Source organism: Helicobacter anseris (genome assembly GCF_003364335.1).
Lineage (GTDB): Bacteria > Campylobacterota > Campylobacteria > Campylobacterales > Helicobacteraceae > Helicobacter_H > Helicobacter_H anseris.
This window is the reverse complement of sequence record NZ_NXLX01000002.1, coordinates 1-57,671: the sequence shown is the minus strand read 5'-3', so window position 1 is coordinate 57,671 and position 57,671 is coordinate 1. Positions and strand designations below refer to the sequence as shown.

General features: G+C 31.3%; 59 protein-coding genes and 1 pseudogene (1 of these 60 running past the window's edge). 25 read left to right on the top strand and 35 right to left on the bottom strand.

The features are described 5' to 3' along the window. Positions 1–27, top strand: partial view of a hypothetical protein gene (locus CQA57_RS01440; RefSeq protein WP_115578457.1) — the 3' end only. It extends 6,498 nt beyond the left edge of the window; 27 of the gene's 6,525 nt are visible here — the last part of the coding sequence; the start codon falls outside the window, past its left edge; it ends in the stop codon at positions 25–27. On the opposite strand, the gene CQA57_RS01435 is transcribed toward CQA57_RS01440, so the two are convergent. After that, positions 24–959 carry a D-2-hydroxyacid dehydrogenase gene (locus CQA57_RS01435; protein ID WP_115578456.1) on the bottom strand — a complete coding sequence of 312 codons (936 nt, stop codon included), beginning with the start codon at positions 957–959 and terminating at the stop codon, positions 24–26. The genes CQA57_RS01440 and CQA57_RS01435 overlap by 4 nt on opposite strands. Before the next feature lie 67 nt (positions 960–1,026). Here CQA57_RS01435 and argB point away from each other — a divergent pair, with 67 nt between their 5' ends. Next, on the top strand, positions 1,027–1,857 hold the full coding sequence (argB, locus tag CQA57_RS01430) for an acetylglutamate kinase (protein ID WP_115578455.1): 831 nt from the start codon (positions 1,027–1,029) through the stop codon (positions 1,855–1,857). Here the strand turns inward: argB and CQA57_RS01425 are convergent. Next, on the bottom strand, positions 1,854–3,206 hold the full coding sequence (locus CQA57_RS01425; RefSeq protein ID WP_115578454.1) for a class II 3-deoxy-7-phosphoheptulonate synthase: 1,353 nt from the start codon (positions 3,204–3,206) through the stop codon (positions 1,854–1,856). The genes argB and CQA57_RS01425 overlap by 4 nt on opposite strands. A 126-nt stretch (positions 3,207–3,332) precedes the next feature. Between CQA57_RS01425 and gatC the strand changes: the two genes are divergently transcribed. After that, a complete protein-coding gene (gatC, locus tag CQA57_RS01420) occupies positions 3,333–3,608 on the top strand; it encodes an Asp-tRNA(Asn)/Glu-tRNA(Gln) amidotransferase subunit GatC (RefSeq protein WP_115578453.1) in 276 nt (91 codons plus the stop codon). 7 nt (positions 3,609–3,615) lie between these two features. Here gatC and tsaD read toward each other — a convergent pair whose 3' ends face one another. Beyond that, on the bottom strand, positions 3,616–4,614 hold the full coding sequence (tsaD, locus tag CQA57_RS01415) for a tRNA (adenosine(37)-N6)-threonylcarbamoyltransferase complex transferase subunit TsaD (protein WP_115578452.1): 999 nt from the start codon (positions 4,612–4,614) through the stop codon (positions 3,616–3,618). 56 nt (positions 4,615–4,670) lie between these two features. Here tsaD and CQA57_RS01410 point away from each other — a divergent pair, with 56 nt between their 5' ends. From CQA57_RS01410 to CQA57_RS01385, 6 genes are all read left to right on the top strand, one after another. Then, the gene (locus tag CQA57_RS01410; protein WP_115578451.1) at positions 4,671–5,672 is read left to right on the top strand and encodes an agmatine deiminase family protein; all 1,002 of its coding nucleotides are present in this window, start codon (positions 4,671–4,673) and stop codon (positions 5,670–5,672) included. Then, positions 5,659–7,917: a carbamoyltransferase HypF gene (gene hypF, locus CQA57_RS01405; protein WP_115578450.1), complete on the top strand. Its 2,259-nt coding sequence runs from the start codon at positions 5,659–5,661 to the stop codon at positions 7,915–7,917. The genes CQA57_RS01410 and hypF overlap by 14 nt, the downstream gene beginning before the upstream one ends. A gap of 104 nt (positions 7,918–8,021) precedes the next feature. Then, positions 8,022–8,612: a phosphoribosylglycinamide formyltransferase gene (gene purN / locus CQA57_RS01400; RefSeq protein WP_115578449.1), complete on the top strand. Its 591-nt coding sequence runs from the start codon at positions 8,022–8,024 to the stop codon at positions 8,610–8,612. 11 nt (positions 8,613–8,623) lie between these two features. Then, positions 8,624–9,799 carry a cation:proton antiporter gene (locus CQA57_RS01395; RefSeq protein WP_115578448.1) on the top strand — a complete coding sequence of 392 codons (1,176 nt, stop codon included), beginning with the start codon at positions 8,624–8,626 and terminating at the stop codon, positions 9,797–9,799. 39 nt (positions 9,800–9,838) lie between these two features. Then, positions 9,839–11,017 (top strand): 2,3,4,5-tetrahydropyridine-2,6-carboxylate N-succinyltransferase, encoded by a 1,179-nt coding sequence (locus tag CQA57_RS01390; protein WP_170126798.1) that lies wholly within the window; start codon positions 9,839–9,841, stop codon positions 11,015–11,017. A gap of 63 nt (positions 11,018–11,080) precedes the next feature. Next, positions 11,081–12,178 carry a tetratricopeptide repeat protein gene (locus CQA57_RS01385; RefSeq protein WP_115578446.1) on the top strand — a complete coding sequence of 366 codons (1,098 nt, stop codon included), beginning with the start codon at positions 11,081–11,083 and terminating at the stop codon, positions 12,176–12,178. On the opposite strand, the gene CQA57_RS01380 is transcribed toward CQA57_RS01385, so the two are convergent. Further along, on the bottom strand, positions 12,165–12,737 hold the full coding sequence (locus CQA57_RS01380; protein WP_170126797.1) for a M48 family metallopeptidase: 573 nt from the start codon (positions 12,735–12,737) through the stop codon (positions 12,165–12,167). The two genes, CQA57_RS01385 and CQA57_RS01380, sit on opposite strands and share 14 nt — an antisense overlap. Before the next feature lie 112 nt (positions 12,738–12,849). Between CQA57_RS01380 and rplI the strand changes: the two genes are divergently transcribed. The 7 genes from rplI (at position 12,850) to CQA57_RS01345 (ending at position 18,871) form a co-directional block, all read left to right on the top strand. Then, on the top strand, positions 12,850–13,299 hold the full coding sequence (gene rplI, locus CQA57_RS01375; protein ID WP_115578444.1) for a 50S ribosomal protein L9: 450 nt from the start codon (positions 12,850–12,852) through the stop codon (positions 13,297–13,299). Between the two features lie 8 nt (positions 13,300–13,307). Further along, positions 13,308–13,853, top strand: a complete 546-nt coding sequence (gene hslV / locus CQA57_RS01370) for an ATP-dependent protease subunit HslV (protein WP_115578443.1) — start codon at positions 13,308–13,310, stop codon at positions 13,851–13,853. Beyond that, a complete protein-coding gene (gene hslU, locus CQA57_RS01365; protein WP_115578442.1) occupies positions 13,850–15,181 on the top strand; it encodes an HslU--HslV peptidase ATPase subunit in 1,332 nt (443 codons plus the stop codon). Before hslV ends, hslU begins: the two co-directional genes overlap by 4 nt. Positions 15,182–15,186: 5 nt before the next feature. Then, positions 15,187–16,083, top strand: coding sequence for a GTPase Era (gene era, locus CQA57_RS01360; protein WP_115578524.1), 897 nt, complete (start codon positions 15,187–15,189; stop codon positions 16,081–16,083). Positions 16,084–16,092: 9 nt separating this feature from the next. Beyond that, positions 16,093–17,088 carry a L,D-transpeptidase family protein gene (locus CQA57_RS01355; protein WP_115578441.1) on the top strand — a complete coding sequence of 332 codons (996 nt, stop codon included), beginning with the start codon at positions 16,093–16,095 and terminating at the stop codon, positions 17,086–17,088. Next, positions 17,089–17,970, top strand: coding sequence for a helix-turn-helix domain-containing protein (locus CQA57_RS01350; RefSeq protein WP_115578440.1), 882 nt, complete (start codon positions 17,089–17,091; stop codon positions 17,968–17,970). A 61-nt stretch (positions 17,971–18,031) separates the two neighbouring features. Then, positions 18,032–18,871, top strand: a complete 840-nt coding sequence (locus CQA57_RS01345; protein WP_115578439.1) for an NHL repeat-containing protein — start codon at positions 18,032–18,034, stop codon at positions 18,869–18,871. Between the two features lie 15 nt (positions 18,872–18,886). Here the strand turns inward: CQA57_RS01345 and CQA57_RS01340 are convergent, their stop codons facing one another. The 4 genes from CQA57_RS01340 to purL form a co-directional block, all read right to left on the bottom strand. Beyond that, on the bottom strand, positions 18,887–19,696 hold the full coding sequence (locus CQA57_RS01340; protein ID WP_147288335.1) for a hypothetical protein: 810 nt from the start codon (positions 19,694–19,696) through the stop codon (positions 18,887–18,889). Between the two features lie 107 nt (positions 19,697–19,803). Further along, a complete protein-coding gene (locus CQA57_RS01335) occupies positions 19,804–20,259 on the bottom strand; it encodes a hypothetical protein (RefSeq protein WP_115578437.1) in 456 nt (151 codons plus the stop codon). Beyond that, on the bottom strand, positions 20,260–21,237 hold the full coding sequence (locus tag CQA57_RS01330; RefSeq protein WP_115578436.1) for a lipid A deacylase LpxR family protein: 978 nt from the start codon (positions 21,235–21,237) through the stop codon (positions 20,260–20,262). Further along, a complete protein-coding gene (gene purL, locus CQA57_RS01325; RefSeq protein ID WP_170126796.1) occupies positions 21,225–23,414 on the bottom strand; it encodes a phosphoribosylformylglycinamidine synthase subunit PurL in 2,190 nt (729 codons plus the stop codon). Before purL ends, CQA57_RS01330 begins: the two co-directional genes overlap by 13 nt. 166 nt (positions 23,415–23,580) lie before the next feature. On the opposite strand from purL, the gene ppsA reads away from it, so the two are divergent. Next, positions 23,581–26,001 (top strand): pyruvate, water dikinase, encoded by a 2,421-nt coding sequence (gene ppsA / locus CQA57_RS01320; protein ID WP_115578435.1) that lies wholly within the window; start codon positions 23,581–23,583, stop codon positions 25,999–26,001. Positions 26,002–26,514: 513 nt separating this feature from the next. Continuing rightward, positions 26,515–28,089 (top strand): relaxase/mobilization nuclease domain-containing protein, encoded by a 1,575-nt coding sequence (locus CQA57_RS01315; RefSeq protein ID WP_115578434.1) that lies wholly within the window; start codon positions 26,515–26,517, stop codon positions 28,087–28,089. Here the strand turns inward: CQA57_RS01315 and CQA57_RS01310 are convergent. The 20 genes and pseudogenes from CQA57_RS01310 to CQA57_RS01225 all read right to left on the bottom strand — a co-directional run bounded on the left by CQA57_RS01310 (position 28,069) and on the right by CQA57_RS01225 (position 41,069). After that, positions 28,069–28,599 (bottom strand): P-loop NTPase family protein, encoded by a 531-nt coding sequence (locus tag CQA57_RS01310; protein WP_170126795.1) that lies wholly within the window; start codon positions 28,597–28,599, stop codon positions 28,069–28,071. The two genes, CQA57_RS01315 and CQA57_RS01310, sit on opposite strands and share 21 nt — an antisense overlap. Beyond that, on the bottom strand, positions 28,596–28,790 hold the full coding sequence (locus CQA57_RS01305) for a ribbon-helix-helix protein, CopG family (protein WP_115578432.1): 195 nt from the start codon (positions 28,788–28,790) through the stop codon (positions 28,596–28,598). Before CQA57_RS01305 ends, CQA57_RS01310 begins: the two co-directional genes overlap by 4 nt. 3 nt (positions 28,791–28,793) lie before the next feature. Beyond that, entirely contained in the window at positions 28,794–29,000 is a 207-nt protein-coding gene (locus tag CQA57_RS01300) for a hypothetical protein (RefSeq protein WP_115578431.1), read from the bottom strand. Positions 29,001–29,003: 3 nt separating this feature from the next. After that, the gene (locus CQA57_RS01295; RefSeq protein WP_115578430.1) at positions 29,004–29,231 is read right to left on the bottom strand and encodes a hypothetical protein; all 228 of its coding nucleotides are present in this window, start codon (positions 29,229–29,231) and stop codon (positions 29,004–29,006) included. Continuing rightward, positions 29,228–29,443 carry a hypothetical protein gene (locus CQA57_RS01290; RefSeq protein ID WP_115578429.1) on the bottom strand — a complete coding sequence of 72 codons (216 nt, stop codon included), beginning with the start codon at positions 29,441–29,443 and terminating at the stop codon, positions 29,228–29,230. The genes CQA57_RS01295 and CQA57_RS01290 overlap by 4 nt, the downstream gene beginning before the upstream one ends. 247 nt (positions 29,444–29,690) lie before the next feature. Next, positions 29,691–30,485, bottom strand: coding sequence for a Fic family protein (locus CQA57_RS01285; protein WP_115578428.1), 795 nt, complete (start codon positions 30,483–30,485; stop codon positions 29,691–29,693). Between the two features lie 60 nt (positions 30,486–30,545). Continuing rightward, entirely contained in the window at positions 30,546–30,752 is a 207-nt protein-coding gene (locus CQA57_RS01280) for a hypothetical protein (protein ID WP_115578427.1), read from the bottom strand. Positions 30,753–30,952: 200 nt separating this feature from the next. Beyond that, positions 30,953–31,159, bottom strand: coding sequence for a hypothetical protein (locus CQA57_RS01275; protein ID WP_115578426.1), 207 nt, complete (start codon positions 31,157–31,159; stop codon positions 30,953–30,955). Between the two features lie 130 nt (positions 31,160–31,289). After that, positions 31,290–31,391, bottom strand: coding sequence for a hypothetical protein (locus CQA57_RS08340; RefSeq protein WP_407918727.1), 102 nt, complete (start codon positions 31,389–31,391; stop codon positions 31,290–31,292). Further along, positions 31,381–31,521: a hypothetical protein gene (locus CQA57_RS08135; RefSeq protein ID WP_170126794.1), complete on the bottom strand. Its 141-nt coding sequence runs from the start codon at positions 31,519–31,521 to the stop codon at positions 31,381–31,383. Before CQA57_RS08135 ends, CQA57_RS08340 begins: the two co-directional genes overlap by 11 nt. 11 nt (positions 31,522–31,532) lie before the next feature. Then, positions 31,533–32,744 carry a toprim domain-containing protein gene (locus CQA57_RS01265; protein WP_115578425.1) on the bottom strand — a complete coding sequence of 404 codons (1,212 nt, stop codon included), beginning with the start codon at positions 32,742–32,744 and terminating at the stop codon, positions 31,533–31,535. Beyond that, positions 32,744–34,126, bottom strand: coding sequence for a hypothetical protein (locus CQA57_RS01260; protein ID WP_115578424.1), 1,383 nt, complete (start codon positions 34,124–34,126; stop codon positions 32,744–32,746). Before CQA57_RS01260 ends, CQA57_RS01265 begins: the two co-directional genes overlap by 1 nt. 52 nt (positions 34,127–34,178) lie before the next feature. Further along, positions 34,179–35,072: an ArdC-like ssDNA-binding domain-containing protein gene (locus CQA57_RS01255; protein WP_115578423.1), complete on the bottom strand. Its 894-nt coding sequence runs from the start codon at positions 35,070–35,072 to the stop codon at positions 34,179–34,181. Positions 35,073–35,074: 2 nt separating this feature from the next. Next, positions 35,075–35,200, bottom strand: a complete 126-nt coding sequence (locus tag CQA57_RS08295; protein WP_281270373.1) for a hypothetical protein — start codon at positions 35,198–35,200, stop codon at positions 35,075–35,077. Between the two features lie 586 nt (positions 35,201–35,786). Next, positions 35,787–36,554 (bottom strand): Fic family protein, encoded by a 768-nt coding sequence (locus CQA57_RS01250; RefSeq protein WP_245941826.1) that lies wholly within the window; start codon positions 36,552–36,554, stop codon positions 35,787–35,789. Between the two features lie 268 nt (positions 36,555–36,822). Then, positions 36,823–37,032, bottom strand: a complete 210-nt coding sequence (gene cas2 / locus CQA57_RS01245) for a CRISPR-associated endonuclease Cas2 (RefSeq protein WP_245941825.1) — start codon at positions 37,030–37,032, stop codon at positions 36,823–36,825. A 370-nt stretch (positions 37,033–37,402) separates the two neighbouring features. Further along, a pseudogene (locus tag CQA57_RS08255) lies at positions 37,403–37,459 on the bottom strand (hypothetical protein); the annotation flags it as partial. A gap of 41 nt (positions 37,460–37,500) precedes the next feature. After that, positions 37,501–38,037 (bottom strand): type II CRISPR-associated endonuclease Cas1, encoded by a 537-nt coding sequence (gene cas1 / locus CQA57_RS01235; protein WP_115578422.1) that lies wholly within the window; start codon positions 38,035–38,037, stop codon positions 37,501–37,503. 4 nt (positions 38,038–38,041) lie between these two features. Continuing rightward, positions 38,042–40,729 carry a type II CRISPR RNA-guided endonuclease Cas9 gene (cas9, locus tag CQA57_RS01230; protein WP_115578421.1) on the bottom strand — a complete coding sequence of 896 codons (2,688 nt, stop codon included), beginning with the start codon at positions 40,727–40,729 and terminating at the stop codon, positions 38,042–38,044. A gap of 4 nt (positions 40,730–40,733) precedes the next feature. Further along, positions 40,734–41,069 carry a hypothetical protein gene (locus CQA57_RS01225; protein ID WP_115578420.1) on the bottom strand — a complete coding sequence of 112 codons (336 nt, stop codon included), beginning with the start codon at positions 41,067–41,069 and terminating at the stop codon, positions 40,734–40,736. Positions 41,070–41,189: 120 nt separating this feature from the next. Here CQA57_RS01225 and bioD point away from each other — a divergent pair, with 120 nt between their 5' ends. Continuing rightward, positions 41,190–41,786: a dethiobiotin synthase gene (bioD, locus tag CQA57_RS01220; protein ID WP_115578419.1), complete on the top strand. Its 597-nt coding sequence runs from the start codon at positions 41,190–41,192 to the stop codon at positions 41,784–41,786. Here bioD and CQA57_RS01215 read toward each other — a convergent pair. Then, positions 41,783–43,774 (bottom strand): methyl-accepting chemotaxis protein, encoded by a 1,992-nt coding sequence (locus CQA57_RS01215; RefSeq protein WP_115578418.1) that lies wholly within the window; start codon positions 43,772–43,774, stop codon positions 41,783–41,785. The two genes, bioD and CQA57_RS01215, sit on opposite strands and share 4 nt — an antisense overlap. Before the next feature lie 52 nt (positions 43,775–43,826). Beyond that, on the bottom strand, positions 43,827–45,110 hold the full coding sequence (locus CQA57_RS01210) for an adenosylmethionine--8-amino-7-oxononanoate transaminase (RefSeq protein WP_115578417.1): 1,284 nt from the start codon (positions 45,108–45,110) through the stop codon (positions 43,827–43,829). Positions 45,111–45,204: 94 nt separating this feature from the next. Between CQA57_RS01210 and CQA57_RS01205 the strand changes: the two genes are divergently transcribed. Genes CQA57_RS01205 through CQA57_RS01180 form a run of 6 tightly spaced genes read left to right on the top strand, consistent with a single transcriptional unit; the run spans position 45,205 to position 50,522 of the window. Further along, entirely contained in the window at positions 45,205–46,359 is a 1,155-nt protein-coding gene (locus tag CQA57_RS01205; protein ID WP_115578416.1) for an aminotransferase class I/II-fold pyridoxal phosphate-dependent enzyme, read from the top strand. Beyond that, a complete protein-coding gene (locus tag CQA57_RS01200; RefSeq protein WP_115578415.1) occupies positions 46,350–46,979 on the top strand; it encodes a pimeloyl-ACP methyl esterase BioG family protein in 630 nt (209 codons plus the stop codon). The genes CQA57_RS01205 and CQA57_RS01200 overlap by 10 nt, the downstream gene beginning before the upstream one ends. Then, complete coding sequence (locus CQA57_RS01195) at positions 46,967–47,665, top strand: methyltransferase (protein ID WP_115578414.1); 699 nt, start codon at positions 46,967–46,969, stop codon at positions 47,663–47,665. Before CQA57_RS01200 ends, CQA57_RS01195 begins: the two co-directional genes overlap by 13 nt. Before the next feature lie 36 nt (positions 47,666–47,701). Further along, positions 47,702–48,742 carry an N-acetylneuraminate synthase family protein gene (locus CQA57_RS01190; RefSeq protein ID WP_115578413.1) on the top strand — a complete coding sequence of 347 codons (1,041 nt, stop codon included), beginning with the start codon at positions 47,702–47,704 and terminating at the stop codon, positions 48,740–48,742. After that, positions 48,739–49,872 (top strand): UDP-N-acetylglucosamine 2-epimerase, encoded by a 1,134-nt coding sequence (gene neuC / locus CQA57_RS01185; protein ID WP_115578412.1) that lies wholly within the window; start codon positions 48,739–48,741, stop codon positions 49,870–49,872. Before CQA57_RS01190 ends, neuC begins: the two co-directional genes overlap by 4 nt. Next, positions 49,869–50,522, top strand: a complete 654-nt coding sequence (locus CQA57_RS01180) for an acylneuraminate cytidylyltransferase family protein (RefSeq protein ID WP_115578411.1) — start codon at positions 49,869–49,871, stop codon at positions 50,520–50,522. Before neuC ends, CQA57_RS01180 begins: the two co-directional genes overlap by 4 nt. On the opposite strand, the gene CQA57_RS01175 is transcribed toward CQA57_RS01180, so the two are convergent. From CQA57_RS01175 to CQA57_RS01155, 5 genes are all read right to left on the bottom strand, one after another. Next, positions 50,512–51,474 (bottom strand): alpha-2,3-sialyltransferase, encoded by a 963-nt coding sequence (locus CQA57_RS01175; protein ID WP_115578410.1) that lies wholly within the window; start codon positions 51,472–51,474, stop codon positions 50,512–50,514. The two genes, CQA57_RS01180 and CQA57_RS01175, sit on opposite strands and share 11 nt — an antisense overlap. Positions 51,475–51,481: 7 nt before the next feature. Further along, complete coding sequence (locus CQA57_RS01170; protein WP_115578409.1) at positions 51,482–53,113, bottom strand: hydrogenase small subunit; 1,632 nt, start codon at positions 53,111–53,113, stop codon at positions 51,482–51,484. Between the two features lie 68 nt (positions 53,114–53,181). Further along, on the bottom strand, positions 53,182–55,599 hold the full coding sequence (locus CQA57_RS01165; protein ID WP_115578408.1) for an autotransporter outer membrane beta-barrel domain-containing protein: 2,418 nt from the start codon (positions 55,597–55,599) through the stop codon (positions 53,182–53,184). Positions 55,600–55,654: 55 nt separating this feature from the next. After that, entirely contained in the window at positions 55,655–56,041 is a 387-nt protein-coding gene (locus CQA57_RS01160; protein WP_115578407.1) for a group III truncated hemoglobin, read from the bottom strand. Between the two features lie 66 nt (positions 56,042–56,107). Next, on the bottom strand, positions 56,108–57,382 hold the full coding sequence (locus CQA57_RS01155) for an MFS transporter (RefSeq protein WP_245941824.1): 1,275 nt from the start codon (positions 57,380–57,382) through the stop codon (positions 56,108–56,110). Positions 57,383–57,671 lie beyond the last annotated feature (289 nt).

The following is a 57,671-nucleotide window of genomic DNA, read 5'->3' as shown; positions in this document are numbered from 1 at the left end:
AAAATCAACAATAAGGCAAAAAACTAAGATTTTAAAAAGTCTTTAATATTTTCTATAACTTTTTGAATTAGCGCTTTTTTTGAGTTTTCATAAGCCCAAGCTATATGTGGAGTTATTAAGATTCTATCTGAAGTGCTTAATTCTAAAAATGGATGTCCTGCTTGCATTGGTTCATTTTCCAAAACATCTGTTCCAAAATAGATTTTTTTATTTTTTAAATATTCTGCCACATCATTTTCATTTACAATGCCACCTCTGCCTACATTGATTAAAATGCAATCTTGCTTTAATAAAGCTAGGGTATCTTTATTAAGAAGATTTTTTGTTTTTGGTGTAAGGGGAGAATGGATTGAGATAATATCAGAATCTTGAAGCAATTTTTCTAAACTCTGATATGAATATTCAACTTCTTGAGGCTGATTGCTGATAGAAGTATAGGCAACTTTAGCGCCAAAACATGTGGCTAGTTTTGCAACTTCTCTTCCAATTTCCCCAAGTCCTATAATCCCCCATTGTTTTCCATCAATTTGTCCTAATCCTTGAGATAAATGGGTAAAAATTTCACTTTTAACCCATGCTCCACTTTTACAATAATTATCATAATAAGATATTTGAGACAAAAGATTTAAAACTAAAGTAAGTGTATGTTGAGCTACACTTTTTGTAGAATACCCCGCGACATTTTTTACTTCAATTCCGAGTTTTTTTGCGCATTCCATATCAATAATATTTGTTCCAGTAGCAGTAACTGCAATTAGCTCTAAATTGGGCAATTTCTCTAGTATTTCTTGTGAAAAAACTACCTTATTTGTCAATACGATTTGTGCATCTTTTACCCTTTCATAAAGCAGGGTTTCAGGAGTAGTGTCATAAGATATAAATTCTCCTAATGTTTTTAAAACTTCTAATTCAGAAATATTTCCTAGGGTTTTTGCATCAAGCAAAACAATCTTTTTCATAAAGCACCTCATTTTTTGGTTTGGATTGTATAATAACACAAAATTTATGCAATAAGGAAAAGTCTTGATGCCAACAAATACAACAGATATTTTGCTAGATTCCCTACCTTTTATTCAACATTTTAGAAATAAGATAATGGTGATTAAATACGGAGGTGCTGCACAAATCAATCCTGATTTGAAAGAAAGTTTTGCAAAAGATGTATCCTTATTGCACCTTTTGGGAATTAAAATTATAATTGTGCATGGTGGGGGAAAGGATATCAATCTCATGCTAGAAAAACTCCAAATTACAAGTGAGTTTGTAAATGGTGTAAGAATTACAAGCAAAGAAGCAATGCCTGTTGTTGAAATGGTATTGAGTGGTAAAATCAATAAAGAATTAAGCAATTTTTTAAATACGCATGGCAGCAAAGCAGTTGGTATCAATGGCAAAGATGGTAAAATTTTTAAGGCCATCAGTCAAGATGGAAGCTTTACGGGCAATATTACAGAAGTGCATCCTCAATTGCTAGATTTACTTTTGCAAGGTGGTTTCATTCCTGTTGTTGCGCCTATTGCTTATGGAGATAATAATCCTTTGGGCTATAATATTAATGCTGATTATGTTGCCTGTGAAATTGCAAAAGCAGTTAATGCCTCTAAAGTAATATTTCTCACAGATACTAAGGGTGTATTAGATGATCAAGGAAATCTTATTACTTCGATTAATCAAACCAAATTTACTGAGCTTAAAGAAAAAAATATTATCACAGGCGGGATGATACCCAAACTACAATCTTGCTTAGATTGCACAAAACACGGAGTAGAAAAAGCTCATATTATAGATGGAAGAATCAAGCATTCTATTTTATTAGAGCTTTTTACAAGCGGCGGGATTGGTACTGAGATTTGTTAATCTATTTTTCTATCTTTTAATAAATCTGCAATTAAAAAAGCAAGTTCTATAGATTGCACTGCATTTAATCTTGGATCACATTGTGTATTATAGTTGCAAGCAAGCCTAGATTCTGTAATTTCTTGAGAACCCCCGATACATTCTGTTACATTGTCTCCAGTCATTTCAAGATGTACCCCTCCTGCATAGCTACCATAACTTTTATGTATTGCAAAAAAACTTCTTACTTCAGATAGAATGCTTTGAAAATCTCGTGTTTTATAACCATTGTTAGCTTTAATGGTATTTCCATGCATTGGATCACAACTCCATACAATTTCCCTACCTTCTTTAAGCAAAGATTCTAAAAGCTTTGGAAATATTTTTTCAATATTTTTCGCACCCATTCTTACGATAAAACTCAATCTACCTGCCTCATTATTTGGATTTAAAATATCACAAATTTTTAAAATCTCATCTTTTGTAATATTTGCTCCTATCTTAACCCCAACAGGATTTTTAATCCCTCTTAAAAACTCTATATGTGCTTCATTTATAGCTCTTGTTCTTTCTCCAACCCAAAGCATATGTGCTGAGCAATCATAATACCCGCCACTTAAACTATCTTTACGCACCATAGATTCTTCATAGTGCAATAATAAAGCCTCATGACTAGTATAGAAATCTACTTCTTTTAATAGTGGAGTGTTTTGTGGATTGATACCACAAGCTTCCATAAATCCAAGAGTTTGCGTAATTTTATCTGCAAGTTTTTCATATTGCTTGCCAAAATCATTGTTTTTTACAAAGTCTAAATTCCATTGATGTACTTCTTTTAGATCTGCCAAACCCCCTTTAGCAAAAGCTCTAAGGAGGTTTAATGTAGAAGCACTTTGATGATATGCACTTAACATTCTTTTAGCATCAGGTTTTCTTTTTTCTAAATCCAGTTCCATATCATTGATAATATCCCCTCTATAACTTGGAAAATCTATTCCATTGTATGTTTCAATTTCACTTGTTCTTGGTTTGGCAAATTGTCCTGCAATTCTGCCTACTTTTATCACAGGGCAACTCCCTGCAAAGGTCAAGATTGCGCTCATTTGTATGATAACTTTAAAAAAATCCCTTATTCTTACTGCATTAAAATGCAAAAAAGATTCTGCACAATCGCCACCTTGCAATAAAAAAGCCTTTCCTTTACTAGCTAGTGCTAATAGGTCTTGCAAGCTTCTTGATTCTTTAGCAAATACAAGAGGAGGTAATTCTCTTAATTGCTGTTCTACTAAAAGCAATTCTTCTTGATTTTCATAAACTGGATGTTGTTGAATAGGAAAATCCCTCCAAGTTTTACAATTCCATATTTTCATTAAATTTTATTATCCTTAAAAGTTAAAAAAAGATTCTATCACAAAAAACCATTCTCATTTTATCGATACCAAATAAGACTTAAATTAAGATATAATTTTGAAAAATTAAACCTAGGAAATGGAACAATGATTGATGAAAAACTTTTAAGTAAGCTTGAGAGATTAGCAATGATTGAAGTTGAAGATGGCAAAAAAGAAGAGGTTAAGCATCAATTAAGTGATATTCTTAATTTTATAGAAAAAATTCAAAAAGTTAATACAGATGATATTTCTTTGCAAAATCATCAAAAAACCCCATTGCGATTAGATGTGGTATCTGATGCAAATATTTCTAGTGATGTATTAAAAAATGCTCCTAGTGCTCAGGATAACTTTTTTATTGTTCCAAAAATTATTGAATAAGAAATTTTTATAAAAACTCTCCGTCTCCACTTTTTGGACTACATTGAAGTTTTGTGATTTCATCAAAACTTCCTTGTAAAAATTTTTCCCTAGCATATCGCCCAATCATTGCTGCATTATCAGAACAGAATTCTAGAGGGGTTAGCAAAAGAGTTTTGTTATATTTTTTACAAAGTTTATCAAGCTCTTCTCTTAAAAAAATATTAGCACTTGCTCCACCGACTATAGAAAAATATTTTGGTGTCGTAAATCTTTTAAAATAGCGTTCTGTTTGTTGCAAAAGATGTTTGCAAGCAGTTGTTTGAAAACTTTTTGCCACTTTTGCATGATCTGCACCTTTATCAATTATTAGGCGCACTGCATTTTTTAATCCAGAGAAACTAAAGGCTATATCTTTGTAATTTTTAAGAGGAATAGGGAAATCATACAAATCATTATTTTGATATTTATGTGATAATTGTTCGATGATGGGGCCACCAGGATAGGGCAATCCTAGCATTTTTGCTACTTTATCAAAACTCTCGCCAAAACTATCATCTAAGGTATTAGCAATAATTCTCATATTTTTAGAATCTTTTGCTTCAATAATTTGCGTATGTCCTCCAGAAACAAGTAAAACACCCAATGGAAAAGTAGTAGTGTCTTTATTGATAAATAAAGAAAAAATATGACCTTTTAAATGATTGATACCTATTAGAGGGATTTGTAATTCAAGGCTTAGTGCTTTTGCCATCACAAGACCTTCAATTAAAGTTACGCTTAATCCGGGCTGCGTTGTAACTGCTATGGCCTTTAAATCTTTAAAATCAAAAACTTTTTTTGCTTTTTCTAGTAATTGAGGTAAGTCTTGTGCATGCATTCTTGAAGCAATTTCTGGCACTATGCCACCATAACTGCTATGTTCTTTTTCTTGAGAAATTTTGCAATGCCACAATAGTCTTGCATCTTGAATTTGTGTAATAGCAATTGAGCTATCATCACAACTGCTTTCAATGCTTAAAATCATATCCAACCTTCAAAAGTTTTGTTAGAATTATAACCCAAAAATAACATGAGGTGCTTATGAGACGCTTAAAGGCAGAGTGGGAAAAACAAGAAGCAATTCTTATGGCATTTCCACATCAAAATACAGATTGGAAAGATTATTTACCCGAAGCTAGAGAAAATTTTTTAAAAATTATTCAAGCAATTTTAAGAGAGCAAAAAGTGATTCTTTGCTTAGATCCAAGAGATGACGAAGGAAAGGCATTTATTGCAACACATTTAAAACATAAGAATCTTGTAACTATTTCTTGTTTGACTAATGATACTTGGGCTAGAGACTTTGGTCCTATAAGTATTGAAGAAGCAGGTCAAATACAATTATTGGATTTTGGTTTTAATGGTTGGGGGCTAAAATTTGCAAGCAATTTTGATAATCAAATTTCCACCCACCTTTATAAAGAAAATATTTTTTCAAATCTTGTGACAAAAGATTTGATTTTAGAGGGGGGTAGTATTGATACAGATGGAAATGGCACCCTTTTAACCAATACTCAATGTTTGCTTGAAAAAAATAGAAATCCTGCTTTTACGCAAACGCAAATAGAAGAAAAACTAAAAGAATATCTTGGGGTGCATAGGATATTGTGGTTGCATCATGGATATCTTGCAGGTGATGATACAGATAGCCATATTGACACTCTTGCAAGATTCTTAAATCCCCATACAATTGCTTATATTCAATGCAATGATTCCTCTGATGAGCATTATGAAGAATTGCAAAAAATGCAAGAAGAGTTAAAAAATCTAAGAACAGAGGATAATAAGCCTTATGATCTTATCCCCCTCCCTCTACCTAATATTTCCTATCAAGGTGAGAGATTGCCTGCAAGTTATGCAAACTTTTTAATCCTTAATAATAAGATACTACTCTTACCAATCTACAATGTCCCAGATCTTGATTCTGTGGCTATTTCCTCTTTAAGTGCTTATTACAAAGTCATTCCTATTGATTGCTCTACGCTTATTAAACAACATGGTAGTCTGCATTGTGTAACAATGCAAATTTATGCTTTATCATAAAATCATTGTCAAAGGATTGGTGCAAGGGGTTGGTTTTAGGCCCCATGTTTATCGGATTGCAAAAAAATTAAATCTGTTTGGATATGTAAAAAATAAAGGCAATTTTGTAGAAATTTTGATAAATAAAAAATGTCAGGGTTTTTTAACGCAACTCAAGAAAAATCTCCCACAACAAGCTATTATTACAACAATACAGACAACAACAATAGAATTTAAAAAATCTTATGAAGATTTTTATATTTTAAAATCTACAAAAACAAATAATCTCTTTGATGGTATTTTGCCCCAAGATCTAAAAATCTGCAAGGAATGTATAGAAGATATTAAAATGCATTCAAGATTTAAACACTATGCCTTTACAACTTGCACAAATTGCGGACCAAGATACAGCATTCTAAAAGCACTGCCTTATGATAGAGAGAATACCACAATGGCAAATTTTAATCTTTGTTCTGCGTGTAAGAGAGATTTTTTAAATCCAAAAAATCGCAGATTTCACGCCCAGCCACTCTCTTGTAAGGATTGTCATATTCCCTTGACTTTTTTTTCTAAAAATCAAATTTTTAGTAATGAGGATGCAATTACACAGTGTGCTTTGCTTATACAACAAGGTGGAATAGTTGCAATAAAAGGCACAGGTGGTTTTGCATTAGCTTGTTCTATAAAACATCAAAAAAGCATTCAAAAAATAAGAGATTTTAAACAAAGACCCTTTAAACCTTTTGCTATTATGGTAAAAGATATTGCTATGGCTAGGCAATATGCCTTTGTCTCAAAACAAGAAGAAAAAGTGCTTTTAAGCAAAGAATCTCCTATTGTTTTGCTAAAGAAACGCAAAAAGATGCAAGATATTGCACCAAATCTCAATAAAATAGGCATTATTTTGCCTTATAGTGGACTACATTTTTTACTTTTTGAATACCTAGATACACCTATAATTTTTACAAGCGCAAATCAAAGTTCAGAGCCAATCATTACCACGCGTCTACGAATTGAAGAAGATCTTTATCCTCTTTGTGATGGCATTTTAGATTATGATAGAGAAATTGCTAATCCTATTGATGATTCTTTGGTTCAGGTTACAAACTCTCAGGTTCAAATCTTACGAATTGCTCGTGGATATGCACCATTGCATCTAAAAATTCCTCATTTAAAGAAAAATAATAAAACGCAAGTTGGCTTAGGTGCTGAACAAAAAATCACTCTAGCTTATAGAAAAAATCAAAATATTATCCTATCTCCTTATATAGGGGATTTAAGTCATCCAAATACACTTGTTTTTTATGAAAAAACTTATCAGCTTTTTAATATGCTTTATGCCATTCATCCTGATGTTCTTATAAGTGATAAACATAAAAATTATCACTCTTATGATATAGGTGCTAAAAAAAGTAAAGAATATACTATGATTTGGGAAAAGAAGCAACATCATTATGCGCATTTTTGTGCAATTTTTGCAGATGCAATGCTTCAAGATTCTACACTAATGCCAAAAGAAAAGGTTCTTGGAATTTTATGGGATGGGACAGGAATGGGAGATGATGATAAAATCTGGGGAGGAGAATTTTTTATTGGAAATCTGAAATCTTACAGAAGAGTAGGGCATTTTGAGGAAATGGGCATTTATGGAGGAGAAAAGAGCATAAAAGAGATCTATAAAATTGCCTATTGTCTTGCAAAGCAATTTTGTAAAAAAACTACTTTTGCAAAATTGCAAAAACAATATCACAAAAGCTACCCCTCTATTTTTCCTCTCTTTGATACAATGATTGAAAAAAAAATACAAAGTTTTACTTGTACTTCTGTTGGAAGAATATTTGATGCAGTGGCTGCACTCATTGGAGTTTGCAATAAAAATACCTATGATTCTCAAGCACCGATGCTTTTAGAAGCGCTTTATCAAAAAAATGTGCATTATGGCATCTATCCTTTTAAAATTCAAAAAAAAATTATAAAAATACATCCACTTATAGAGGCTATTGTGCAAGATATGTTTAATCAGATTCCAAAAAAAGTTATTGCGACAAAATTCATTCACACGCTCGCTTATATAGCACTTGAATTTAGTAAAAAAACAAAAGCAAAAAAAGTTTTGTTTTCTGGAGGGGTTTTTATGAATCAAGCACTATGTGAAAAAATTCAGGAACTCTTTCAAAAAGAAAAAGATATTAAATTTTACTTTCATGTTTTTTTACCTAGCAATGATTCTGCTATTGCACTTGGTCAAGTTGTCAATCTTAGCTAGTATTTTGTTTTATTAAAATGTCGCCTAGTTTTTATAATAAGGGCAATACTTTTAGATTTTTCAGTAAAATATTTAATATTTTTTGTTTTTAAAAAAGGTTAAAAATGGCGACAACCAATAAGCGTTTAGTTATTTTATTTAGTGGTAATGGTGGCAATATGGAAAATATTATTCACAAACTCCACCATAAGGAGTTTGTTGTTAATGGTAATACTATGAAAATTGATATTGTTGCGTGTGTGTCAAATAATAAAGAGGCTTTTGGTATTCAAAGAGCAAAAAACCTTAATATCGATTGTTTGATTGTTCCTCATAAGGATTTTGCTACTAGAGAAGATTTTGAAACTACACTTATAGAAAAAATCACTCCATTAAAACCAGATTTGATTGTTTTGGCTGGTTTTATGAGAATCTTAAGTCCTCTTTTTGTTTCTGTATTTAAAAGTATCAATATCCATCCTTCGCTTCTTCCTAAATTTAAAGGTGCTAATGCTATACAAGAAAGTTTTGATTCTTCTGATAGGGAAGTAGGGGTAAGTGTGCATTGGGTTAATGAAGAATTAGATTCTGGAGCTATGATTATGCAGGCAAAAAGAATACGAGATATGGATGAAGATTTTGAATATTTCTCTTCAAAAATCCATGAGCTTGAATATGAGCTCTACCCACAAGCTATCTTAAAAGCTCTTAATTAAGGCTAGTATTTATGGAAGAAGCAATATTTCACAATTTTATTTCTTTTGGGATTGTTTCATTGTTAATTGTAATTGCTCCATTTTTTAGCAAAATCACCAAAGTACCCATAGTAGTAATAGAAATGATTCTTGGAGCTCTTGGAACTTACTTTGGTTTCTTCCATGCTTCAGAAGTTATACACATTTTTGCAAAAATTGGTTTTTTATTTCTTATGTTTTTGTGTGGTATGGAAGTTGATTTAAGGGGTTTTAAAAAATTAGGTAAAAAATTTCTAAAACAAGCTATTTTGTATTTTATTGTGCTTTATACTGGTGCTAGTGCTATTGTGGTATTTTTTGATTTACCAAAGATCTTTATTGCAGCGCTTCCTGTAATGAGTCTTGGAATGATTATGGCTCTTATTCGTGATTATGGTAAGGATGAGCCTTGGTTAAACTTAGCACTAAAAATAGGGATTGTTGGAGAATTATTGAGTATTGGGGCTCTTGTTTTTATCAATGGTATTTATTCTTATGGACTTACTTTTGAGCTTTATAAAACCTTATTTGTTTTAATTATTTTTGTTCTTGCAATTATTGGTGTTTTTACACTTGTTAAAATACTTTTTTGGTGGTTTCCTCATTTTAAGATATTTATCATGCCATATGATGATACTCAAAATCAAGATATAAGATTTTCCATGATGCTATTTTTCGGTCTTATTGTTATTGCGATGTCGCTAGAATTGGAAAATGTGCTCGGTGCCTTTTTGGCTGGAATGATTATAGCAACCTTCTTTTCATATAAACATGAACTTATTCACAAGCTTAATGATATTGGTTTTGGCTTTTTTGTTCCCTTGTTTTTTATCAATGTTGGAACGACACTAAAAATTGATATTATTTTTCAAAATCCAAAATTACTTTATTATGGAAGTTTAATTGCCTTTAGTATGATTTTTCTAAGACTTCTTGCCGCAAGCTTAGCCTTTAGAAAATATTTTAATAATCTCAAAGATATTATTCTTTATGCTTTTAGTGATTCGATGCCATTGACATTTTTAGTAGCAACAGCCGCTCTTGGTTTGCAACTTGGAGCAATGAATCAAGACACTTATTATGCTTTTTTATTGGCAGCAATATTTGAAGGAGTATTTTTTACTATTGCAATTAAGCTGATTTATAATTTTTGGAAAATTAAAGGCTAAAATATACAAATTAAAAAATATTTTGAAATAAGGATTGGTATGGAAAAATTTAAAAATTTTGTTCAAGAACATCAAAATAAAGCAAAAAAGATTCTAGGATTTGGGATAGCAAGAGTAGATCTAGGAAAAAATCAAAAAATTCTATGTGCAACTTATCCTGTGTTAAACTGGCAAGAAAACTTTGGTAGTTATGCGGTTTTTGATACCTGCAAACAATATGCAAAAAATATACAACAAGAATCAAATGAAGAGATTTTTTCTATTACTGATTCTTTTATCAATCACGCCTTAGAATTATTTGCATCATTTCTTGCTGAAGCTAATAGCAATCCTCAAAGTCATAAAAACATTCAAGTTTTATTGCAATTAAAGCAAATTTTACAAAAGCCTTTAGAAAGTCATGTGGATTATCGCTTAGTATTTCTTTATGAAGATTTAAATTGCAAAAGTGTAGAAACAGCATATATGAAACTACTTGCACTATCTTTGGGAAAAGCTAAGCTTAGAAGTTTAAATTTAGATGGTATTTTTGGACTTCTTAGCAATGTGGCTTGGAGTGGAAATAAACCTTATGAGCTAGATTATTTGCGAGAAAATGAAATTGCTTTGAAATTAAATGGGGATTATCCGCACATTGATTTTGTGGATAAATTTCCACGCTATCTTATGCAAGTTATTCCCCAATATGACAATATTAGATTGCTTGATACTGCAAAAACAAGATTTGGTGCTTATCTAGGAAAAGGTGGATATACCCAAATGCCTGGTGCAAGTTATGTAAATTTTAATGCTGGGGTAGAGGGAGCTTGTATGAATGAGGGTAGAATATCCTCTTCTGTAATTATAGGAGAGGGTAGTGATGTTGGAGGTGGAGCAAGCATTCTTGGTGTTTTAAGCGGAGGAAATTCTGATCCTATTAGCATTGGAAAAAATTGTCTTTTAGGTGTTAATAGTTCAACTGGTATTAGTCTTGGTGATGGTTGTATCGTAGATGGGGGTATTGCAGTTTTAGCGGGAACTATTTTTGAAATTTCGCCCCAAGAAGCAAAAAAGCTTCAAGAGATTAATCCAAATTTTGCTTTACATGAAAATAATCTATATAAAGGCAAGGAATTATCAAAGCTCAATGGTATTCATTTTAGACAAGATAGTAAAAATGGAAAAATGATTGCCTTTAGAAGTAATCGCGAAATCACTCTTAATAAAGATTTGCATTAAAAGATTTTTGGTATATTTTTTGCTTTTATTTTTGTAATTTAAATACTTAAAATGGAGTTAATAATGAATTTCATTAAATTTTGTACACTAATGCTTGTAAGCTTTTTTTCTTTGTTTTTATTTGCCCAAGACCAAAATCTTAGTGTACAAGATACTCCAAAGGCACCAACAATTGCCCCAAATCCAAATCCTGATGAGCGAAAAATACCTTTAGATAATCCAGAAACTGGTAGCTCTATGACCTCTCCAAAAACATCTAAAGATTTATTATATTTTGGAATGGAGGCAGTAAAAAAAGGAAATTACGCCGCAGCTTTTGATTTTTTTGTGCAATCTTGTGATAGTGGGAATCCAGCTGGATGTTTTGCAGTTGGGACTATGTATATGAATGGGGTAGGTATACAAACAGATTTGCAAAAAGCTGAACGTTATTATCAGTTGGGATGCAGTGGTGGAGATGCTACGGCTTGCTCAAATTTAGCGATGATTTATGATTATAAAGAACAAGCAAGTGCTAGTGATAAAGAAAAGGCTTTGCAACTTTATATGACAGGTTGTCAGGGTGGAGATGTTTTAGCTTGTAATAATCTTGCCTATATGTATGCAAATGGGGATGGAGTTCCAAAAGATTATTTCAAAGCTATACAATATTATAAGTTTGCATGTGAGGCTGGGAGTGATTTAGGGTGTTACAACCTAGGCTTATTGAGTAACACAAATAATATTTATGGTTACAATAGAGCAAATTTAACACTAGTAGATATGAATTATCTAGCTTGTAATGCTGGAGATATAGGGGGGTGTGCAAATCTTGGATGGATTTATGCTAACGGATTAAGTGGGGCGCCTGTGAGTTATTATTATGCTGCACGCTATTTTGAAAAAGCTTGTAATGGAGGAAATATTGGTAGTTGTAATAACCTTGCAGTCTTATACCAAAAAGGATTGGGAGTTACTCAAGATACTCAAAGGGCATTAGATTTGTTTGCATATACTTGCAATCTTGGACATCAAAAAGGTTGCGATAATTATAGGATTTTTAAACAGCAATTACAGGGCTCTAGGAAACCCAATAATGGGGCATTGTTTTTTCCAAATGATCCAAAACTTGGAAAGCAACCAATGTTAGGAAAAGACCCTAGAGCACCTAAGAAAAATTAAAATATTTTAAATATATAGCATTGTAAAGAGCCGCATTAGAATGCAAGACTCTTCTTTTATGTAAAAAATCTGGACAAAACTCCTCAACTAGTGCCCAAAAACTTTTTGAATGATTCTTATATCTTATATGCGCAAGTTCATGTATAACTACATAATCTATCAATGATATATCAGCAAAAAATAGTAATAATGAAAAACTTAGTTTATTATCAAAACTACAGCTCCCTAAAACTTTTTTATTGTATCTGACTTTAATGCTAGAATAAGAAAGTTTCATAAGATTGGAAAAATAGCTTACTCTCTCTTCAAGATAATTTACTAGCAATGCTTTAATACTCTTTTTTGTGTATTGTTTTTCAAACTCTATCCATTCTCCAAAAAATAAAAATTTTCCTGAATTTTGTTGTATTAACTCTTGAATTTTTTGTTGTTGTTTAAAAATAATTTGAGTATGCTTTTCAATCCAATTATGATTTAATGCAATAAGCCTTTCTATTTCCTTAAGGTTATAATACATAGGAACATAAATATGCAATATTAAATCTTGCTTAATTGTCATTCTGATATTTTTAGTTCTTTTGCTTTTGTGGATACATATATTTTTTGGTTTCATAAATTTTATTTTTATTTTGATAGAATCTAGAAGCACATATTATATCAAAAGGAAAGTGATGAAAGTTTTACTTTTAGAGGATGTAAGAGGTCTTGGGAAGAAAGGTGAGGTTTGCGAAGTTAAAGATGGTTATGGGCAAAATTTTCTTATAGCTAAAAATAAAGCAAAGCACGCTACAAATGAAGTAATTAACAAATATAAAGCTGAAGTAAGAAAAAAAGAAGAGCAAACTGCACTAGAGATTGCAGAAAAAAAACAGTTGATAAAAACTATAGAATCCCTTAGCGTTAAAATCTCTAAAAAAGCAGGAAACAATAATGCTTTATTTGGGGCTATTACCAAAGATGATATTGCAGAAAATCTTAAAATAGAGCATAAGCTAGAAATTGATAAAAAGGATATTGAGATAAAAAATCCCATAAAAACTCTTGGCACTCATGAAGTAGAAATAAAGCTTGGTCACCAAATATCAGGTAAGCTAAAAATCGAAGTGCTTGCACAAAATTAAGGATTTTTATGTTTGAAGCTACAACTATACTAGGATATAAATGTGAATTTGAAGGAAAAAAGTATGCTGTAATTGGTGGCGATGGGCAAGTAACTTTTGGAAATTGTGTATTAAAAAACAATGCAACAAAAATTAGAAAGCTTTATAACAATCAAATACTTAGTGGATTTGCAGGTAGCACGGCAGATGCTTTTAGTCTTTTTGATATGTTTGAAAATATCTTAGAGCATAAGAAAGGTGATTTATTAAGAGGAGTATTGGATTTTAGCAAAGAATGGCGTAAGGATAAGTATCTTAGAAAGCTTGAGGCAATGATGATTGTGCTAAATAAGGATAATATCTTTATTTTAAGTGGAACGGGTGATGTTGTAGAGCCAGAAGATGGAAAAATTGCAGCAATTGGAAGTGGAGGAAATTATGCTCTTAGTGCTGCTAGGGCTCTTGATAAGTTTGCTATGATACATCCAAAAAAACTTGTAGAAGAATCTTTACAAATTGCTGGAGAGATTTGTATCTATACGAATACCAATATTAAAATACTGGAGTTAGAATGAATAACGAAAATATGACACCTAGGGAAATTGTAGAGTATCTCGATTCTTACATCATAGGGCAACAAAATGCAAAAAAAGCTATTGCCATAGCCTTAAGAAATCGCTATAGAAGACTACAACTAGATGAAAAATTACAAGAAGAAGTAACTCCAAAAAATATTTTAATGATTGGCTCAACTGGTGTTGGCAAAACAGAAATTGCAAGAAGAATGGCAAAACTGATGCATTTGCCATTTATTAAGGTAGAAGCAAGTAAATATACGGAAGTTGGGTTTGTTGGCAGAGATGTGGAATCCATGATTAGGGATTTGGTTTTGGCAAGTTTGCACCTTGTTGAAAATGAGTATAGAATCAAAAGTCAAGATGCAATTCAAGAATACATCATCGATAAAATTGCAAAAGTTTTATTACCTCCATTGCCAAATTCTGTGAGTGATGAGAAGAAAGAAGAATATGCACAAAGTTTCAATAAGATGAAAAATAAAATTAAAGATGGTTCAATGGATGCTATAAAGATTGAAATTAGCATCCAAAAGAAGTTTTTTGACAATGATCAAAATATGCCATTGGATATTATCAAGGTTCAAGAAAGCATTATTAAAGTTTTAAACAAAGAGCAAGAAACTTTTAAAAAAGAAATGACTATAAAAGAAGCAAAACAAGCATTACAACAAGAGGCTTCAGATGCTATCTTGGATTTTGAAAATCTCAAATCAGAAGCCCTTTATCGTGCTGAGAAAAGTGGTGTCATTTTTATAGATGAAATTGATAAAGTGGCTGTAAGCAACAAGGAGGGATCAAGACAGGATCCAAGTAAAGAAGGGGTTCAAAGAGATTTATTGCCGATTGTAGAGGGTAGTGTGGTAAATACAAAATATGGTCCTATTAAAACTGATCATATTTTATTTATTGCCGCAGGTGCTTTTCATCTCAGTAAGCCAAGCGATCTTATTCCAGAATTACAAGGCAGATTTCCTATTCGTGTAGAATTAGATAGTCTTGATGAAAATGCGATGTATCAGATTCTTACTCAAACAAAAAGCTCTATCATTAAACAATATCAAGCATTGCTTGCCACTGAAGGTGTAAATCTTATTTTTGAAGAAGATTCTTTAAAAGAGTTAGCTAAATTATCTTTTAATGCTAATGAAAAAACAGAGGATATTGGTGCAAGAAGACTTCATACGACTATTGAAAGAGTTTTGGAGGATATTAGTTTTGATGCAGATCTTTACAAAAACAAGGATTTTAAAATTACAAAACAACTTGTTCAAGAAAAATTATGCAATCTGATTGAAAATACAGATCTTGCAAGGTATATTCTTTGAGTAAAATAACGCGTTGCGGTTTTGTTGGCGTTATTGGCAGACCAAATGTAGGAAAAAGCGCTTTTTTAAATAAAATTGTAGGACAAGATCTAGCATTAGTTTCACATAAAGCAAATGCAACAAGAAAAAAAATGAATTTTATTGTCCCTTATGAAACTCAAGATTGTATCAGTCAGATTATTTTTGTTGATACTCCTGGTTTGCATCATCAAGAAAGGCTACTTAACCAATTTATGCTAAAAGAAGCATTAAAAGTGCATCAGGATAGTGATTTAGTATTGTTTATTGCAAGTGCCACAGATTCTTTGAAATTTTATGAGGAATTTTTAAAACTTAATCAATCAAAGCCACATATTATTTTGCTTAATAAAATTGACTTGCTAACTCAAGAAAAATTGTTACAAACGCTTAAACTTTATCAAGCCTATCAAGATTATTTTCTTGCTATCATTCCTTTTAGCGTTAAAAAAGATGAAAATTTTACTTCTTTATTAAGCGTAATACATACACATCTACCCCATGCCCCTTTTTTATATGATATGGAAAATCTTACAGATAGCAATCTTAGGGATATATTTAAAGAATTGATAAGAGAAAGTGTGTTTAATAATCTAAGTGATGAGCTTCCTTATGAAAGTGAAGTTCAAATTGAAAAGGTCTTTGAAAAAAGTGATTTTATAAAAATTTTTGCTAAAATTTTTGTTGAAAAAGAAAGTCAAAAATCAATGGTTATTGGAAAAAATGCAAATACCATTAAAAGAATTGGCAAGACGGCGAGAATAAAAATTCAAAAACTTACCGAAAAAAAGGTATTTTTACAGCTTAATGTTTTTGTGCAAAAAGCTTGGAGCAAAGAAAAAGAAAAGCTTAAAAACTTTGGTTATGACATTGATTTAGAATAAGGAAAGATAATGATAAAAAAAACTTTATTTGGTTTTTTGCTATTAGGCACTCTTTTTGCCCAATCAAATGAACTTGGAAAAATTATACAAGAATATCGCCTCAAGGGTATAGATTCTGTGCAAAAAACATTAGAAGACTTCCTTACGCAGCAAAAATACTGGTTAGATGTTTTACAGAATCAGGATACAGATTTTGGATATTATGAAGATATCAATTTTCTTTTTATATCTGATAAGGCAACTTTAAAACTATGGCTTTATAAAATAGATAATGGACAACTTACTGAAATTGCTGAAACAAATAGTATTGTTGGTTTAGGGAGCGGGGCTAAGAAAATAGAGGGAGATAAAATCACTCCTATTGGTGTTTATAGTTTTATTGATAAATTTCAAAAGCTAGATCAATATTATGGACCTATGGCTTTTGCAACAAATTATCCTAACATCTATGATAGGAATCTAAAAAGAAGTGGTTCTGGGATATGGATTCATGGAAAACCTTTAAATGGTGATCGCAAAGAAAAAAATACTAAGGGTTGCATTGCGATTGAAAATAATGTAATCATGGATTTTGACAAAATTATTGACTATAAAAAAACTTTGCTAATTTCATATGAAAACAGCTTCCCAAAAGTAGAAAAAAGTGATTTAGCCCTAATACTTTCAATGCTATATCAGTGGAAAAATGCTTGGATTGAAAGCGATATAAAAACTTATTTAAGTTTTTATGCAAAAGATTTCAAAAGATCTGATGGTATGTCTTTTAGAAATTTTAGTGATTATAAAAATCGTATTTTCCAAAAAAAAGAACAAAAAAACATTGAATTTACCAAAATCAATATCTCTCCTTATCCAAATGCAGAAAACAAAAAACTTTTCTTAGTGAGTTTTATGCAAAAATATACTGCATATAAAAACAAAGCCATAACCTATAATTCTTACGATACAAAAGAATTGTATATCGAATTAAAAGATAATGGAGCTTTTATACTAATAGAAAAATAAATGCAGATTCCAAGAGATATAATCAAGAATATAAAAAATTTTAACTTCATTGGTGCAAAAAACTATGGTTTTGCACACTATAAACAATCAGATAAGGATTTCATAAAGCAAGAAGTCTTTATGCAATATAATACCTTGATATTTGTTTTAAAAGGCTCAAAAGTTATCTATCACACTAACTCGCATACTACCATTAGAGAAAAAGAGGCGATCTTTGTCCCTAAGGGTAAGTATATTTTGAGTGATATTCTAGATTTTAAAGATAAGGAATATCAATCTTTGCTTTTCTTTTTTAGTGATTTTGTGCTAAATAGTTTTACAAATAAATACCACCATCTCATCCAATCAACTTCTAAAGGAGATGAAGATATTTTCAAAATTCAAATGGATAGCTTCTTATGCGCACTATTTGAGAGTTTTATTCCCTTAACGCAAGTTGCAAATCATACCTCTTTACTCTCATTAAAATACGAGGAAATTTTTCTTTATTTATTGCAAGATACAAAAAATAAAGCCAGTTTCTTGGGTTTTTTGAATAATTTTTTAGAAACCAATACACTTAATCTTGGTGCATTTTATATTCAAAATCAAGAGTATTGCAATGTTAGTGATATGGCAAATGATGCCAAAATGGACAATGCAAGTTTTAGTAGAAAATTTAAAGATGTGTTAGGTATTTCTCCTAAAGAGTGGCTAGATAATAAGCGCTTTGAAAAAGCCTGCTTTATGCTTGAATTTAGTTCTAAAAATATTACTCAAATATCACAAGAATTGGGATTTAACTCTCCAGCTTGGTTTATTGAGAGATTTAAAAAAAGATTTGGTATAACTCCAAAACAATTTCAAAAATCAAAAAACTTGTATTTTTTATCACAAAACTGATAGTTATTTATTTTTACTTTTTCTATAATCTCAACCTCATTAAATAATGAAGGAGAAAAAGATGAAAAAAATTACAACCTTAGCATTAAGCGGATTCTTATCCCTTGCACTTGCATATAACTTAGAAGAATTTGATGGCTTTGCCTCACCAGAAAGCATTTATGTAAATAACAATGATGTTTATGTATCAAATGTGGGAACAAAACTAGAGCCTTTAACTAAAGATAATGATGGTTTCATTTCAAAACTTGATAAAAATGGAAATGTAGTAGATAAATTTTTTATTAAAAATATCAATGCACCTAAAGGAATGAGTGTTATCGGATATGTTCTTTATGTTGTGGATATTGATGTGCTTAGAGGTTTTAACCTAAAGAGCAAAAAAGAGGTTTTTAACCTTCCTATTAAAAATGCTATCTTCTTAAATGATATAGCTATAAAAGACAATAATACATTATTTGTAAGCGATACTGGGACAGGCATCATTCATTTGGTTGATTTAAAAAAGAAAAAATATAGCACCTTTGTTCAGCTTGATTTACAAAAATACGCAGGTCCAAATGGTTTGCTCATCAATGGAAATAATCTTATTACAGTTACCTATGATGCAAATGGAAAACTTGATGGTATGGTATTAGAAATTGATATGCAAAATAAAAAAATGAAGCAAATCTCTAATCTTAGAGGTGCACTTGATGGAGTAGTTCTTGATGCACAAAATAATCTACTTGTAAGCAGTTGGGGTGAGAATCTAGAAGGCAAAGTTTATAAAATTCAAAATAATGACTTTGAAGCTCTAGATTTGCCAGATATTAAAGGTCCTGCTGATATGTTCTTTGATGGAGAATTTCTATGGATTCCAAAAATGGTTGAAGGAAAAATTTTAAAAGTAAAATTATAATCCCCCAAAGCCTCTTTACAAAGAGGCTTTTATCATTTCTTTCATTTTGTCTTTTATCTGTTGTTTTTCTTCGGGAGAAATATAGTTTTTGCTTCCAAGTGTTCCAAAACTAATTGCTTCTATCTTCCCGTTTGGCAAATCTATAAATTCTTTTCTAGTATTAAAAAAATCATCCTTACAACATACAATTTCAATCTTCTTCTCTAGGCAAGTTAAACAAATCCATGCATCATCAAGATTTCTTTTAATAGAATCAAAAAAGAGTTTTCTATCAAAGAAAAAAGGTAGATTTTGAGGATTAAAAATCTTTGGATTCCATAAAATTCCAAAACATCCAGCCACTCCCTCAAAATAGGTTTTGTCATTCTTAAATCCACAATAAGCTATTAAAGCCTCTTGATTTTGCAAAAATAGGTTATACAAAGAAGCAATTAGATGAGGAGGGTAAATAAAATCATCATCTAGACTAATGAGTATCTCATCATCTTTTGCGCTCTTTAATGCAGGAATAAACTTTTTATAAGAACCAATATCATCTGTATAAACTATCTCCAACCAAGGCATAAATTTATCCAAAACCTTTGGCAATACCTTATACTCAGAACTAGCAAGATATAATCGCACCAAATCTGGTCTTAAACTTTGATGATATAAAGAATCCAAAACATAATGCACATGATGTATTCTATCTCTATATGTCGTTAAGCTTACAATAATTTTATGTGGGATTTTAGAAGAGAGAGGTGAGGGGGGGGGGGCAATTATATTGTGTATGTTGTATTTGCCTGTGCAGTAAATACAAATAGCTATTTTGCTCTCTTGCAAGAAAATCTTTCAAATCTTTAATTGCTTGAAAAACTTTTTTTATTTTTGAAACAAGCATTTGTCATCCTTTCTAATATTTTTTTTAAGATTAAGATTATAATCTATTTTCACCATTCTTCACCAATGCCAAGCAAAATACAATGATGAAAATTTGGTAAAACACAATAGGCAAAAAGCCTTTTGTCTCTATCTACATTGCTTAAATCTGTATAATATCTGCCATCAAAAAGATAATAAAATTCTTTCATATCCCCATCATATGTTTCACTTATTCCCTTTATGCTAACCCCACCAAAATCACTATACAAAGGTTTATCTTTTAAATAAAAAACTATAAATACCAAATGATTAAAGAATTTCTTTTTTTCTTCATTGGATAATTTTTCATAGCTTATTTGATCGATTAAAAAGCGTTGTGAAAAAATTGGATAGTTTCGTTGGGCTGATTGCTCTTTAACTTTTTGATAAAAATTCCACAATACAGCATCATTTTTCAAAAGAAAATCATTGATATCTTTTGAAAAAAACAAAATAGGTAATAAAACAATAAATAAATATCTCATCTAAAAAGCAAAGTTAAACAAAATGCTACCTATATCATGACTTCCTTGTTGCGCACTAAATTGCTTGCTTTGATGTGTAAATACATAGGAGAATCTAAAACCTTTATATAAAATAGCAAAGCCAAGTTCTGCATCATATAAAAAATGCTCCAACACTAACTCTCTAGGTGTGCCAAAGCTATTGCCTTGTATAAAGATATCCCTTGCTACATAGGTTCCTAAAACACCTCCAAAAACATAGCAAGAAAACTTATCATTAAAAGGTTTGCTACCCATATAGCTTGTATTTATTTTATCCACCCCAAAATCACTATGCAAGTTATAGCCAAATCTGATTCTACCTCCGCCTCCAGCAAAGGTATTTGCATTACCTAAGGCTACCTTAAAAGCAGGAAGTATATCTATATCAAAATAGCTAGTATTTAACAAGTCATATTTAAAAATATATTCATAATGAAAATTTAAGATAAATTCATTTTTTATTTGCGTATCCCATCCATAAAAAAAAGGATTATGAGTTAATTTGTGAATAATATCTTGAGTTTGCTGTGCTAATGAAGCAGGACCAACAACACCAACTTGTACTTTAATATTTTCTATACTATTTGCTCTTCTATTTGAAAGCATAAAATCAAGACTTAAAAAACCCGCATAAGGATGATCACTAAAATCAACAATTGGGGATCTTGATACAGGAGTATAGAGATCCTGACGCAATGCAATATCATATCTTGATAATTTTTCATCATCATACTTATAGCTAAGATATCTAAGCCACTTGTCTGAAAAATCATATTCTTTTGATGTAAAGCTCAATAGTGTCCCAGCAGTGTAATATCTATCAACAAATAAATGTGCATAAACATCATTTTCAGAAAAAAGATTAAAGAATTTTTTCTCATAAGGTGTTAGCAACTTTTCTTCTGCATAGCCTTGAAAAAAAACAACAAGAAAAAGTAAAAAAATCAATCTAGACATTTCTCAAAACTCTCATAATAAACTTTTCCTATCTCATCTAAATCTAATTGCAAAGAATCTAAAATGATATTTTTATCTATTTTCACCTTACCAAGAATCTGCGCGCTTATTTGAAACTTATTAGCCATTTTGAGGAGTAAATCACTATTTTGTGTCTCTACAATCATTAAGCTTTGAGATTCTGCAAATAATAAATGAGGTTTTACACCTGTATTGACCTCAAATCCCTTATTTCCAAGAATTGCCATTTTTGCTAAAGCCATAGCTATACCGCCCTTACCAACAGCTTTGGCACTTAAGATTAAATTATCATTATTGGCTTGCAGTATCAAATCCCATAATCGCAATTCTTTTTCAAGATCAATTGTCGGAGATTTTCCAAAAATTTTTCTTTCCATAAGCTTTTGTATCAAACTCCCTCCAAAATCCTCTTTTAAATCTCCAAATAAAATAAGTTCAGAATCTTCTTTTTGCAATGCGCTAGTAAGAACTTTTTGCACATCTTTATTTAATCCCACGGTTACTATAGTTGGAGTAGGGTAAATATCTTTATCATTTGTTTGGTTATACAAAGAAACATTACCGCTTACAACAGGGGTTTTTAATTTCTCGCAAGCCTCTTTGATACCATCGGTAGCCTCTTTAAACTGCCACATTACCTCTGGATTTGTAGGATTACCAAAATTTAAACAATCACTGATTGCTAAAGGTCTAGCTCCACGACTCACGCATTTTCTTCCAGCACAAGCCACGGCAATTTTTCCACCTTCTTTTGGATTCAGGTAACAATAAGTGATAGGAGAAAAAATAGTCATTGCTAAAGCAGTATTATTTTCTTTTACCCTAATAACACTAGCATCGCCATTTCCCACACCAACAATGGTATTTGCTTGCACCATACTATCATATTGATTGTAGATATAGGACTTATTGGCTATATCAATACTTCCTAACATTTGCATAAATACTTCTTTTAAAGAATCTATCTTTGGATGATAATCTCTATCTACTTCTTTAAGATATTGTGGTTTTTTAATCTCTCTGTCTAATACAGGAGCTTTTTCAGTAATAGGTGCAATAGGTATATATGCACATCTTTCTTTATACCAATAAAGCTCCATCATCCCAGTATCAGTTACCTCTCCTATAACCGAAGCGTCAATTTCCCATTTTTCAAAAATCTCTAAAACCTGTTTTTCACAGCCTTTTTTTGCACAAATTAGCATTCTTTCTTGAGATTCGCTTAGCATTAGTTCATAAGGCGTCATTCCTAGCTCTCTCATTGGAACTTTATCAAGATGCATTATCATACCACTGCCGCTTCTTCCTGCCATTTCAAAACTTGAGCTTGTTAAGCCTGCTGCACCCATATCTTGTATGCCAACAATTAAATCTTTTTTAAAAAGCTCAAGGCACGCTTCTAATAGTAATTTTTCGCTAAATGGATCTCCAATTTGCACAGTAGGGCGTAAGGATTTTGATTCCTCATCAAAACTATCACTACTCATCACTGCACCGCCTAATCCATCTCTACCAGTCTTACTTCCTACATAAATCACAGGATTACCAATGCCCTCAGCCCTCCCATAAAAAATTTCATCAGTTTTTGCAATCCCTAAGGTAAAAGCATTTACAAGTATATTTCCATCATAGCAATCATCAAAAGTTGTTTCACCACCAATTGTTGGAACCCCCATGCAATTGCCATAGCCACCTATACCCTTGACAACACCTTTTAGTAAGAAACGATGGAGTTTGCCTGTATCATCTTGCCTATCAATACGCCCAAAACGAATAGAATCTAAACTAGCAACAGGACGAGCTCCCATGGTAAAAACATCTCTCATAATACCGCCAACACCAGTTGCAGCGCCAGCTACTGGTTCAATAAAACTTGGATGATTGTGAGATTCTACTTTAAAAACTGCACTATATCCTCCAGTAATATCAATAACTCCAGCATTCTCTCCAGGACCTTGTATTACCCAAGGAGCCTTAGTAGGAAAGCCTGAGAGATATTTTTTGCTTGACTTATAGCTGCAATGCTCACTCCACATTGCAGAAAATATACCAATTTCCAATAAATTAGGCTCTCTTTGTAAAATATCTTTAATATTTTCATATTCTTGCTGTGTTAATTTGTGTTTTTTTAATATTTCTTGTAAATTTTGCAACATATTTAAACCTTGAGATTTTTATTTTCTATGTCCTAAAATTTTAACAAAAAACTATTTAAAACTTTAAAGGATATTTGCTAGAAAAAATAAAAATTTTACAATCTCTCAAAGCTAGTTTTTTGCTAAACTTATAAACAGAAATTTTAGAATTTTGGAGTCAAGGATTATGAAATACATCAAGTTTTTTAAAGAACTCAACAATAAAGATGTGCCTCTAGTTGGTGGTAAAAATGCAAGTATTGGAGAAATGTTCCAAGAGCTTGTTCCTGTAGGCATTAAAGTTCCAAATGGTTTTGCAATTACAAGTGAAGCGTATTGGTACTTGCTAGATAGTGGGGGTATCCGAGAGCAAATTGTTGATTTATTAAAAAATGTTGATGTAACAGAAATAGATGTTCTAAAAACTCGTTCAAAAAAAATAAGAGAACTAATCTTTGGCACTCCATTCCCAGCAGATTTGAGAGATGAAATATTTGAAGCCTATAGAATCTTAAGCGATGAATATAATATGAAAGAGGCCGATGTAGCAGTCAGAAGTTCGGCGACAGCAGAGGATTTGCCTGATGCTAGTTTTGCAGGACAACAAGATACTTATCTTAGTATCAAGGGGCAAACTGAGCTTATCCACTATATCAAATCTTGCTTTGCGTCTTTATTTACCGATAGAGCTGTGAGCTATCGTGCTTCTAGAGGTTTTGATCATTTTAAAGTGGCCCTATCTGTTGGTGTGCAAAAAATGGTGCGATCAGATAAGGGGAGCTCTGGGGTTATGTTTTCTATTGACACAGAAACAGGTTTTAAAGATGCTGTATTTATTACTTCAAGTTGGGGATTGGGAGAAAATGTCGTTGGTGGAACGGTAAATCCTGATGAATTCTATGTTTTCAAACCAACACTTGAACAAGGAAAAAGACCTATTATAAAAAGACAACTTGGTTATAAAAATGTAAAAATGGTTTATGCGCCTAAAGGCAGTGACCATCCTACAAAAAATATTGCTACTACACAAAAAGAAATGCAAACTTTTTCTATCACTGATGAAGATATACTAACCCTTGCACGCTATGCAATCACAATTGAAAAGCATTACTCCAATGAGGCTGGAGAATATAGACCTATGGATATGGAATGGGCAAAAGATGGCGATAGCGGTGAAATATTTATTGTTCAAGCGAGGCCAGAAACAGTCCAAAGTCAAAAAAATAAAAATAGTGCCCAAGTAATTGAAAAATATAAATTTAAAAATAATGATGCAAGAGAAATTATTATCAAAGGTAGGGCTACTGGAGGGAAAATCGGATCTGGTAAAGTGAGAATTATCAATGACATTGAGCATATGAATACTTTTAAAGAAGGTGAAATCCTTGTAACAGATAATACAGATCCTGATTGGGAGCCAGCAATGAAAAAAGCTGCTGCTGTTATTACTAATCGTGGAGGCAGAACATGCCACGCCGCTATCGTAGCTAGAGAAATTGGCGTTCCTGCTATTGTTGGGGCAGTGGGTGCTACAGATAGACTTTATACTGGTATGGAAGTAACAGTATCTTGTGCAGAAGGTGAAGAGGGGTATGTTTATGCAGGCATACATGAATACGAAGTAGAAAAAATTGAACTATCAAATCTTGGCAATACAAAAACAAAAATTTATATGAACATAGGTAACCCAGAAAAAGCCTTTGGTTTTGCTCAATTGCCAAATGATGGAGTAGGGCTTGCAAGAATGGAGCTTATTATTCTCAATCAGATTAAAGCACACCCTCTAGCCCTGGTTGATTTGCAAAATGGTAAAAAAATCGCTGAAAGCGAGGAAGTTTATAAATTGATTGCTGGATATGAAAGCCCTAAAGATTTTTTCATCAAAAAAATTGCTGAAGGTATGGGTATGATTGCTGCAGCCTTTTATCCAAAGCCAGTGATTGTTAGAACTAGTGATTTTAAATCCAATGAATATCGAGGAATGATTGCTGGGGTAAATTATGAGCCACAAGAAGAAAATCCTATGCTAGGATACAGAGGTGCTAGTAGGTATTATTCCGATCTTTACAGAACGGCATTTGAGTGGGAGATTCAAGCTTTGGCAATGGTAAGAGAAGAGATGGGCTTAACAAATATGAAAGTTATGATACCATTTTTAAGATCTCCAGAAGAGGGTAGAAAAGTATTGGAAATACTGAGAAAAAATGGATTAGAATCTGGAAAGAATGGATTGGAAATTTATGTAATGTGCGAACTCCCTGTAAATGTTATCTTGGCAGATGAGTTTTTATCCATCTTTGATGGATTTTCTATTGGATCAAATGATCTTACACAGCTTACCCTTGGTGTAGATAGAGATGGACAATTGGTTAGCCATATATTTGATGAAAGAAATCCTGCAATGCTTGAAATGTTTAAAAGAGCTATCCAGGCTTGCAAAAAACATAATAAATATTGCGGTATCTGCGGTCAAGCACCTAGTGATTATCCAGAGATTGCAGAATTTTTAGTAAAAGAAGGGATTAGCTCTATTTCTCTTAATCCAGATTCTATTGTATCAACTTGGACAAGAATTGAAACACTAGAAAAAGAATTGAAACTACCTTAGAAATTGAAACCACCTTGCTATCTATCTGTTAGTGAGTGATGGATTATTCTAGTTATGAAAACTATAATTTTATTTAGTTTGAAAATTATAGTTTTCATAACTACTTTATCTCTTTACTTATATATCTATTTCTCTTGTAAAGACATTTCTTATTTTAATTTTTAATCTAGAATTTCCAACATTCAAATTTAAAAATCGCTTGGAATTCTAATTTCTTTTTTTAAGATTGTCAAGAAGAAAAATCAGTATTGCATTTTTTAATCCTGTTTTCACAATATACAATTTTTGATTTTTTAAGGTAATTTTTTTTATAATAAAATAGCCTAATTTAGGCTTTTGTAAGATTTTTTATGTGTATGCCAGAGGGTTATCCTGCAAAAAAATGCTTGCATTTTTTTCTCATAAAAAATTACCTATAAAATTTTCTTGGAAAATATTTTCCAAATAATTATTAAATTATAAAATAAGGGAAAAGAAGATAAGCTTTATAGTATTTTAAGATAGAATAACAATATGAATGATATAAATGAAGCAACAAGATTAAGAGAAGTAATAAAAGGTAGGGTTGGTCGCCCTAGAAAAGTATCAGTAGATAATGAGGAACTTTTTGAATATCAAAGAATTAAGAAGATAAGATCTACTAGAGAGAGCATCAAGGAATATTTTAGGGATTTTTTGCCAAAAACTTTTTCTAATATTGGTTTTTTTCAAGGAAATAGTTACTCCAATCTTTATGCTTCTTACTCTGAACATAAAAAACAAATTGTTGTTAAAAATATTGGAAATATGAAAAAAATACATCTTAAGAATGCCCTACTCTACGCATTAAAGAATTCTAACTTTGATAATGAAAAAGCACTTAATCAAGATTTTGAGTTTTTAAGCATCAAAGATATTTTAAGAGATTGGGAGAGTGATTTTTGTAAAGAAAAAGATTTAAATGAGGCAATGCACTTAGTTTTTAGTCTTGATGAGCAAAAAAATGATTTTTCTACTAAAGCACTTCAAAATTCTGTTTTTCATACTATGAGAGATTATTTTGAGGATTACAAATTTGCTTTAATTCCTCATTATCATCAAAAAAAGCCACATATCCACGTAATTCTGAATAAAAACAATATGCAAACTGGCAAAAAACTTCATTTTTCATCAAAGAGTGAGTGTAGAAAGTTTTTTTATGATCTAAGAGAAAACTTTAAAGATAATCTTGCAGTCTTGTCTGCTGGAACTTTGGTGTATGAAAATGCAAAACCAAAAGTTTTACTGGATAGAAAAATTGCAGAATTGGAAGATTTTGTTAGCCAAAAGGAACATAAAAGAGAATACAAACATTCAACTGCCCTGCTCTTTAAAGAGATAGTAGAGAGCCTTAATAGAAGTGAGAAAAACTTAGAGAGATTAAATGAAAATGGCTTAAAAGAATTAAATGCACTTCCTGCTTTAGAAAATAGAAATTTTGCACAACTTAAGAGATTTAGTAAGGTTGGAAATAGAATTTTAAAGAATGTAGAAGAAATAGAAAAAATCAAAAAAAATATAGACGATTTATTTGTATTAGAAGAAAAATATTCTATTTACTTTGACAATAAAGAAAAACTAAAAGAGCAAGATAAGATATTAAGTTTTTTTAAGAAAATTGATAGAAAATATCTATCAAAAAAAGTATTAAATAACCTTTTTTTCTTAGAAAATACAGAGCAAAAGGAGCTTGATTTTTCTTTACTGGAACTCAATAGAAAACTATTAGACAATGAATTCTTTGAGAATAAAAAAGATCAAACACTTTTTGTTTTAAATAAAAAAATGAAAATTCTAAAAGATTGCAAAAAATATCTTCTTGATGATAATGAAATAAACCCTAATGAAAAAGAAAATTTTGAGGAGAGAATTTCTGAATTAGAAAAAAAGATAAAAGAAGCAATTGAAAAAAGATATGAAAAACTAAAACAATTAAAACTACAGATGATGCAGCAAGATACTATCACCGATATGGAAAAAACCAAAAAAGCCAAAAAAATGGCTTTTGTAGAAAAAGAACTCCAGCAAATTAACAGAAGCAATAATTACTCAATTAAAAAAATCAAGTAATTCTTTATATTGCACAGTAATTGTCTTATTTTTATAGGCAAAATTGCAAGACAATTGCCACACACTAACATTTTCTTCCAAAGATTTTTGAAAAATATTACTTTCATTCAATAAAAAAGTCTTATATTGGTTTTTATTGATTTTTTCTAGCATTTTAAAGGTTTCATCTTGGAAATGATTTTTGTTTTTTGTTACAACAATAATAATATTTTTATTGATACTTTCAATAATTTTTAATGTTTCATAGGTTTTTAATAATGCTAGTTTATCTCTAGTGGTAGGAACTATGATTAGATCACTGATTTTTAGATAATTAGCAATTTTATCAACAAAGCCACCAAAATCAAAAATGGCTGCATCAGCAATTTTTGTATCATCTTTTAGCAAAATGGTGTCTTCCAAAAAATTGTTTTCATTTGTATAATATTTCAAATTTAAGTCTTTAGCCAAAGCTAAGGATAGATGTGTCTTCCCTACTCCACCTTTCATATTCCAAACACTAATAATCATCTTAATTCCTCCTGTTGTTTATCTAAAAAATCTCTTATAATATTTTTAAAAGCATTGCTTTTGTTTCTACCTTCTTTGAGTGCATGTTGCTTTAAAATCTCTAATTCTTCTGGCGTGATTATGATTGAAATAGCAATTCTTTCTTTTTTTTGCGAACCTTTTTCTTTTAATCTTTCTCTTGCGGTTTTCATCACTTAATCCTTTTTTTGAGAATTAACAAAAAAACTAAAAATCATTCTGACTGCTGTGCCTCTCTTGATATAATTCTTTTTTGCAAACTCATCAATTCTTTTAACTTCTTCAATAGAAAAATCCACTTTAAAATTTATTTTATTACCTACCCTATTTAGGTTGCTTGTTGATTTTCTATCAATTTCCTTTAAAATATTGTCTAAATCCATATCTTATTTCAGCTCCTGTGCATCGCAAACAGTTAAAAAAAGTAGTGTTATTGCCATTATTTCAAGATTATTGTTCTTTGGATATTCTAAAATTTCATCTCTTATATAAACTTTTTTAATATCTCCAGAAAAATCTTTCCTTACTACTTCACCATTTATGAAAAAATCCTCTTGCCTGCTATCATCTTTTAAATAATTTACTGTTTCTTTTAAACAATCTTTTAAATTCATTTTTTTGCCTTTTCTTTTAAAATCTGATACTCTTCATAGAGTTTATCATACGCTTCAGCAAGTGCTAAAGTTCCAAGCAATTCTCTCATTCTAACTCCTTTTGCTTCCACTCCCCTACTCTCAGCATATTCTTTTAATTCCTTTTTATCCATATGAGAAACTTTCAAATGTTCTTTAAAAATAATCATTGCTGCATAGCTATGTTTTTCCATATTTTGCTATTTCCTTTCTATTCGTTTTTATTCCTTTTTAGAATAAAAAAGAATAATTTATTCTTTTTTATTACATAGGAATTTTACAACTAATAAAAAGGCTAAAAGGACCAATATAAGGCATTTGTAAGACTTTATTTCCCTTATGGCATCTTGCGGGAGCAAGATGCAAATTTTTAAATTTTATGATTGTAATAAATAAGGGAGCTAAAAACTTAGAAGGATTAAAAATGAGAATAGGGAGGGATTATCTACTTCGTTTTATTGTATTTGTTTTATGAAGATTATTGTTTTTATTTTGTAAAAATTGCAAAATCAATTCTTCTTTTTGCAATAAAGATTGATATACACAATCTGCTATTATCCTATCAATATCTTGATAGTCTTTATCTGTTTGAGCTTTATCTAATGCTTTAAAATATTCAAGTCTCTTATTGCTCTTTATGCTGATTGCCGGAAGATTTGATTTTAATAATTCAAGATTCATTAACAATCTGCCTGTTCTTCCATTTCCATCAATAAAAGGGTGGATACCCACAAAAAGACTATGCATTCTTGAAACTCTAATAACTGGGTGCATAGAAAAAGCTTGCTGATGATACCATTGTATAAAATCTTGCATTTGCATTGGAACTTCGTAATGCTCTGGTGGAATATGCATTGCTCCGCTAATTTTTACATTACATTCTCGATATTTACCTGCATTTTCATCATCAATATTCTTTAAAATCAAAGAATGTATAGATTTTATATCATACTCGCTTAACAATGTTTTATCTATTACAAGATTATAAATATAATCTATTGCATTATGATGATTAATCACTTCAAAATGCTCTCTTAAGCTTTTTCCACCAATTGTAATTCCCTCTAACACTATCTTTGTTTCAAGCAATGTAAGTGTATTTCCCTCAATTGCATTAGAATCATAAGTATAATTTAGTTTAAAATCCTCATTCATCTTGGCTTCGATGGATTTTGACAGGGTATTTTCTGTTACAAACTTTTGTAGTCTATCAATGTCTTGTAGTATTTTTTGCATTATTTTTCTTTTTTATGTTTTTATTCGTTTTTATGGTAAAAAAGAATAAATTATTCGTTTTTATTCTTGTTCTTGAATATAACTATTTAATTCAATATCGCAGTATTTTTTTACCAATGAAATAATTTTATCAACATTATCTAGTTCTAAAAGCTCTTTTCTATCCTTTGTATCCATTGCAATATTTTTCCATTCTAAAACTTCTGGAATGCTTTCTTTTTCAATATCAAACAATGTTTGATCTGCAAAAATTAAATTAAAATTCATTTTTTTTCCTTTCTTTTTATTTTTACAATTTTTTCCCAAGCAAACATTGTAAAAGTATAGCCAAAATATCCAATAGCAAAAAATAAGAATATCGCAAATATCCGAGATACACCTCAAAATTCTTTCAAAAACTTTGGTGCTTGAAAAAATAAGTGGTATTCTTATAAAATTTGTTAATATAATTTTAAATTTAGGAAAAATTATGTATAATCCAATCTACAACTTACACCTATATGGTTGTAACCGAACCTCTTTTGGAGGTTTGGACTTATGTAAGAATATAGCTCAAACTCTTTGTTGCAATTACCACATTCATAATCTTTGGAATCATCATCTTCCATTTCCAAGTAATTAAATTCAGAATAATCTATATAAGCTCCACAATAAGGACATTCTACACTATTCATTTTACACTCTCCAATTTACATTTTTCTTTTTAATCATTTACAATAAGTTAAGTAAGCTATAAACAAAGCTGGTTTAGAATACGATTCCTTTGTTTTTTCTTTTGGAAAATCAATAAGTCCATCGCAAACATTAATATGCATTACTGGAATATTCTCTTATCAAAGTATTAAACCTTAAGAATTTAGAATTTAATCCCTGATAAACACTTCCTGTGTAAGGATTATGTGTAATTCCATATTTTGAATCCCACTCTTTTCTCCAAGGAGTTTGATTGTTTTTTATAGATTGCTTCTAAAAAATCTGCAATTTTTTCTATTTCTTTATTAAGAATGTCTTCTTTTAAATTTTTCTTTTCACTCATATTCTATTCTCCTAAAGTGTTTTAATGGCTTGGTGTTTTGGAATTTGATTAAAGGCATTTTTAAAACTTTCTGGTAATTCTTTGATTTTGTCAATCTTTCTAAGTTTTTCTAAAATAATGTTTCTAGTATAGGTTTTGCCTGAGCTTTTATAATTTAAAATTTGTCTATCTAAAAATTCATTAAAGCTTTCTTTGCTTAAAATATCTACTTGCATTAAATTTTTGAGCTTTAAATCATCATTAACATCTTTGCAAAATGGAGTATAAACTCTTGGAAATTTTTTAGTTTTTTCTAAAAAATATTTTTCAATTATGGAACTCATTGCTTTTCCATCAGGATCATTATCCATAGCTAAATTTATTTTTAAATTTGCATTTAATATATTTTTTTCAAACATAAAATCAAGCATATCTTTTAGTTTTTGCTCTCCAAATCTTCCTGCTGTTGAAAATAGAAGAGTTTCCTCTGAATTTAACCCTTTTAATTGCACAAAACTCAAAGAATCAATAATGCTTTCTGTAATAACTAAATTTTTAATCTCTCCGCTTGGTTTTAGGATTTCAATACCTTTTTCCCCTGTTTGAATATTCTTTAAGGGTTTTTTTCTTATGTTTCCCTCTGTATCTTTTAAAATAGGAATATTTAATCTTCTGGTAAAGCCACATAAGGCTATCATTTTTACCTCATTTAGGCTTTGAAGACTATAATGTGGGAAACACACATTTTTAAATTTATCTTCTTTGATATATTGTTTGTATGGTGTAATTGTCTTTGCATAAATCATACGATTTTCAAATAATGGATTATCCAAACTACTCTCTTCAAGCATTTTAAACTCTTTGGAAAAATCCTTTGATTGTGTAATGGTGGTATTGATTTTTATTTTTGAAAAATCAAAATCTTTATTATTCTGAAAACATTCAACTAATTTTTTTGCACTAATTTTTCTATTTTTGGCAAAATTGATAATATTGCCACGATCACTTTGATCACCATTCATATTGTAATAAAGATAATATGGTGTTTTATTTTCATCAAGTTTGATATTCACCATAATTTTTTCTTTATTTTTTAAAATATCTTCTTTAACTAAGGGTATCCATTTACTTCTTTGCATTTCCCTTAAAGACATATTCAAAAGACTGTATCCCTGTGTTAGCAATACCAAATGCAAAGGAATTTTGCTTAACTCTTGAACTTTATTAAAATCTTTATTTGGCATTACTTTTTCCTTGTATTCTCTTGTTTTTTATGTTGTAAATTTCTATCAATAGCTTTTGAAAATTGTTGATTGAGGGTATTGCTTTCTAAGCCTTGTAAAAAAGTTTTAGTTTTTGAAACTTCTTCTGGGTTGCTCTTTTTCTCGTTAAAAACTTTTGCTGCCAATCTTAAATCATCATTTAGTATCTTGTTGCCTTCAAAGGATATTTGGATACCTTTTTCAATCATTTCTCTGTGTTCTAAACTAAGTTTTGATGGGGTTTTGTCTTTAAGAATAATTAAAATTTTTAACTCATCATCGTCCATTCCATTTTTGCAATACTCAAAAAATCTCTTTTTGAACATATCTTTTGTCATAGCGAGATTGTGATTTTGTAACTTAATATCTTCAAGCCAAGTAAGCCAAGGCTTTTTTTCCTCTGATTGAGATATTGATTGCTTCTTATTATTTTCTAATGCTTTTGTATTTTCCTTAGGTATATTATGGATATTTTGGAGAGGTGTTTCTTTGATGGTATTTTCATTTTCTTCAATAAGATTGTTTAGTTTTTGATTTTCAATAGTATTTGATTGCATAATCTCTTGGCAATCTTGAGCAAAGAGATTTATAAAGTTTTCTCCTATTTCATTTTCTCTCTTAATCTCATCAATACTTAAAACCTTGTTCCATTCTATCTTCTCTGGATTAAAATTATTTTTAATAAGGGATAAGAATTGCTCTTGATTCATCTCTGTCTTAAGTGCAATAATGGCATCATCATTCTGATTCATACCTACTAAGTCAATTTTTAAACCTGTATTTTCTTGCACTTGCTGGATATAGGTGTTTATAAAATCTTTTTTTAATTCAGCAAGCTTTTCTTGACTAACTAAATTCTCCCTACCAAAAACCTTAATAGTGTTATCAAATATTTCTTCCTCTTTAAAAATACCTATTTTCTCTAAGTCTTCTTGATGATTTTTTAAAATCTGATTACCAAAATGAATAATTTTTTCATCAAAGATATTCCAAGCAATTGGCAAAACAAACTTCTTTTCATTGCTTTCTTTAAAAACCAAATCTGATGTTTGGAGATCTTCAAACTCTTTTTGAATGCTTTTAACAAAATCCTGTAGTTCTTGTTTTTGCTTATCATTGGTTATTTCAATCTCTTTTTGAAAATCTTCTAAAAAATCTTTGAGTGTAATGGCTTGTTCTATTTTATTGTCTTGTTGTATTTCTTCTTTGGTTGCTTTAAGCTCTTTTAGGAGATTTTCTATGTAATCATCAATATTAGAGTTTTTTTTAATTTCATCAATAATAACTTTGAAAAATTCTTTTTTTTCATCAAGCTTTAATAAATTATAGGTGTAAAAAAATGAGTTCCAAAAATCCTTATTCATAATCTCTCCTTACTATTGCTCTGCTCTCCCCTCCTTTTATAAAAACTATCTTTTAAAGCTTTTTGTTTTTTTTCTGCTCGTGCTTTTTCTCTTGCTTTATTTCAGGTTGCTCTTTTTCAATTTTTTGATTTTGTTGTTTTCTAAAGTCTTTTGCGTGGAAATCTTTTTCTAAATTCTGTGCATAAAGATAGTTCTTAACTTGCTTTAATGTATCTGGATACAGAAGTCTATTTTCTTCCAATAAAGTATAAGTAGGTAACTTTTTCTCATCTGGTGTTTGAGGGTTGTTTTTTAGAATGTTTTTAAATTTTAATTCTTCATTCAGTGGTTTTAGTCTTTCTTTATTGATTGTGGCAAACTCTTCAATATTAAAAAGATGTTCTGTAACTAGCGTTGGAGTTATTGCAACTTTTTGAGTGCTAATTTTTGTAAATGGCTCTCCGTTTTCCTTTAGTTTAATATTTCCATTTTGGTCTTTTTGCACTTCTGTTTGATACTCAAATAACATTTCGCCTGTTTTTTCAGAGTATCTTTGCTTTCCATTTTCATCAAGCAATGGTATTTTTTCACCATTCTCATCAAGTTTAAAGATAGGTTCTAACTTATGAGTTTTAATATAAGAGATTTTTGCTTTTACAATATTTTTATTTTGAAAAATAGAATCTAATTCTTCCTTTTGTGCTCCTAAAAAAGCAGCATCATTTAAGGAAATCCACGCATTGTTTTTATAATTACCCTCTTGTTGCTTAATATTCAAGATTAAAGAATTTAAATCATTGTATGGTATCCCATTGCTTGGATTATAAGCCCTTTGCCACTCTTCTTTTGATTTGTCTTTTTTAAAAGGTGCTCTGTCTTTTGCGATACTTTGCACAATTTCAAAAGAGATATATTCAGCATAACTATTCTTTTTTTCTTCCAAAGTCATTGTTTCCCAAGTTTTCATTCTTACTCTCCTACGATGTAATTAAGTTCTTGTTCTAATATCAAAGTAGCTTCATCTTCACTTTGAATCTCAATCCCTGCTTTAAAAAAAGCAACTGCTTCTTCCTTAGTTAATTCTTGTTTTTCCATCTTTTTCTCCAATAAAAAGTTAGATTTGCAACTTTTGCAAAACAAAAAAAATTCTATTGAGATGTAAAAAATAAAAAAACTGCATAAAAAAGTAAAAAAAGGGATTAAAAATGTGTATTGTTTTATATAAGTGTGTGTGGTGGGTTTGTTTGCAATGAAGCTCTATTCTTTTTTATGCTAAAAAGGAATAAAAAAGAATAAATTATTACTTTTTATTCCTTTTAGGAATATTTTATTCTTATAAACATAAGCTAGAGGTTAGAAGATATTCTCCTAGCTCACGCTTATGAAATGAGCTAAGAGGTTTTATCTTAATAAGCCTTGACTGCAAAAAGCAATAGTAGTATAATGCCCATTAAGATATGTCTGAATATCTTCTTCATTTAGCCTCCTTTGCAAAAAGTAGGCTACCTTGAGAGGCTGCTACCTCTTAAGGCAACCTCTGATGCAATTATATATCAAATATTTTTTCTATGTAAAATTAAATTATTCGATTAAATTACTTTTCTTGTTATTGCAGTTGAAGTATAGAGATATAAAAAAGAATAAATTATTCTTTTTTATTCTTTTTAGGAATAGAATATTCTTATCTTTTAAAACTTTTTCTGATTTGTTTTTCTTTTTGTTGGCTTAAAAAGATTTGCAAGCGATTGAGTTCAATTTCTTGTAAATCTTTTGCTAATTTTTTAAATTCTGTGAGATTACTCTCTCTTAAAATTGAAATATATAAAGACTTTTGTTCTTTTTGAATAACAAAAGGAGTGATATTATTTTCTATGCAAAAATAAAACATTATAAGTCTTCCTACTCTTCCATTACCATCATTAAAGGGGTGGATTTTTTCAAAATGAAAATGTGATTGTAAGATTGCCTCTAATTTTTGATCATCATCTTTTGCACTATTGATTTGATAATCTAAGTTATTTAGCATTTCTTGTAAATGTGTAGGCACTAAATAAGGCTTGCTTGTTTCAAAATTTGCTCCTACAATAAGATTAGGAATTACTTTGAATTGCCCCTTGTTTTCAATGAGATTATCCATAACAATAGAGTGTAGTTCTTTAATTTGATTGGTATTAAGTTTTTGATTATTTTGTAGATTTTGCTGATAAAACTCTAGAATTTTAGGAATTACAAAACGATAATTTCGCACTTCAAAAAATTCTCTTTCATTGGTATGGCTTGGAATAAAACCATCAAGAATAATACTAGCAGTTTGATCTTGAGTTAAAGTATTGCCCTCAATAGCGGTGCTATGATGAGCCATTCTGATAGTTAAATCTTTGAGATAATTCTCATTCTCCAAAGCCTTAAGAAGCATTTTCTTGCTCTTTATTAAGTAATATTTTTGCATTATCTCTCTTTTGTGTTTTTAATATTCCTTATTGTATCCATATCTCATATTCTTTTAGTATTTTAATCTTTTTTCCTAAAGACTAGGTTAAATGGTAAATAGTTTTAGCCACTTTGTAAATCTTTCTATGATAAAATACCCTTGGCTAAAACGATGAAATAAGGGGGCTTTTGCCTCTACGAGATTTATCAAAATAGGATTTACAAAGTGGCTAGAATAAGGAGTTTTTTAGTTCTCCGCAGGGTAACTTGCCTAGCATCCCAAAAAACTAAAATAATGTCAGCTGTCTTGGCTCTTGAGCCTTTTCAGTGAGACTTTTTTCTCCTATGAGTATCTTCATATTGTCAAATTGTTTTTCTGTAAGCATTATGGCGCGAATATGCCCTCTTTGTGGTAAAAAACTTTCCAATTTTTTCATATAGGTCTGTGCACTTTTTGCTCCCTTGCAAATCCTTGCATATACAGAAAATTGCAACATAAAAAAATCCTTCTTTTAGTAATCTTTGGCGGAATTGACTTCCTGCCTTTCTTTGCTCTTTTGTCTTAGTAGGCATATCAAACATCATAGGATTCTCATAAATTTCTCTTCCATTACTCTCCTTGCTAAAAGTGGGTAATTCTAGGTAGTTCTCTCCTGTCTCTATGGCTTTTGCAAGACTCCATATCGTGCGTGTTATGGCTCTATATAAAGGAAAGTATTTATTTTCAAGCAAAACTTTTGCATTGAGAATATTTACTAGCTCTACCCTATCCCCTAGTTCCAAACTCTCTCCTAAATGCATAAAAGAAACTTTAGAATCCACGAAAGCTCTATAAGGTTCTATTAAATCATCTGCAAGATTATAGGGATTGAATTGATTGGTGTGTTTGATTCCAAGAGAGGGCAGCAAACCTGAAGCGACAATATTTCTCGCAATTGCTCCTCTTACAATCGCATAACCATAGTTTAATGCAGAGTTAATAACACAAAAATCCTCTCTAAAAAATCCTTTTCATAGAGAGCTGGAAAATAAAGCATTGAAGCCTTAGCCTCATTATTGGTGCTATCATTGAGTTTTACACCTTTTTGCAAGGACAAAAGCTTATTGGCAGTAATATTTTGATTTTGTAAAAACAAAAGCTGTGCTTGATTATAGATTTTTTGCTGAATAATTTTTTGCCAGAGGATAGATTTTTGTTGTTGTTTGATTTTTATTTGATATTGCAAGATTTTTGCACCTCTAAAATGTGGTAGATAAGACATAAAACAACCACTTGGGATATGAGATTCATCACTGACAAAAAGCAAAATCTTATGTTTTGCAAAAGTGCTCAAAAGACTTGAGCTAAGAGTAATTTGAGGAGTGTCAATGACAATGACTGAAATATCTTTTAAGGGGATACAAAAAGACTTTGTATCTTGTGTAAGATACAAAGCATTGTTTTTATGCGAAAGTTTTGTGGGAGTGCTTAGGAAAAGTGTGCGAAAAGCTTCTTCAAACATTGATTTACTTCTTATGTCTTTTGAGTGCTATTTCTTGCCTTTTACTTGGCTTGCATACTTTAATTTCTCCTAGTGGAGAAACTTGCACTTTCTCAAAAACCACCAATCCCTGAATTCCACAATTTGTGCGAGAAAAAAGCATCTTATCTTCTTTTTTATCCACATCTTTAAAGAAACTTTTTTCATCCTCTGAAGCAAAAGCAAATCTACTATGATGTATAAAACTCATACTTGCCGTTGCAGTCCCTGTGGTAGTATAAACGGCAATAACTGGATTTTGCATCTCTTTTGTCTGGATTTTGACATAGTCATTTTTAAAAAGCGAGAAACAAAACTCATAATTTTCATCCATCTCTATCCAATCTTTTAGCACCTCACCTTTTCCTTTTTGAACAATGGCTTTATTTGGAAGTTTGCCTAGTGCAAAATCAAAAGTATAAATTGGAACTGCATAAAAACCTTTTTTACCTCTAAAAACATCTACTCTTACCATCTCTCCATTATCAACTAAACCTCCATTAACCTCTCGTACCTTACCAAATGCAATAGCTTTTTTTACCCCCTCTTCCCCTCCAAAACTCTTATAATAAGATTCTCTTTTTCTGATTGTTTCTTGATGTAATGCTCCTGTAATTTTATGTGATGAGGCGTGAGAAACAAAAATCTTTGCAATACTATCAGCAATCTTGTTTTTAAAATCCTCTATTGGATAACGCAAAGCAAGTTTTGTGACACAGTCTGCTTGATTTAAACTATTTGCCTTATGTCTAGAATCTTTATATCCTAACTCTTTTTCTTTGAGATATTGGCTATATTTTTGTATCGTGCTATCGTTGATACAAGCAATAATAATAGCATCTTGTGCGTGGTGAATATGATGCTCCCTGTCCTTAGTGCTAATTCCCCAATACGCCCTTAATGCAGAAGTAAGCGAACCTGATACTATCCTAACCCTTCTTTTCCTACCTTCAAGAGGTAAAAACTCTAAATATTTATCAATATAACAACTTACAACTCTTACAATATATCCAGTATCTACCAAGTTTCTTGCCAAAAACTCTGCACGATCCCCAATATTTCTATCTTTAAAATTTTTTGAGATTAGTCTCTGTTTTTTATACTTGTCAAATCTTGTGGCAAAAACGCGTGTAATGTATTTTTCCCACTTATCCGTATTATCTGCTAAATATTCATAAGGCGTCTTGTTTCCTTTTTGGGCATTTTCTCTTTTAAAACACAATATTTTATTGCCTTGAGAATTATCAAGACTACGACTTAGAGGAAAGAAATGGTCAATATCTAGAGACGCTTCATCTCTAAGGTGCTCTTGTGTAATTTTATCCCCGCTATAAAGACACTGCTCTCCTTGCAAAATCCAAAGCTTGCATTTTAAAATATTTTTTGCATTTTCACTTAATCCATAGCTTCTTAAGACGTTTAAGGCTTCTTGATTGATTATTTGGTTTTCTTTTTGCTGTTTTGCTTCTTTATCCCGTTCTGCATATTTCTTTCCCACTTCCCTTGTAAGCTCGATATTGCAAAAATGCACTGCTCCATATTTTTCAATAATAGCATTGATTACTTTTCTAAACTCACTTAAAGCGCGATTTACGACAGGATTTGAAATATCAAAGTAGCTATCTTCTTTTGCAATATCCTTAAGAGGAGGTAAAAGATTTGTTTTTTGTGAAGTTGTTTTTGGAAAAATATTTTTTTCTTGCAAGATTGCTACTGCCTCATCATATCTTTTGCCCTCTTTCATTATAGGAAGAATTTGGTAGAGTGCCTTTAAAGAAAGATTGATGTGTTTGGAAAATTTTAGATTGGCTTGCTTGATATTATCAATTTCTTGAGTAGTAAAACTTTCTTTTTTTAACTTACTCTCAATTCTCGCCCAATCTTTTTCTTCACCTAATATTTCGGCAATCTTATCCTGTTTGATTTGCGATAAATGAGAATTTGCTTTTTTAAGCTGATATGTAGCCTTGAATTCTAAAAATGCTACATTCTCCGATTTATCTGCTTTGGAATAATCCAAATCTTTAAAAGCAAAACTTTGTGGTAATTCTAAAATTTTTCGCAAGTGCTTGTAGGTTAGTTTTTTATTTGATGCTTCTTGCAAAATTTGCTCAATTATCTCTTGTTTATTTTCCCATATAATTCCAGTTTTATTGGAAATATTTAAAAGTGTATTGATAATTTTTGTAACAGCAACAAACTCCTCAGCACTTGGAGAGAATTTGCAAGCCCTATTACTATCTTTAAAAAATTGACATTTGCCTATCTTATCTTCAAAGCTCTTTAATGGTCTTTGAAAAAATACTATTCCCTCTTGTCCTATTTTGTTGTTTGCATTTTGATTTCCTAAAATTATTTTTTTAAAATTATCAGTAATATAAGCACTTCCTAGTTCTTTTTGTGTATTTAAAAGCATTTCTAACTCTGCTCTTAATTCACTTCTTCCTATACATCTCTTGTAGTCTACAATACTTTTTTTGCCGTCTTTGTCTTTTTGATTTTTATTGCGCACATTATCCATTTGTCCAGTTATTCCAAATCTTGGCTTTTGGTAATAACTTTCATACATCATTTCACCAATGGTTTTAAAATTCTTTTCTTGTAAAATTTTTTGATTATTTTGGATTGCACCCTTTAACTTACCTCCCTCTTTATCCTCTAGTTCATAAGTAATATCATCATAGCCTCTCTCTTGGCTTTGTTTGAAAAAGAGGAGGGAGACTTATATCTCCAAACATTTCTTTAGGTGAAATTTCCAAAGTTTTACAAAGATATTTTTTAATTTCTAAGATTCTATTTCTTCTTCTTGCATTGCGTCTCCTAGCACTTCTAGCATTTCTTCTAGGGAGAGCTAAAGATTTTCCATCTTTTGGATTTTCAGCCACCCTAAAGATTCTTACTCCACTATCTGCAATTCTTTCGAGTTTGATTTTATCATCTTGCATTTGTCCCTCTACCAACGCCCAACCAATACTAGAAATACCAATATCAAATCCTAATGTTCTTACAATCATGGTTTTTCTCCATCTTTTAATATTATATTTTTCGAGTTGGGTTTTGTCACATTTTATAAAATAACAAAAAAAAGTTTTTTATGTAAAATGTGCAATTACTTTTATTTATGAGGATAAAAAATGCAAGTTTGTATTGCTGGATGTCATACCAATGTCGGAAAAACTTATGCAAGTGCAATGTTATGCGCAAGTTTGGGATATGATTATTTCAAAATCATTCAAGCAGGAATACCAAAAGATTGTGAGATTATCACTTCTTTTGCTCCGCATAGCAAAATCTATCCTGAGGGATATGTTTTACAAACTCCTGCTTCTCCACATATAGGTAAAAAAATAGAAAAAGCCAATTATAATGCCAAAGAAATTACAATACCACAAAGTCAAAATCTTATCATAGAAACAGCTGGGGGACTTTATAGTCCTATTGATGAAAAATATTGTATGATTGATTTCATCTCTCACCATCATCTAAAAACTCTGCTTGTAGGAGGATATTATCTTGGTTCTATCAACCATATATTGCTTAGTATTGAAGCACTAAAAAATAGAAATATGCAACTAATGGGATTAATAATGTCTGGAGAACAAAATAAAGATTTTGATAATTTTATCTCAGAATACGCAAAAGTAAAAATACTCCACTTGCCCTTTTTTGATAAATCTAACTTTGAGACTATCAAAAAAGACTTCAAGCAAGCATTGGATATTATTTTTTAATATTTTTTCTTATTGATATCAGTAAGAATCTCTTCTGCAATATGATTTACTTTAGTGCTAATATTTGATGAAGATCGTGCAATACCTGCATTTTCTTCTGTAATGCTTTGTAAATGCACCACTGCTTCGTTGATTTGAGATACACTATCTGATTGATTTGCTATAGATACCCCTACTTCATTGATAGATTCTATAAGCATATTAGTATTTGCTTCAATTTCACTAAGACTTTTTTGTGTTCTTTCTGCGAGTTTTCTTACTTCATCAGCAACTACAGCAAAACCTCTTCCATGCTCTCCGGCTCTTGCAGCTTCTATTGCAGCATTTAATGCCAAGAGATTTGTCTGATCGGCAATATCTCTAATAATGCCAATAACAAGCTTGATATCTTCGGATTGTGCAATAACTTGATTGGTTTTTTCATTGATATCCTGCATTGTTTTAGTTATTCCGTGAATAGATTTTGTAGTTTTTGCCAATGATTGCGCTTGCGTGCTTGATGCTGCATTTAAACTATTGATGGCCTGAAACAAATCACTAGAAGCAACATTTAAACTATTTGCAAAGTCACTAGAAGCTTGCAACATCTTTCTAATTTCACTACCCAAAGCATTTGTTACAAGCTCTACACTACCCTTTGCATTTTTCACTTCTGTAGTAAAATCTAACTTCATATAAGAATCAAAAACACGATTGATTTCATTAAGATTGCTACCTACTTTATTTTGTAAAATTTCAAGCATATTGTTTAATACATTTTTTAATTCAATAAGTTGAGGATTTGCAGGATTTTCAATGATTCTAGCACTTAAATCACCCGCTTCAATTCTTTTTGCTGTTTCTACTGATTGAAGCACTGCTTTAGAATCTTGCTCTAACATTTGTCTTGTTTTATCAATATTTGAGTTTAAAACTCTAGCCATCTGACCAAATTCATCATTTGTATTAACAGATATTCTTGCTACACTCTTTTTCTTATGTCCTAAATAATCAAAAAATTCATTTAAACCACTTTGTATAGCATTGATGGGTTTAAGATAATAATAAATTACCCAATAAAGTAAGAAAGCTACCACAATTGCTAAGAAAATCGCCAAGAAGACTTGCATTCTTGCATCTTTTTCAATAGGCGCCATCACTTCTTGCAAATCCTCGACACTGCAAATAATATAAGAACCTTGACCTTTTATATCAGAACGCTTGCATACTGCCAATTTTTGCTTTCCACCTTTATCTAAAAAAACAAATGGTTTTAAATCCTTAAGCTTTAACACCATATCATAAAGTTTTATCAAATCCGCATCTTTCTTTAAAACTTCTTGCTTATTTGTCGAGACAAATGCCATTTTACTTTTATCCATTGCAAAAATATGACCAGGCATCATTTCAAAATTTCTTTGTAAGGTTGAGATTTTATCATCTAAACCCAAGATTCCAAGCAGTTTATTATTTCTATAAATTGGCACCGCATATGTGAAACAATACTCTTGTGTTGCATCATCAAAGTAGGCTGAAGTTACAATTAAGCTTTTTTTCATTAAAGCATCTTTATACCACTCCCTAGTTCTAGCATCATAATCATCAGCTTTCCCATAAATACCATAAGCAAGATTCTTTTTATCTATATCTGCATCACTAATAATAAGCTCACCATTATTAAGTGCAAAATATACCCCAAGAAAATCACCGCCCTTTCTAAAAGGCTTAAGCAAAGGACCAATAGCTTGCAATGCTTTGGTTTGATTAAAAAAAGCATCTGAAGGCACTTCATCTAGTTGTTCTAACAAACTTTTTATACTAGTAAATACTCTTAGCTTTGCTGCTTCCATCGGAATATCAGCCATTTTTACTGTATCAATATGTTCTTTTACTGACTGGTTAAAAGCAACTTTTTTTGTAGATTTGTAAGATATAGCACCGATAATAGCAAGCGCTAAAGCCACAATAAATACCGAAATAAAAGTCAATTTAAATTTAATACTCTTCATTTTTTGCCTTAATCCTCAAGCAGAGCTATTTTTTGGAGTAAATTATAACAAATCAAAGCTCTATTGTTTGTAAAATCTCTTTTATACAATCGACAACAAAATCAATTTCTTTCTCCAAAATAACATATGGAGGCATAAAATATATTGTATTTCCCAAAGGACGCAATAAAATACCTCGTTTTAAGGCTTCTTGGAAAAAAATCAAACCTGCACGATTTTTTTTTGTTTTTATCAAATCAAATGCAAAAATCATCCCTCTGCTCCTTAGATTTGAAACTTGATGAAAATTTTTTAATTCCTGCATTCTAGTAAAAATATATTTGGATTTTTGTTGATTTATTTGTATGATATTTTCTTGCTCAAAAATATCCAATACAGCATTTGCACAAGAACAGGCCAAAGGATTCCCAGTATAGCTGTGAGAATGTAAAAAAGCTTTTCCTTCTTCATATGGGGCATAAAATTTTTGATAAATCTCATCTTTTGTTATCACTACTGATAAGGGCAAATATCCCCCTGTAATACCCTTGGACAAACAAAGATAATCAGGCACTACTCCACACTGCTCTAATGCAAACATACTTCCGACCCTACCAAATCCCACAGCAATTTCATCAAAAATCACATCAATTCCATAGCTTTGAGCAAAAAGCACGCTTTCTTTTATAAAATCTGTGCTATACATATGCATATTTCCTGCACACTGCACAATAGGCTCAAGAATAAAAGCGCAAATATCTTGATAATTTTGCATTATTAACTCTTTAAAAACCTGCAATTCTTTTTCATAATCTTCATTTTTAGGAGTGGGAGCTTGCAAACATTCTAATAAAAGCGCGCCATAAACCTCTTTATAAAGTTTGATATCCCCCACACTCAAAGCCCCTAGCGTTTCGCCATGATATGCATTACTTAGGGTAATAAATTTCTTTTTTTCTTTTTTATCTAACAAACTCTTATGAAAACTCATTTTTAAAGCAACTTCAATGGCAGATGATCCATTATCTGCATAAAAGCATTTATTAAGTTCTTTGGGCAATAAGGCACAGATTCGTGCAGATAAATCAATGATTGGCTGATGTGTAAAACCCGCTAAAAGCACATGCTCTAAAGTATCAATTTGTTCTTTTAATTTTTGATTGATATACGCATTGCAATGACCAAATAAATTGACCCACCAACTACTAATACCATCAATATATGCCTTATCATTAAAATCATATAAATAAACCCCTCTGCCTTTTTTAATGGGAATAAGAGGGATTTTTTCGTGGTCTTTCATTTGCGTGCAAGGATGCCAAATATGCAATAAATCCTGTGAAATTATATTTTCCATTCTCTACCTTATTTTTAATCACAGAAGTGTAATATCTTTTGATAACTTTTAGTATATTCCTGATTTTGAAGTATAATTTACAAAAAGGTTTAAGATGCATCAAAAAATAAAACATATTTTACAAGAATTGCAAAATTCATCAAATTATCGCACGCTTACTCCTATGCAACATCAACAAGAAAAAATCATTATTTCAAATCAAATGCTTATCAATCTTGCTTCAAATGACTATTTAGGCATAGCTCAAGATAGGGATTTTATCAACTCTTTTTACCAACAAGTCGATTTGACACAAACCCCTCTATCCAGTGCTTCTTCAAGAAGTCTTAGTGGAAATTTTAAAATTTTTGAGGATTTTGAAAAATACCTCAATATGCTTTATTCCCCAAAAAAAGCACTCATTTTTAATAGTGGATATCATGCAAATCTAGGAATTATAGATGCACTTGCGCAAATACCAAATACACTTTTTTTAGCAGATAGTTTTGTGCATGCGAGTATTTTTGATGGCCTTAGAATCTCGCGTGCAAAGTTTAAGCGATTTGCCCATAATAATATGCAAGAATTAGAATCTTTGCTCAAAGAATTTCACGGCACTTATGAGCATATCATTATCTTGAGTGAAGGACTTTTTAGTATGGATGGGGATTTTTGCAATATCAATAAACTCATCGAATTTAAAAAAATCTACAAAAATGTTTTAATTTATATTGATGAGGCACATAGCATTGGAACTTACGGGCAAGAACTCTTAGGATTGTGCAAAGATTTAAAGGTTTTAGATTCTGTTGATTTTTTAATTCTTGCTTTTGGAAAAGCCATAGGATCTTGTGGAGGATGTGTGCTCTGCGATGATATTTTTAGGCAATATTTTATCAACAAAGCACGCACTCTTATCTATTCCACCGCCATTGCTCCAATTAGCATTGCTTTTTGCCTCTTTGTCTTTAAGAATCTACCACACTTAGTAGATAGGCAAAACAAACTGCACAATCTTTCTAATTTTTTAAGAAAGGAATTACTGAATAGAAAAATGGATTTTATTGGGGATTCTCATATCATCAGCCTTATGACTTATGAAAATAAAAAAGCACTTGATTTATCAGAAAAACTCTTTAAATATGGATTTTTTGCCCCTGCGATTAAATACCCAAGTGTTCCGGAAAATCAAGCAAGGATTAGAATCTCACTCAATGCAAATCTTAATGAAGATATTTTACAAAATCTCTTAGAGGCTCTATGCAAGTAGATTTACTAACCCCTGCAGATTATAATGAGGTCATAATATTTTTTTCTGGTTTTGGGAGCAATAAGAGTTTTTTTCAACATCTCACATTGCCAAAAAAAACACTTATATTCATTTCTAATTATCAAAACAATCTTTTAAACTTAGATTTTTTAAAAGATAAAAAAATCACACTAATTGCTTGGTCTATGGGGGTAGCAATGGCTAATCGCTTTTTGCCAAAAAACCTGAATGTCATTAAAAAAATTGCCATAAATGGGACCTTGCAAGGTATTGATAAAAAAAATGGAATCCCTCCTGCAATTTTCAAATACACTATAAAAAACTTTAATCTTGAGATTTTTAAAAAAAATACTTTTGAAAATACATTAAATAGTGCAAATAATTTTCTTTTCCCTAAAAAAGAAAGCTTGATTATGGAGTTACAAAATATCTATGACACTCTTTTAAACATACCAAGCAAAGAGGAAATATGGGATAAGATTCTCATTAGCAGAGATGATAAAATTTTTGAAACAAAGTATCAGCTAAATGCTTGGGAGAATTGCAAACCTATTAAAATAAACACTCCTCATTTTCCTTTTTTTGAATTTGATGATTGGGATATGCTATGCAATATATAGCAAAAAAATTTTTTGAAGCAAAAAGCACCTATGATATCAATGCGATAATCCAAAATCTTATGCAAGATAGACTTTTATCACTTTTACCCAAAAAAAGGTTTTATAGCGTTCTTGAGATTGGATGCGGAACTGGTGGGCTTACAAGAAAACTTTTTCAAGCATTGGATTTTACAAAATTTGTGTGCAACGATATCAATGATTACAAAAGTTATATCCCACCGCAAACAGATTTTATTTTACTAGATGCAAATTCTATTCATACAGCGCTTGAAGAAAAGTTTGATCTTATTATCTCAAATGCCTGTATTCAATGGCTTCATCAAAGAGAGTTTTTGGCTAATATTTTAAAACTTTGCCATCAAGACTCTCTTCTTGTTTTTGGCACTTTTGGAAAACAAAATCTCATTGAAATAAGGCAACATACTAACAACGGATTAGATTATCTTGATTTAATAGATTATGAAAAGATTTTGAGTGAAAATTATCATATCTTGCACTTATCTGAAACACTAGTTCCGCTTACCTTTCAAACGCCTCTAGAGGTTTTTAGGCACTTAAAACTTACTGGGGTAAATAGCCTGGAATCTAATTACACAATCACTCAAAAAAAACTTTATGAATTTCAAACAAGATTTAATAACACTCTAACCTACCACCCTATTTACATCACAATTAAACCAATATGAGATAAAATACCAATATTTTTTATTTAAGGTTTTATTATGTCAAATTTCATTGAGATTGAGGGTAGAAGAATTGGGAGTGATTATGAGCCTTTAGTGATTGCTGAGCTTGGGATCAACCACAATGGCTCTTTGAGTGTCGCTAAAGAAATGGTAGATAGTGCCAAAAGGGCAGGAGTGGAAGTGCTTAAGCACCAAACCCACATCATTAAAGATGAGATGAGCTCATTAGCCAAAAAAGTCATTCCTGGCAATAGTGATAAAAGCATTTATGAGATTATGCAAAGTTGTGCTTTGAGTGAAGAAGAGGAATTTGAGCTTAAAGAGTATGTAGAGAGGGCAGGAATGATATTTCTCTCCACACCTTTTTCTAGAGCAGGGGCAGATAGACTAGAGAGAATGGGGGTGAGTGCGTATAAAATCGGCTCAGGAGAGATGAATAACTATCCACTTCTCAAACATATCGCTAGTTTTGGTAAGCCTATGATTGTCTCTACTGGAATGAATGATTTGGAAAGTGTAAAAAAAGCCACAGACATTTTACAAAGCTTTAATGTCCCCTTTGCCTTGCTTCATACTACCAATCTCTACCCCACACCCCCTCATTTGGTGAGGCTTGGAGCAATGCAAGAGATGATGAGGGCTTATCCTCATATCCCTATTGGACTAAGCGATCACACACTCAACAACAATGCGTGTAAATCTGCTATTGCTTTAGGGGCTAGTATCGTAGAGCGACATTTTAGCGATCATAAAGATAGAATTGGCCCTGATATCATCTGCTCTATGGATGAGAAAGAAACAAGAGATTTAATCCTCTCAGCCAAAGAAATTTTCTCAATGCGTGGAGGAGAGAAAAAAGCTACAAAAGAAGAGCAAGTAACTATCGACTTTGCATTCTCCACTTGTGTCAGCATTGCTCCTATCAAAAAGGGTGAGATTTTTAGCAAAGAAAATCTATGGGTGAAACGCCCTGCACTTGGAGAAATCAAGGCTGAATTTTATGAGGAGATTTTGGGCAAGAGAGCAAAATGTGATATAGAGAGCGACACTCATCTCTCTTGGGAGATGATCGAGTGAAAAAGATTGTATTTTTGAGTGGGACAAGGGCAGATTGGGGGAAGATCAAAGCCCTAGTGCAAGAAGTAAAAGAGAGCAAAAGCTTTGAGTATAAAATCTTTGTGTGTGGAATGCACCTCTTAGAGCTGTATGGAAAGACTTTTATTGAGATTTTCAAAGATGGATTTGATGAGGTGTTTTTGGCAAAAGCCCACAAATACCAAGAAAGAATGGATTTAGCCCTCTCTGATAGTATCAAACAATTCTCAAACTTTGTTAAAGAATATAAGCCTGATTTGATTGTCATTCACGGCGATAGACTAGAGGCACTTGCAGGAGCGATTGTGGGGGCGTTTAATAATATTTTAGTCGCCCACATTGAGGGAGGGGAAGTGAGTGGGACGATTGATGAATCTATTCGCCACTCTATCTCTAAACTTGCTCATTTGCACTTTGTGGCAAATGAGGAGGCTAAGAGGCGACTAATCCAGCTAGGAGAGAAGCAAGAAGATATTTTTGTCATTGGCTCTCCTGATATTGACTTAATGCTTGGCTCTTCTCTGCCTACTCTTGAGGCTGTGGAGAAACACTACTATCAAATACAACCCTTTAAGGGAAAGTATGCAATCTTTCTCTATCACCCTGTAACCACAGAAGAAGAGAGCTTGGAGAGGAATATCACTCAAAGCATTGAGGCATTAGAGAAATGTGGGGAAAACTTTATCGTGATTTACCCCAATAATGACTTAGGCTCAAAAACAATCCTCAAAGCCTATAAAAGACTAGAAAAAAACCCTCATTTTGCACTCTTTAAATCCCTCAAATTTGAAGCATTTTTGACATTGCTCAAAAATGCAAAATTCATCATTGGCAATAGTTCAGCAGGGATTAGAGAAGCCCCAATCTATGGAATCCCTTGCATTAACCTAGGCTCAAGACAAGAGGGAAGATACAAAGAGGGAGAGGGGATTGTGAGTGTGAAAGAGAGTGAAAAAGAGATTTTAGAGGCCATTAGAAAGGTTCAAACACTCAAACTCACCCCAAGACTAGAGTTTGGCAAGGGCAAGAGTGCCAAAGAGTTTATCGCTGTGCTAGAGAATGGGGAGATTTGGGATAAAAAGCTTCAAAAGAAATTTGTGGATATGCTATGAGAGTGCTAGGACTGATTCCTGCTAGAAGTGGAAGCAAGGGAATGAAAGATAAAAATATCAAAGAGTTTAGAGGCAAACCCCTTCTGGCTCATAGTATTGAGAGTGCATTGAGAAGTGGAGTGTGTGATGAAGTCTTTGTCTGCACTGATAGTGAGAAATACGCCTGTATTGCAAGAGAGTTTGGAGCGAGTGTGCCGTTTTTGAGGAGTGAGGAGAGTGCAAGAGATGAGAGCAAGAGCATTGAGTGTGTGATCGAGAGCTTAGAGAGATACAAAGAGAGGGGAGAAGAGTTTGATGTGGTGATTTTGCTTCAGCCCACCTCTCCTCTAAGAAATGAAGTGCATATCAAAGAGGCTTATGAGAAATTTGTGAGATTTGGGTGTGAGGATTTGGCAAGTGTGTGTGAGAGTGTAGAAAACCCTCTATTTATGCGAAGGATTATAGAGGATAGACTTCAAAACCTCTTGCTACTTTCAAGCTCTGTGCGTCGCCAAGACTTGCAAAAATGCTATGTGCTTAATGGTGCAATTTATATCAATCTAGCCTCAAGACTCACCCCTCAAACAAGCTTCAATGACAATCCTCTCTCTTATGTGATGAGTAGAGAAGTGAGTTTGGATATTGATGAGGAGGGGGATTTTATAAAATAAATTTTTTTATACCTTGCTCTATAATCCTTGCAATGCCTCTGATAATCTTAAAAGTATCTAATAAAAATTTTATAAACACATTATCTCTCTTAATTCCAGAGCTAGATAAACCTCTTATTATTTTATCTCTTAAATTAAATTGGGGGGGGGGGATATCAATATCTTTTCTTACATTGATTTTGGGCAATTCAATAAAATCACAAATAAAACCATCTGGTTTAGATAAAACCTCAAATTTTAAATTTCTTTTTGGTGCAAGTGGTAAAAGCTTACTCAATAATCCATTATTATTTAGACAATAAAGTTTTATTCCCTGAACCTGCATAGCAATCCTAATGGCCTCAATATCAACATTCTTACTATGTACCAAATCCCTAAAATCATCATAAGCAAAACTTGGCATTTGTAAAATCAAATTTTTTTTATTTTTAACATCAAATGCATAGCTCAAGCCTCCGTTTTCATAAAAATCAATTCCTGTTAAGTAAATCTCTTTATAACCCTGTGCAATAGCCACAATTAACATTAAAATTCCCGTGGTAAATCGTTTTTCATAATAGAGAGCATAAAATTTATGCAAAGCATTAAACTCTTGCATTTGCCTTAAATAAGGGTAGGTATTTTTTACACTTGGAAAATCATATTCCAAAATTTGCTCCAAATTTTTTAATTTCCCATCCTCATCCTGTCTATCCCAAATACCCATGGTAATATTACAATATATATCCTCTACTTCATACTCCCCTCTTTTTTTAAGATGGTGCAATGTAAAGAATTGTTCTTTTAATACAAAAGGATTAAAAAACACCCCTTTAATTTTCTTACCCAAAAAATATTTATCTTCAAAATAAAATTGATTGCACCTAAAAACATCAAAATCTTCTGGAAGTCTTGAATAATCAATCTGAGCCAAAGATGGTCCATTTCCAGCAATAACTATGGATTTTTTCATATTTTTCTTACTTTGCTAACCAATTTTGCACTAATGGATTTTGTGTTAGATTCCCACCTAAAATCACATGATTGATTTTGGTATCAATAAAAAATTTGCCTATCCCTTCTCTGATACTCTTACAAAGACTTGCCAAAACACCATAAGCAATTCCATCATATTCCAATCCACCCAAAATATAACAAAGTGGCAATCTCATTCCCTTAAGCACATCAATTACTATTTTTTCATCCTGTATCTTAACAGAAAAATCCATATCACTAATTTGAATAAAAGGAAAGCTTATAGCTTCTTTTATCACTCTTAATGCTGGCTCTTTTTCTTCGTCACTACTTAATAAAAAATGTGTCAATGTCATCGTATCTGCAAGATTGTTAGAGAGCATTGCATCTGATGAATATTGCATATTTTTATCATACAATTGTTTAAAATAAGTTTGATAATTTTCCACCAGTCTCCCGGTAAGCTTGCTTTTTTTAGCAAGATTCTCTAAAAAATTTTTTGGATTTATATCTATGTTTGCTTGTAAAATATTTTTTCCTTGATAGATTATCGCACTTTGCTTTGTATCAAAAAACACCCCTACTACATCATCTTGCATATTTGCATACAAATCTTGAATATTTTGTGTAGTTTCTTTAATATCGCCTAGTTTTGGAGCTTTAGCAAAATATGCAAATTGTTTTTTCATAGGTTCTTCATACACTCCAAAATCATCCCAAAAATTTGGCTCACTACAAGCAATGCAACCATGACCCGCTTGGATTGGCCAACTTGTCTTTGAATTAAATTTTACTTTTGGACAGTTATTATATGCATAGGGCCCCTTACATCCCACTTTATACAAACAATACCCTTCTTGCATTTTTTCATCATCAAAAGTTTGCACAAAATCACCGGATTCAAATTTTGCCTTACGCTCACAACTATCATGCACGGTTTTTCCATAAGCCCACAAAGGTCTTTTAAGTGCATCTAACTCTGGAGCCTTTTTAAAAATAATTGCATACAATAAATTCATCACGATATTTATATCACTTGGGGGACATCCTGGAATATTTACCAACTCACAACCTATTAAGCTTTCAATACCTTCGGTTTTTGTGGGGTTTGGTGCTGCGGCCTGCACTCCCCCAAAAGAGGAGCAAGTTCCAACACCAAAAACCATAAGTGCATGTTCTGCTAAGTGCCTCAATTCTTCCTTTCCACTCATAGCCTCTGCACCAAAAGTAGCAAAATATTCTTCTTTGATACACACACTCCCCTCTACTACTAAAATGTATTCCCCAGTAGCAAGTGCGTCTTGAATATTTTTTCTTGCACTAAAACCAGCACCAGCGCTTAAAACTTCATGATAATCAAGGCTAATAACATCAAATATCAAAGAATCAAAACCAGGAATTTCATTTCTTAAAAAACTCTCTGTACATCCTGTGCATTCAGAAAGACTAAGCCAAATAACACTTGTTCTTTTTTTAATTGATAAAAGCTCCACAATACTATCACTTAAGGTATTTGGTAACTTTAAAGTTTTAACAAAAGTATCAACAAATTCTTTGCTAATTTCCTTTTGAAAAACCTCTCCCCTTTTTTTAATATCTAAAATTTGATTCTCAACAATAGCTTGCAACTCTTCCATCTTTCTCTCCTCAAATTTTATTTTGTTTTTAACATTGCTAATTTTAGCACAATAACTTTTTGGAGTTTTTAAAATAAGAATCTCAAACCAAAATTTGTATCAAAAAGATACACTCCTGTGTTATAAATTTTAGTTTTCACATTGATTTGAATACCAAAAAAATCATTCAATGCAAAATCAGCACCCAATAAAACACTACCAAAAAAACTTACCTTATTTCTAAAAGATAGAACTTCATCTCCAAAATACAAAGTATAGTTATGGGAAGTTATATTTGATCCCCCAGCAAACTCTCCAGTTGCAAAAAAACTACTCTTCTCAAAAATTTTGCGATACTCCAAACCACCAACCCCATAAAGATTAAAAAAATAATTTTTATTTGCAGTGATACCAAAATCTCCATCTTCACTAAGAGATGGCATCAAATAATAATCCCCCAAAGCACCAAAATATGGTTTTAAGCTATGATTATTTGCAAAACCAAATCTATATCCCAAACGACCTTGCAAACCTATATCATCAATACAACTATTCCCCTTTTGAATAAATTGTTGTGTATTGATACTAAAATCTCTTTGATAATTACTCTGCACATTAAGATAACTTGCAAGCACATCTATCTCCCAGTTATCAAAACCAAATCTCATATAAGCTCCAAGCTGCCAGCTTAAAGAATCAAGATTTAATCCTTTGGCACTAAAGTTTCTTTTTTCAAAAACCCCATAGATTCCTCCAAAAAACCAGTCGCTAAAATGCCTATCAAAGCCAAGATTGACACCATATCTCATACCCCCCCCCCTACTACTCTTACCACCATACCCAACAAGCGCATTAACAAAAAAATTATTTTTTATATCACTATCTAGATAAAATTCATTAAAATCACTAGTATTCTGCACTAATGCAATATCATTTCTAACTAAATATTGCTTTTGCATTGTATTTAAAGCTACTTGTGCTTGAGATATCGTATTTCTTGACAGGAGATTGAAATATGCCATTGAATTATCAAGCGTTTGATACTCTTCTAAAAGAGTGTGTATTTGAGAATCTATTCTCTCTACTGCATTGTTCAAATCTGCAGAATTTAAAATAACCAAATGTTTTTCTAATTCTTTTGCAATTTTTTCTTTATTGCCTATGATATTGCCTCTATTATCTGTATTGTTGCCATTATTTGTATCATCAAACTTTTTTTCTAAAACCAATTTATATTGATTGCCATCAGAAACTAATTTTGCACCATATCTATCACTTTGATTATTATTGGCATCAAGCAATATTACTTCACCATCCTTTAATCCTGTAGTTTGCGGAGATTGTGTAATGACATACTCTAGATTCTGCGATTGGCTAAAAGCACTTGCAATTTTAAAATTTACCACAGCACCATCCAAAGCAATGCTCTCTGTAGCCTCAATTTCACCAAAACCATTATTGATACCTATAAAATTTATGGAAGAATTAGTTGATGAGATAAATTTCTTTACCTGTATTTTTGTGCCACCTGATACAAAAATATCACTCCCTGCCTGATTGTCTAAAATATTTGCTTTTAAAATGGTATTCGTTAAATCAATTTTTGATCGCAAGTTGGCATCTTCGCTTTTGCTAGTCAAATTTCCACCAATATCTATCACACCCCCTGTTGCAATGACACTCCCTATACCATAGCTATATTTTCCATATTCATTGACAAAATCACCACCATTTTGAAAATTACCCACAACCTTAAAGTTTCCAGAATTTACTTTTAGCAAAGCTTCCCTTCTATATCCCCCATCAAATCCAGAATTATAAAACAATCCCTCAATAGTCGTATTCCCATTTTTATGCTCAAAAAATCCAGCAGAATCTGCATACAAGACACTTCCTATCTTCTCCAAAAAACCAGAATTATAAAAATTTGATTTTACAATAAGCTCTCCGCCACTATTGATAACACTAGCCTTGGATGTCCTGCTAACAGATTTAACAAATCCAATATTACTAAGCTCTATTCTTCCACCATCTCTAGCTTCAATTAACCCTCCATTTATATCTCCTATTATAACAATATGAACACCACTTATTTGTATCTTACCTCCATTATTGGCAAACATCTCCCCACCATAGAAATAAAACCTACCTTCAGTTCCCCTATTTTGTAAATCAATTATCAAGCTAGCCCCTTGATTTACACTAATGCGATTTCCTCTAATATGATAAAACACCATATCGCTTATTGCAGAATCTCTTATCAATCTAAGAGTAGAATTACCATTGCTAGAATAATTGAGATTTGTGGGTGACCCATCACCTCCAAAGTCATTAGCTTTAGATTGATTTGAAGTTGGATCACGCTTTAAAATAACAGTTTTATCATCATTGCTATTTAAAGTAATATTAGAATCTTGAGAGGGAATAAAACCTATCCATTCTGAAGAAAGGGATAGGAGAATGTTGGAAGAAAGAAATATTAAAGCCAAATACCTAAAACTATTCATTTATAACAATCACTACTATATTTTTTAGTTTTTAGGTATTTTAGCAAAAAATATTTTAGTGAATTTGCATATCATAAATTGCCACTTGAAACCTTTGTGCAATCATTTGCGCACGCATTAAAATACTTGAAGCAACATTCTCTTCATAAATCATCTTTAAAGAATCTTCAAATAGTTGCAACCAAGTAGAAAAAAATTCTCTTGGAAAAGGTGGTAATTCCAAATGTTTTTTAAGTGGTTGGCCATCAAAAACAGGTTCCCCCAAAAGCATTTGTCGCCAAAATCTTCCGATTTTTTCCTTATGCTTTTCCCAGCTTTCATTATCCTCTCCTACAGCAGGTATAAATACTGTGGATAATTGAGGATCTTTTCTTACTTTTGCATAAAAAATATCCATAAGTTTTGCAATATTTTCTTGATTAATTTCTTTTTCTAATGCCATAATACGCTCCTTATTTTTTGCAGATTTATATCTAAAAGAAGTAAGTTAATAATTGAGCAATATCAATTAAATCTTCTTTGCCAACAAACCTAAGATTCCAGATATATTTAATAAGATTGCTACAATCATCAAAAAATAAATCCCACTATCAAATCCACCAAAACCATCATGCAATTTTCCAACAATATAAGGACCAAAAGAAGCAATCAAATAACCAAAACCTTGTGTCATAGCAGATAATTTTGCAGCACTTGCTATGCTATTTGTCTTATAGGATATTAAAAACAAAGCCAAGCTAAAAGCACCACCCACAGGAATCCCCCAAAATAAAGATATCCACAAAATCACTCTTCCACTATCACAAAATAATAAAAACCAAAATCCAATTACATAACACCCACACAGACATAACAACAAAATAAATTTATATTGATTGCGTATTCTTGATATCAATAATGGAGTTAATAATGCAGATGGTATAGACACAAGTTGCATATAAAAGGTCATAGACGCCCCAAATGTAATGTCAAATCCCTTTTCTACTATCATCTTTGGATACCAAGTAAAAATGCTATAGCTTATCAAACTCTGCAATCCCATAAAAATAGTTACTTTCCAAGCATCTAAATTCACAAAAAACTCAAAAATATTTCCATTTTGTTTTTTGCTTCTCATTAAACGATTATTTTGCATTTGAGGCATATAAGCAACAAGAGCCATTAAAGCAAAAAATACCCAAAAAGCCATCACATTTGGCACAGAAAAATATTGCAATAAAGGCAATGTAAAAACCACCCCAAAAATTGCTGATATACTCATAACAACACTATAAACACCCATCATCATTGGAACTTTATTTGCAAATTTTGCACGAATAAAACTAGGCAATAAAACATTGGCAATTGCAATACCAGAGCCCATCAATAAAGTTCCGCCAAAAAGTCCTATAAGCATCAAGTTATCTTGAAAATATCCAAGATAACTTCTGCAAATCTCTCCTAAAATAATACATACAATGCCTATTAGCATTCCTTTTATTGGATGTAAATAAATAGCTAAAAATGAAATTACCCCAAAAGCTATCAAAGGAATAGAACTCAATATTCCCACATCAGCAGAATCTATTTTGAAAAAATCTTTTATAAAATCCACCATTGGGCCAATAGCAGTTATGGGCGCTCTTAAATTGATTGCAACAAACAAAACTACAACAAAATTCAACCAAAAAATCTTTTTTTGCAAATCTTTAATTTCCAATCTTGTGTTAATTGCAAAATTATAGCTCAAAAATCTCCACTCTTTCCCTCTCCAACCACCACTTAAACTAAGGAGTTTTGTCATAAAACTTTAAGATTTGATTTTAAGATTAAAGAGTTTTGTTATTTCTCTTTTATCTTTAAAGCTTAAAGTATTGTTTTATTTCTTTTTGTTTTAGTTTGTTTAAAACAAAAAAATTATAAAGTGAAAAGTAAAAAATAAAATAAAAAATATAAAAATGTTTAAGTGGTGGCAGGAGAAGGAAAAATCTTTGTTTGTTTTCTTCTTCTGCTTAGTTTTAATTAAAAATACTTTTTAATACTTTTAATTAATACTTTTAATTTCTTTTTTAATTATTATTCTTCATACTTCT

What these genes read in the sequence shown, in the direction of transcription:
- CQA57_RS01435 (WP_115578456.1), bottom strand. Translation starts at nt 959, where the DNA reads ATGAAAAAGATTGTTTTGCTTGATGCAAAAACCCTAGGAAATATTTCT.
- argB (WP_115578455.1), top strand. Translation starts at nt 1,027, where the DNA reads ATGCCAACAAATACAACAGATATTTTGCTAGATTCCCTACCTTTTATT.
- CQA57_RS01425 (WP_115578454.1), bottom strand. Translation starts at nt 3,206, where the DNA reads ATGAAAATATGGAATTGTAAAACTTGGAGGGATTTTCCTATTCAACAA.
- gatC (WP_115578453.1), top strand. Translation starts at nt 3,333, where the DNA reads ATGATTGATGAAAAACTTTTAAGTAAGCTTGAGAGATTAGCAATGATT.
- tsaD (WP_115578452.1), bottom strand. Translation starts at nt 4,614, where the DNA reads ATGATTTTAAGCATTGAAAGCAGTTGTGATGATAGCTCAATTGCTATT.
- CQA57_RS01410 (WP_115578451.1), top strand. Translation starts at nt 4,671, where the DNA reads ATGAGACGCTTAAAGGCAGAGTGGGAAAAACAAGAAGCAATTCTTATG.
- hypF (WP_115578450.1), top strand. Translation starts at nt 5,659, where the DNA reads ATGCTTTATCATAAAATCATTGTCAAAGGATTGGTGCAAGGGGTTGGT.
- purN (WP_115578449.1), top strand. Translation starts at nt 8,022, where the DNA reads ATGGCGACAACCAATAAGCGTTTAGTTATTTTATTTAGTGGTAATGGT.
- CQA57_RS01395 (WP_115578448.1), top strand. Translation starts at nt 8,624, where the DNA reads ATGGAAGAAGCAATATTTCACAATTTTATTTCTTTTGGGATTGTTTCA.
- CQA57_RS01390 (WP_170126798.1), top strand. Translation starts at nt 9,839, where the DNA reads ATGGAAAAATTTAAAAATTTTGTTCAAGAACATCAAAATAAAGCAAAA.
- CQA57_RS01385 (WP_115578446.1), top strand. Translation starts at nt 11,081, where the DNA reads ATGAATTTCATTAAATTTTGTACACTAATGCTTGTAAGCTTTTTTTCT.
- CQA57_RS01380 (WP_170126797.1), bottom strand. Translation starts at nt 12,737, where the DNA reads ATGACAATTAAGCAAGATTTAATATTGCATATTTATGTTCCTATGTAT.
- rplI (WP_115578444.1), top strand. Translation starts at nt 12,850, where the DNA reads ATGAAAGTTTTACTTTTAGAGGATGTAAGAGGTCTTGGGAAGAAAGGT.
- hslV (WP_115578443.1), top strand. Translation starts at nt 13,308, where the DNA reads ATGTTTGAAGCTACAACTATACTAGGATATAAATGTGAATTTGAAGGA.
- hslU (WP_115578442.1), top strand. Translation starts at nt 13,850, where the DNA reads ATGAATAACGAAAATATGACACCTAGGGAAATTGTAGAGTATCTCGAT.
- CQA57_RS01355 (WP_115578441.1), top strand. Translation starts at nt 16,093, where the DNA reads ATGATAAAAAAAACTTTATTTGGTTTTTTGCTATTAGGCACTCTTTTT.
- CQA57_RS01350 (WP_115578440.1), top strand. Translation starts at nt 17,089, where the DNA reads ATGCAGATTCCAAGAGATATAATCAAGAATATAAAAAATTTTAACTTC.
- CQA57_RS01345 (WP_115578439.1), top strand. Translation starts at nt 18,032, where the DNA reads ATGAAAAAAATTACAACCTTAGCATTAAGCGGATTCTTATCCCTTGCA.
- CQA57_RS01335 (WP_115578437.1), bottom strand. Translation starts at nt 20,259, where the DNA reads ATGAGATATTTATTTATTGTTTTATTACCTATTTTGTTTTTTTCAAAA.
- CQA57_RS01330 (WP_115578436.1), bottom strand. Translation starts at nt 21,237, where the DNA reads ATGTCTAGATTGATTTTTTTACTTTTTCTTGTTGTTTTTTTTCAAGGC.
- purL (WP_170126796.1), bottom strand. Translation starts at nt 23,414, where the DNA reads ATGTTGCAAAATTTACAAGAAATATTAAAAAAACACAAATTAACACAG.
- ppsA (WP_115578435.1), top strand. Translation starts at nt 23,581, where the DNA reads ATGAAATACATCAAGTTTTTTAAAGAACTCAACAATAAAGATGTGCCT.
- CQA57_RS01315 (WP_115578434.1), top strand. Translation starts at nt 26,515, where the DNA reads ATGAATGATATAAATGAAGCAACAAGATTAAGAGAAGTAATAAAAGGT.
- CQA57_RS01310 (WP_170126795.1), bottom strand. Translation starts at nt 28,599, where the DNA reads ATGATTATTAGTGTTTGGAATATGAAAGGTGGAGTAGGGAAGACACAT.
- CQA57_RS01305 (WP_115578432.1), bottom strand. Translation starts at nt 28,790, where the DNA reads ATGAAAACCGCAAGAGAAAGATTAAAAGAAAAAGGTTCGCAAAAAAAA.
- CQA57_RS01300 (WP_115578431.1), bottom strand. Translation starts at nt 29,000, where the DNA reads ATGGATTTAGACAATATTTTAAAGGAAATTGATAGAAAATCAACAAGC.
- CQA57_RS01295 (WP_115578430.1), bottom strand. Translation starts at nt 29,231, where the DNA reads ATGAATTTAAAAGATTGTTTAAAAGAAACAGTAAATTATTTAAAAGAT.
- CQA57_RS01290 (WP_115578429.1), bottom strand. Translation starts at nt 29,443, where the DNA reads ATGGAAAAACATAGCTATGCAGCAATGATTATTTTTAAAGAACATTTG.
- CQA57_RS01285 (WP_115578428.1), bottom strand. Translation starts at nt 30,485, where the DNA reads ATGCAAAAAATACTACAAGACATTGATAGACTACAAAAGTTTGTAACA.
- CQA57_RS01280 (WP_115578427.1), bottom strand. Translation starts at nt 30,752, where the DNA reads ATGAATTTTAATTTAATTTTTGCAGATCAAACATTGTTTGATATTGAA.
- CQA57_RS01275 (WP_115578426.1), bottom strand. Translation starts at nt 31,159, where the DNA reads ATGAATAGTGTAGAATGTCCTTATTGTGGAGCTTATATAGATTATTCT.
- CQA57_RS08135 (WP_170126794.1), bottom strand. Translation starts at nt 31,521, where the DNA reads ATGAGTGAAAAGAAAAATTTAAAAGAAGACATTCTTAATAAAGAAATA.
- CQA57_RS01265 (WP_115578425.1), bottom strand. Translation starts at nt 32,744, where the DNA reads ATGCCAAATAAAGATTTTAATAAAGTTCAAGAGTTAAGCAAAATTCCT.
- CQA57_RS01260 (WP_115578424.1), bottom strand. Translation starts at nt 34,126, where the DNA reads ATGAATAAGGATTTTTGGAACTCATTTTTTTACACCTATAATTTATTA.
- CQA57_RS01255 (WP_115578423.1), bottom strand. Translation starts at nt 35,072, where the DNA reads ATGAAAACTTGGGAAACAATGACTTTGGAAGAAAAAAAGAATAGTTAT.
- CQA57_RS08295 (WP_281270373.1), bottom strand. Translation starts at nt 35,200, where the DNA reads ATGGAAAAACAAGAATTAACTAAGGAAGAAGCAGTTGCTTTTTTTAAA.
- CQA57_RS01250 (WP_245941826.1), bottom strand. Translation starts at nt 36,554, where the DNA reads ATGCAAAAATATTACTTAATAAAGAGCAAGAAAATGCTTCTTAAGGCT.
- cas2 (WP_245941825.1), bottom strand. Translation starts at nt 37,032, where the DNA reads ATGTTGCAATTTTCTGTATATGCAAGGATTTGCAAGGGAGCAAAAAGT.
- cas1 (WP_115578422.1), bottom strand. Translation starts at nt 38,037, where the DNA reads ATGTTTGAAGAAGCTTTTCGCACACTTTTCCTAAGCACTCCCACAAAA.
- CQA57_RS01225 (WP_115578420.1), bottom strand. Translation starts at nt 41,069, where the DNA reads ATGATTGTAAGAACATTAGGATTTGATATTGGTATTTCTAGTATTGGT.
- bioD (WP_115578419.1), top strand. Translation starts at nt 41,190, where the DNA reads ATGCAAGTTTGTATTGCTGGATGTCATACCAATGTCGGAAAAACTTAT.
- CQA57_RS01215 (WP_115578418.1), bottom strand. Translation starts at nt 43,774, where the DNA reads ATGAAGAGTATTAAATTTAAATTGACTTTTATTTCGGTATTTATTGTG.
- CQA57_RS01210 (WP_115578417.1), bottom strand. Translation starts at nt 45,110, where the DNA reads ATGGAAAATATAATTTCACAGGATTTATTGCATATTTGGCATCCTTGC.
- CQA57_RS01205 (WP_115578416.1), top strand. Translation starts at nt 45,205, where the DNA reads ATGCATCAAAAAATAAAACATATTTTACAAGAATTGCAAAATTCATCA.
- CQA57_RS01200 (WP_115578415.1), top strand. Translation starts at nt 46,350, where the DNA reads ATGCAAGTAGATTTACTAACCCCTGCAGATTATAATGAGGTCATAATA.
- CQA57_RS01195 (WP_115578414.1), top strand. Translation starts at nt 46,967, where the DNA reads ATGCAATATATAGCAAAAAAATTTTTTGAAGCAAAAAGCACCTATGAT.
- CQA57_RS01190 (WP_115578413.1), top strand. Translation starts at nt 47,702, where the DNA reads ATGTCAAATTTCATTGAGATTGAGGGTAGAAGAATTGGGAGTGATTAT.
- CQA57_RS01180 (WP_115578411.1), top strand. Translation starts at nt 49,869, where the DNA reads ATGAGAGTGCTAGGACTGATTCCTGCTAGAAGTGGAAGCAAGGGAATG.
- CQA57_RS01175 (WP_115578410.1), bottom strand. Translation starts at nt 51,474, where the DNA reads ATGAAAAAATCCATAGTTATTGCTGGAAATGGACCATCTTTGGCTCAG.
- CQA57_RS01170 (WP_115578409.1), bottom strand. Translation starts at nt 53,113, where the DNA reads ATGGAAGAGTTGCAAGCTATTGTTGAGAATCAAATTTTAGATATTAAA.
- CQA57_RS01165 (WP_115578408.1), bottom strand. Translation starts at nt 55,599, where the DNA reads ATGAATAGTTTTAGGTATTTGGCTTTAATATTTCTTTCTTCCAACATT.
- CQA57_RS01160 (WP_115578407.1), bottom strand. Translation starts at nt 56,041, where the DNA reads ATGGCATTAGAAAAAGAAATTAATCAAGAAAATATTGCAAAACTTATG.
- CQA57_RS01155 (WP_245941824.1), bottom strand. Translation starts at nt 57,382, where the DNA reads ATGACAAAACTCCTTAGTTTAAGTGGTGGTTGGAGAGGGAAAGAGTGG.